This window comes from Vibrio navarrensis, from assembly GCF_015767675.1.
GTDB lineage: Bacteria > Pseudomonadota > Gammaproteobacteria > Enterobacterales > Vibrionaceae > Vibrio.
Map to the genome: position 1 here is coordinate 3457250 of NZ_CP065217.1, position 57671 is coordinate 3514920.

Here is a 57671-nt window from a genome sequence, read left to right on the forward strand (position 1 = left end):
GCCCAAGCCAGGACAGTTGCAAATGGATACTCTGTATCTGGTTGACTCAGGCGGCCAATATCTGGATGGCACTACCGACATCACGCGTACAATTGCTATCGGTAATCCAAGCGCAGAGATGATCAAACAGTTCACGTTGGTACTGAAAGGTCACATCGGTGTGGCCAGCGCACACTTCCCTAAAGGCACACGTGGTTATCAAATTGATACGTTAGCCCGTCAGCATCTTTGGGCAGAAGGATTCGACTATGATCACGGCACCGGTCATGGTGTTGGCCATTTCCTCAGCGTGCATGAAGGCCCTGCCAGCATCTCCAAGCGACAGATTGATGTCCCACTGGTGGCCGGCATGGTGCTTTCTAATGAACCGGGCTATTACCGTGCTGATGCATTTGGTATCCGTATTGAGAATCTGGAGTTGGTGGTCGAGCAGCCAACACAAGGGGATTTCCCTGTGCTGACTTTTGAATCCTTGACTCGATGCCCGATCGACAAGCGGAACATTAATGTCGATATGCTGACAGACGCGGAGCTAAATTGGCTCAACGATTATCATCAAAAAGTTTGGCACGCGCTCAGCCCATTGGTGGATAGTGACGTGAAAGCTTGGCTATCAGCCGCAACGCAGCCATTAGCTCGCAATTAGCACCTAGTTCGCAATTAACACCGACCTACACAGTGCCAATGTGTGCCGAATTAGTCATTTGCTAATTAGTTCACAAGTAAAAAGGGTTGAGGCAGTTGCCTCAACCCTTTTGTTTCACGTGAAACACTCACCTTTCTATCCGCGTTAGTGTCCCAAGCTCAGTTGCGTAGCCCTGAATAAGCACTATGCCAATCACGCCAAACAGGTTCAAAGCCTTTGCTGCGAATCATCGCCGCCACTGACTCAGCACTGCGCTCATCACTGATTTCAAATTGCTCCAGTTCGACATCCGCCATTGCATAGCCACCAGGCTGGGTTTTTGAGGCGGCAGACATTGACGTAATGCCGAGCGGTAAGACATTGTCTCTAAAAAAGGCAGACTCGCGGGTGGACAAAGAGAGCTCTACCTCAGGGTTAAACAGTCGGTAGGCACAAATCAGTTGCACCAATTGCTTATCTGTCATCTCCGATTTCGGTTGTAATGCCACTGCACATGGTCGAAGACGAGGAAATGAGATGGAGTAGCGCGTCTGCCAGTAAGTGCGTTCTAAATACTCAAGATGCGCAGCGGCAAAAAAACAGTCGGTACGCCAATCCTCCAAACCAATCAAAGCGCCAATCCCAATTTTGTCGATGCCAGCGCGCGCGAGGCGATCGGGGGTTTCCAAACGAAATTCAAAATTGGTTTTGTTACCGCGCAGATGATGCTGAGCATAGGTCGACGGATGATACGTTTCTTGGTAAACCATCACCGCATCCAATCCGAGCGAAATCAGTTCCTCGTATTGCTCTTGCTGCAAAGGTTGCACTTCCATCGCCAAATAGTTGAACTGTTGCTTAATCATCGGCAAAACTTGACGAAAGTAATTCATGCCGACTTTTGTCTCATGTTCACCAGTCACGAGCAGCACACTATCAAAATTCATCCGCTTGATTGCTGCAATTTCTGCGGCAATTTCGACTTGATTAAGCGTGCGACGCTTAATGCGGTTTTCCATTGAAAAACCACAGTAGGTGCACGCATTGGCACACAGGTTTGAGAGGTAGAGAGGGATATAGAGTGAGACCGTATTGCCAAACCGTTTTCGCGTAAGAGCATAAGAACGTTGCGCCATCGCTTCCAAATAGCTTTCGGCAACGGGTGATATCAACGCCTTGAAGTCTTCGAGATCCAACTTTTCTTTACTCAGTGCCCGCTCCACCTCTTTTGACGTTTTTGCCCGAATAGACAAAGCCACATCATCCCAATTTAGCTGATTAAAACACTCAACAAAACTCATGCGTGTTTCCTCAACAATCCAAGAATGAAGTCAGTGGACTTGAAGCTATGGCATGGGAAACTTGTCCGGCTAAGCCCGCCATGTAAGCTGCCCGTCCTGCTTCAATCGCAAGCCTAAAAGCATGGGCCATTGCCACAGGATCACTCGCTGTGGCAATCGCCGTGTTGACAAGAACGGCATCGGCCCCCAACTCCATCGCGCGAGCCGCGTGTGAAGGAGCACCAATCCCGGCATCGACCACCACAGGAACCTTGGCTTGGTCGATGATGATTTGTAGGAAATCTGCCGAAACCAGCCCTTTGTTTGAACCGATTGGCGCGCCCAAAGGCATCACTGCGGCGCATCCCACCTCTTCCAGTCGCTTACACAGGACCGGATCGGCGTGACAATACGGCAACACGATAAAGCCATCTTTCACCAGTTGTTCCGCCGCCGCCAATGTCTCAATCGGATCGGGCATCAAGTACTTAGGGTCAGGGTGAATTTCCAGTTTCAGCCAGTGAGTACCGAGCGCCTCTCGAGCCAGATGGGCAGCGAATATCGCATCTTGAGCGTTCTTTGCCCCGGAAGTATTGGGTAACAAATGAATACCCGCAGCCACCAAGGGAGAAAGAATGTCATCATGACGGCCCGTAATGTCGACTCTTTTCAGTGCCATGGTTGCAAGCTGAGAGCCGCTAGCGGTGATCGCTTTGGCCATTAACTGGCTATTGGCAAATTTCCCCGTTCCAGTAAATAATCTTGAGCTAAATTCTTTATCTGCGATCTTCAACATAGCGCTACCCTCCTGCAATCGCTTGAAACAGCGAGATACTATCTCCCTCACACAACACTCGCGTTTGCCATTCACTTCGCGGTACGACTTGGTTATTGACCGCAAATACGCAACCCTGACTTGGCAAAGAGAACTCATCTATCATCTGTTGCAGTGTCTTACCGGTTGCGATTTGCTGCGGCAGACCATTAAACACAATCGCTATCGATTCCATTACTCTTCCCCTTCAAGCCACATTGCCACAATGAGCACAGCGCGCGTCGCGAACGGTATTTATTGTCTGCCACTTCATGGTTAAGCCATCAAACAAATGCAGTTGATTGCTCGCTAGATGAAAACGCCCAGTTGCAAGCTTTTGTATTGCTGCCAATGCTTGGTAGTTGCCAAGAATACCGACCACTGGCCCCATGACACCAAGATCACTACAACGCTGACTCTGCTCAGCCTCATCAAAAGGATAGAGGCAGTGATAACAGGCGGTCGCGCTATCGCTAGCCGTGTAGTCAAACACGCCAAACTGCCCAAGCCAGCCAATCGCCGCAGCCGATATCAACGGCTTCCGCTGCTGTAAACAAGCGAGGCTAATTGCTTGGCGACTGGGGAAATTGTCGGTACAGTCCAACACCACATCGGCCATCATCACTTCCATGCTCAATTGTGTGCCGCTGATGCGCTGATTCAGGACGCGAATATGGGTCTCGGAATTTAGCTGATTGAGCTGGTTACGCAAAGCATCCGATTTACTGCTGGCAACATCGCGACTGCGAAAGGCTACTTGTCGCTGTAAATTGCTCACGTCGACTGTATCATCATCTACCAAAACCAAACGACCAACCCCGGCGCCCGCGAGGTAGAGCGCAGCCGCACACCCCAGCCCACCGCATCCAATTAGCAAAACCGAAGCTTCGCTAAGGCGTAGCTGGCCAGATTCACCGACTTCCTCCAATGCGATTTGCCGTTGATAGCGAAGGAATAGATCATTACTCAACATGACTACACTCCTTCTGAAGATGATCGTAATGTAAGGATGGAGCACAACTGCGCTGTTCCGAATTACTCACCATGACCTCTTTAAATTCACCAATCGCCCTTTGGACATTATTGACTTGCGTGATTGCCCGCACCACAGCGAGCGATGTGACACCGGTTTGCCAAACTTGACTTGCATTGCCAAGATCAATACCACCTATAGCAACGGTAGGTATTCCCTTTTGCTCACCATAGGGAATGGTGTCTATCAGTTTCTGATAGAGCGCTAAACGAGTCAGACCTTGTGGCTGAGACGGCATCTGTTTCGTGGTGGTCGGAAAAATATGACCGAGCGCGATATAGCTTGGCGCGAGTTGCACGATACGCAGCAGTTCGTAATAACCATGCGTTGAAAGCCCAAGAGCAATCCCAGCTCCTGCCAACTGGGTAAGATTGGACGCTTGCAGGTCTTCTTGGCCTAAGTGCACACCAAAGGCGCCATGTTTGATAGCAAGCTGCCAATAGTCATTAATAAACACCTGTGCGTTATACTCACGTCCTAGTTCAATCGCACGAATGATCTGCGCTTCTAAATCGACTCGTTCTGGTTGTTTTATTCTCAGCTGTATGGTTTTGATCCCCAGTGGCAAAAGCTTTTCTATCCATTCAACACTGTCCACTACTGGATACAATCCAAGGCTATGTGGTTCCAGCTTGGGAAAACCCTTGTTCAAATTGGCCAGCTGCCATTCAAGGCGAATATCAAGATCCTTGTGTTCTAGGACGGGTGTTGGAAAAGCGCAGTACTCAAATGCCCATGTTTCACGTGAAACATTCAACATCGCTCTTGCCAAAGTGAGGCTATCTTCTAGTGGAAAACTCAGTGCGGATAAGGTGATAAACCACACTAAATGACGACGCATAGCTGCTCGGGAAAGCAGGCTACCTTCAGTGACTCTCAGCGCTTGACGTTGCTGATTGAGAGGATTCGTCCAAACATCGTACTTATCGCCATTGGAGTCGTTGAGATGAATAAAGACCTTACGCGAATCCATCGTAAAAGACTCTATCGACGCTGCCGACAAATAACACAAACAGCAGTGATACTCAGTGGTTTGAATTTGGTCTTTATCCAACAGATCGGTGGCAACAACGAAATGTTCTTCGTTAGAAATCAGTTGCAATGTCCGAGTCGGGCTAATACCCAACTCGATATGCTCAATGGCAAAGCCTTGCTGTTCTGCCAAAAGCAAACACTGCTGAATATCTCCGGTCACTTCGATGATATCGGATGGGATCAGCAGTTTCATGCTTATTCCTCCACATTGGCCATGGCAGCAGGGTGATAGAGCTCTGAGCCAGAGGCTTTAAACTCTGCCGATTTTTGTCGCATTCCTTCCAGTGGATCGTCAATCAGCTTAATTTCAATCGCTTCACCTTCAGCCGTTTGTAAGTCCTTGGCGTACTCACGGACTTCTTGAGAGATTTTCATCGAACAGAATTTGGGTCCACACATAGAACAGAAATGGGCAACCTTGCCCGATTCTTGTGGTAGCGTTTCATCGTGATAAGCACGAGCAGTATCCGGATCGAGCGACAGATTGAATTGGTCTTGCCAGCGGAACTCAAAACGGGCTTTTGATAACGCGTTGTCACGCACTTGAGCTCCCGGATGACCCTTAGCTAAGTCCGCAGCATGCGCGGCCAGTTTGTAGGTAATTAGCCCTGTTTGCACATCTTCTTTATTGGGCAGCCCAAGATGTTCTTTTGGCGTTACATAACAAAGCATCGCGCAGCCATACCAACCTATCATCGCCGCGCCAATCCCAGAGGTGATGTGGTCATAACCGGGGGCAATATCCGTGGTTAACGGGCCAAGGGTATAAAACGGCGCTTCATGACAATGCTTAAGCTGTTCGTCCATGTTCTCTTTGATCATGTGCATCGGCACATGCCCAGGGCCTTCGATAATCACCTGAACGTCGTATTCCCAAGCAATCTTAGTCAATTCTCCCAGCGTTCTTAGCTCAGCAAACTGCGCTTCATCGTTCGCATCCGCAACGGAGCCGGGACGCAGGCCATCCCCCAAAGAAAGCGCTACATCATATATCGCACAAATCTCGCAGATTTCCCGGAAGTGGGTATACAAAAAACTCTCTTGATGGTGTGCCAGACACCACTTGGCAATGATGGAGCCGCCACGAGAGACAATCCCGGTCACACGCTTCGCCGTCATCGGAATATAACGCAACAATAGGCCGGCATGGATAGTGAAATAATCAACGCCCTGCTCTGCCTGTTCAATCAGTGTATCGCGCATCACTTCCCAGTTTAGATTTTCCGCAATACCATTTACCTTCTCTAAAGCTTGGTACATAGGGACTGTACCAATTGGCACTGGGCTATTGCGCAGGATCCACTCGCGAGTTTCGTGAATGTTACGTCCTGTAGAGAGATCCATGACGGTATCGCCACCCCAGCGCGTTGCCCAAACCAGCTTTTCCACTTCTTCTTCAATTGAAGATGTGACTGAAGAGTTGCCAATGTTAGCGTTCACTTTGACCAGGAAGTTACGGCCAATGATCATTGGCTCAGACTCAGGGTGATTGATATTGGAAGGGATAATCGCACGTCCTTCTGCCACTTCTCGGCGGACAAATTCTGCGGTAATTTCCTTAGGAAGATTGGCTCCAAAACTCTGCCCGGAATGCTGCTGAGTTAATACCTCATCGCAATATTGTGCTCTGCCCATATTCTCACGCAGCGCAATGAATTCCATCTCGGGCGTGATAATGCCCTTACGTGCGTAATGCAATTGCGTAACACAATACCCCGTTTTGGCACAACGAATACGCGGTAAATTGCCGTAACGTAACTCGTCCAACGTCTCGTCGTCTAAACGCTGTTTGGTGTAGGTCGAGCTCACTTCATCGAGAACTTCAGTGTCACCACGTTCGGCAATCCAGCCCTCTCTTAGCTTGGGCAAACCGCTATAGAGGTCAATAGTGTGCTGTGGATCGGTATAAACGCCAGACGTATCGTAGACTCTAATCGGCTCATTGGGCGCCAAAATAGGGGCATCTTTTGAACCACCGATAAGGCTATCCGCCAGCGATATTTCACGCATTGGCACTCGAATATCAGGCCGAGAACCTTCGACATAAATTTTGTTGGAATTGGGGTACGCTTGTACTGAAAGAGTATCAATGAACTGTTTGGCTTCCAGTCTCGCTTGCTTGCGATTCGACATAGCATTTTTCCTTTCTTGTTATGCAAGATAAAAAGGTGACGGATGAAAATGCTTGGCGGAAAGATGCGACAAGAGGGATCGAACATACACAAATTGCAGATGGCTCTGCGCGCAAAATTCGAACTTTGATAAGACACTAGTAGAATTTAGCTACCAAAATCTTCTCTTGTTCCCTTCGCAGGTTTTAACCTGATCAGGTTCAACGGATCCCGAATAAACGGTCTCAGCCTTATGGCACTCCGACAAGTGAAACGATTATAAGCAATCGACTTGGTTAAACCAAGCCGACCTGTAAAAAATTTGTTGGAAAATTAGATTTGAACATCACTGCTTTAAGAGCTGAAATCCAAGCCATGCAGCGCCAACACTTAGAGTAACATTGAGCAGAATATTCAACCCCATCTTAAGGAAAGCACCCTGCTGCATCAGCAGCACGTTGTCCATGGAGAACGTCGAAAAGGTCGTCAAGGCACCAAGAAAGCCCAAACCGATAACTTGCCGCCAAGGTTCAGTCGCGAGCATTTCGCTTTCGAATGCAGCGATCAAAAGCCCCATCACAAATGACCCGACAACGTTCACAGTCAAGGTTCCATAGGGAAAACCGCGCCCAAGTAATAAAACACAGAGCTCAGACACCAGATAACGAGAGCAGGCACCAAAAGCCCCCCCTAAAGCGATAAACCCCAATATAGCCAGTTGCCCCATAACGAACCTCACAATTTGAATGCGACGATATTGTAACCACCACAGTCAAAATAGCGAGTTTAAAACCCCCGTTCCCAGCGGAAATCTATGCTTGATGCTATGCAGAAACAAAAGGTTACAGGAGTCACTTTACGCTATCTAAATCAATCTTATGCCAATCTAAGAAAAAACATGATCTAATTAAGGCCATTCAACGATAGAGCTTATTCGCCATGGATAACCTTAATAATATCAACTTCAAAAAACTCGCTAGCCAGCAAAAATCCATTCAAATGAAAATGAGATTACTGGCTCTTGCTCATTTCAAAGAGGGACACTCTCGCACCCAAATCGCCAAGTTTCTTATGGTGAGCCGAACCAGTGTTAATAAGTGGGTTCACACTTTTCTTGAAGAAGGATTACAAGGGCTGAAGGAAAAGCCAAGAACGGGACGACCCCCCTTCTTAACTTCTGAGCAAAGAGAGCAGTTGAGCCAATACATAAAAGATAAAGCCAATGATACACAAGGCGGACGACTGACTGGGGCCGACATCCACGCTTATATCGTGAAAGAATTTGGCCAGCACTACCACCCTGACTCTATCTATTACCTGCTCGAGCACATGGGCTTGTCATGGATAACTTCCCGCTCAAAACACCCCAAGCAATCTCAAGAAGTCCAAGACGATTTTAAAAAAAATTCAAAATTGAAACGATCCTGAAGATCCCAGGACATATCGCTTTAGAGCATGTGGATGTCTGGTTTCAAGATGAAGCCAGATTTGGGCAACAAAACACGACGACACGGTTATACCAATCTAAGTAAAAATATGATCTAATTGAGGCCATTCAACGATAAAACTTATTCGCTATGGACAGTCTCAATAATATCGACTTTAAAAAGCTCGCAAGCCAGCAGAAATCTATTCAGATGAAAATGAGATTGCTGGCCCTCGCTCATTTCAAAGAGGGACACTCTCGCACCCAAATCGCCAAGTTTCTTATGGTGAGCCGAACCAGTGTTAATAAGTGGGTTCACACTTTTCTTGAAGAAGGATTAGAAGGGCTGAAGGAAAAGCCAAGAACGGGACGACCCCCCCTTCTTAACTTCTGAGCAAAGAGAGCAGTTGAGCCAATACATAAAAGATAAAGCCAATGATACACAAGGCGGACGACTGACTGGGGCCGACATCCACGCTTATATCGTGAAAGAATTTGGCCAGCACTACCACCCTGACTCTATCTATTACCTGCTCGACCACATGGGCTTGTCATGGATAACTTCCCGCTCAAAACACCCCAAGCAATCTCAAGAAGTCCAAGACGATTTTAAAAAAAATTCAAAATTGAAACGATCCTGAAGATCCCAGGACATATCGCTCTAGAGCATGTTGATGTCTGGTTTCAAGATGAAGCCAGATTTGGGCAACAAAACACGACAACACGGTTATGGGCAGAGAAAGGAACACGCCCCCGAGCCGTGAAGCAACAACAATTTGAATATGCGTATCTGTTTGGTTCTGTCTGTCCCGCGAGAGGAATTGGCGAAGCGATGGTCGTTCCTTGGGTTAATAAAGAGATCATGATCGAGCATTTAAAGCAAATATCGGCAATCACTGAAAAAGGGCGTCATGCCGTCATCATTATGGATGGGGCGAGTTGGCATACCAATGACATTGCAGAACCGTTTAGCAATGTCAGTATCATCAAGCTCCCGCCCTATTCACCAGAGCTAAACCCGATAGAACAAGTGTGGAGCTGGCTCAGACAACACCATCTTGCCAATCAGAGTTTTACCGATTATGAGGATATCGTGGAGAAAGTGTGCAAGGCTTGGAATCGATTCTTGGACAGTACAGATAGAGTTAGCAAGATGTGTACAAGAGAGTGGATTAATCTGACCAGTTAATTTTCCAGATTGGTATAATCAAATACATATGTATCACCTATTTGTATTAGGTGACATTTGATCGTCTTAAATCGAGAAAAGCCCTTGATAAATCAAGGGCTTGAATGTGGCGGAGAGATAGGGATTTGAACCCTAGGTACGCTATTAACGTACGCCGGTTTTCAAGACCGGTGCTTTCAACCACTCAGCCATCTCTCCACAAATTGTCATCAACAGATTAGTACACTGACGATGTAGTTATCCGTATAACGGATAACAATATATAAAGCCTGGCGATGTTCTACTCTCACATGGGGAGACCCCACACTACCATCGACGCTGTTTCGTTTCACTTCTGAGTTCGGGATGGAATCAGGTGGGTCCAAAACGCTATGGTCGCCAAGCAAATTCTTTCTCTCTATTTCTAGAGAATAATCTGGAAAGCTGTTTAAGTTCTTTTCAACACATTCAATTCGTTCTTGTATCGAGTCCACCAAAACCCTTTGGGTGTTGTATGGTTAAGCCTCACGGGCAATTAGTACAGGTTAGCTCAACGCCTCACAGCGCTTACACACCCTGCCTATCAACGTTCTAGTCTCGAACAACCCTTTAGGATACTTAAAGTATCAGGGAAGACTCATCTCAGGGCTCGCTTCCCGCTTAGATGCTTTCAGCGGTTATCGATTCCGAACTTAGCTACCGGGCAATGCGTCTGGCGACACAACCCGAACACCAGAGGTTCGTCCACTCCGGTCCTCTCGTACTAGGAGCAGCCCCCTTCAATCTTCCAACGCCCACGGCAGATAGGGACCGAACTGTCTCACGACGTTCTAAACCCAGCTCGCGTACCACTTTAAATGGCGAACAGCCATACCCTTGGGACCGACTTCAGCCCCAGGATGTGATGAGCCGACATCGAGGTGCCAAACACCGCCGTCGATATGAACTCTTGGGCGGTATCAGCCTGTTATCCCCGGAGTACCTTTTATCCGTTGAGCGATGGCCCTTCCATTCAGAACCACCGGATCACTATGACCTGCTTTCGCACCTGCTCGAACCGTCATTCTCGCAGTTAAGCGGGCTTATGCCATTGCACTAACCTCACGATGTCCAACCGTGATTAGCCCACCTTCGTGCTCCTCCGTTACTCTTTGGGAGGAGACCGCCCCAGTCAAACTACCCACCAGGCACTGTCCGCGACCCCGATGAGGGGCCAACGTTAGAACATCAAACATACAAGGGTGGTATTTCAAGGACGGCTCCAACGCAACTGGCGTCACGTTTTCAAAGCCTCCCACCTATCCTACACATGTAGGGTCAATGTTCAGTGCCAAGCTGTAGTAAAGGTTCACGGGGTCTTTCCGTCTAGCCGCGGGTACACTGCATCTTCACAGCGATTTCAATTTCACTGAGTCTCGGGTGGAGACAGCGTGGCCATCATTACGCCATTCGTGCAGGTCGGAACTTACCCGACAAGGAATTTCGCTACCTTAGGACCGTTATAGTTACGGCCGCCGTTTACCGGGGCTTCGATCAAGAGCTTCGACCGAAGTCTAACCCCATCAATTAACCTTCCGGCACCGGGCAGGCGTCACACCGTATACGTCATCTTGCGATTTTGCACAGTGCTGTGTTTTTAATAAACAGTTGCAGCCACCTGGTATCTGCGACTCTCGTCAGCTCCATCCGCGAGGGACTTCACCATCAAGAGCGTACCTTCTCCCGAAGTTACGGTACCATTTTGCCTAGTTCCTTCACCCGAGTTCTCTCAAGCGCCTTGGTATTCTCTACCCGACCACCTGTGTCGGTTTGGGGTACGATTGCTTATAATCTGAAGCTTAGAGGCTTTTCCTGGAAGCAGGGCATCAATGACTTCACTGCCGTAGCAGCTCGACGTCGTGTCTCAGCCTTAAGAGTATCCGGATTTACCTAAACACTCAGCCTACGCACTTGAACCAGGACAACCGTCGCCTGGCCCACCTAGCCTTCTCCGTCCCCCCATCGCAATTATAAGCAGTACGGGAATATTAACCCGTTTCCCATCGACTACGCCTTTCGGCCTCGCCTTAGGGGTCGACTTACCCTGCCCCGATTAACGTTGGACAGGAACCCTTGGTCTTCCGGCGGGGAGGTTTTTCACCCCCCTTGTCGTTACTCATGTCAGCATTCGCACTTCTGATACCTCCAGCATGCTTTACAACACACCTTCAACGGCTTACAGAACGCTCCCCTACCCAATGTGCTAAAGCACATTGCCGCAGCTTCGGTTTACAGCTTAGCCCCGTTACATCTTCCGCGCAGGCCGACTCGACTAGTGAGCTATTACGCTTTCTTTAAATGATGGCTGCTTCTAAGCCAACATCCTAGCTGTCTAAGCCTTCCCACATCGTTTCCCACTTAGCTGTAATTTGGGACCTTAGCTGGCGGTCTGGGTTGTTTCCCTCTCCACGACGGACGTTAGCACCCGCCGTGTGTCTCCCGGATAGTACTTACTGGTATTCGGAGTTTGCAAAGGGTTGGTAAGTCGGGATGACCCCCTAGCCTTAACAGTGCTCTACCCCCAGTAGTATTCGTCCGAGGCGCTACCTAAATAGCTTTCGGGGAGAACCAGCTATCTCCGAGTTTGATTGGCCTTTCACCCCTAGCCACAAGTCATCCGCTAATTTTTCAACATTAGTCGGTTCGGTCCTCCAGTTGATGTTACTCAACCTTCAACCTGCCCATGGCTAGATCACTCGGTTTCGGGTCTAATGCTAGCAACTATACGCCCAGTTAAGACTCGGTTTCCCTACGGCTCCCCTATGCGGTTAACCTTGCTACTAACATTAAGTCGCTGACCCATTATACAAAAGGTACGCAGTCACACCACGAAGGTGCTCCTACTGCTTGTACGTACACGGTTTCAGGTTCTATTTCACTCCCCTCACAGGGGTTCTTTTCGCCTTTCCCTCACGGTACTGGTTCACTATCGGTCAGTCAGGAGTATTTAGCCTTGGAGGATGGTCCCCCCATATTCAGACAGGATAACACGTGTCCCGCCCTACTCGATTTCACTGAACATGCGCCTATGACTACGGGACTATCACCCGGTATCGTTGGCCTTTCCAGACCATTCGTCTAACGCATGTAAAGCTTAAGGGCTAATCCAATTTCGCTCGCCGCTACTTTCGGAATCTCGGTTGATTTCTTTTCCTCGGGGTACTTAGATGTTTCAGTTCTCCCGGTTCGCTTCGCTGCACTATGTATTCATGCAGCGATACTGGCTTATGCCAGTGGGTTTCCCCATTCGGAAATCGGTGACTCAAGTGGCTGTTACTGCCTCATCACCGCTTATCGCAAGTTACTACGTCCTTCATCGCCTCTGACTGCCAAGGCATCCACCGTGTACGCTTAGTCACTTAACCATACAACCCGAAAGGGTCTTTGCGTTAAACAACCAAGGTTCGCTATCTCATTATTTGAATGAGCGAGATAGCATTGATTTGCCGGACTCAATTTTGAATCGTCACTAAACGTGACATTCCCAAGAACACTTGAATGTGTTTGTTGGTGTTTGTCTTAAAGACAAACATTGAGAACTTTACAAACAACAATAAATTGTTGTTTTGTCAGCTTTCCAAATTGTTAAAGAGCAAGATTTCTTTCGAAACCATGTTTAAAAGCACTATCACTAATGCACTTAAAGATGGTGGAGCTATGCGGGATCGAACCGCAGACCTCCTGCGTGCAAGGCAGGCGCTCTCCCAGCTGAGCTATAGCCCCATCAGTAGTGGTGGGTCTGAGTGGACTCGAACCACCGACCTTACGCTTATCAGGCGTACGCTCTAACCACCTGAGCTACAGACCCACTAAATGCTCTAATCTAAACCATATCAATCTGTGTGGACACTCATCGCAATAATCATCGTATAAGGAGGTGATCCAGCGCCAGGTTCCCCTAGCGCTACCTTGTTACGACTTCACCCCAGTCATGAACCACACCGTGGTAAACGCCCTCCCCGAAAGGTTAAGCTATCTACTTCTGGTGCAGCCCACTCCCATGGTGTGACGGGCGGTGTGTACAAGGCCCGGGAACGTATTCACCGTGGCATTCTGATCCACGATTACTAGCGATTCCGACTTCATGGAGTCGAGTTGCAGACTCCAATCCGGACTACGACGCACTTTTTGGGATTCGCTCACTTTCGCAAGTTGGCCGCCCTCTGTATGCGCCATTGTAGCACGTGTGTAGCCCTACTCGTAAGGGCCATGATGACTTGACGTCGTCCCCACCTTCCTCCGGTTTATCACCGGCAGTCTCCCTGGAGTTCCCACCATTACGTGCTGGCAAACAAGGATAAGGGTTGCGCTCGTTGCGGGACTTAACCCAACATTTCACAACACGAGCTGACGACAGCCATGCAGCACCTGTCTTACAGTTCCCGAAGGCACTCCCGCGTCTCCGCAGGATTCTGTAGATGTCAAGAGTAGGTAAGGTTCTTCGCGTTGCATCGAATTAAACCACATGCTCCACCGCTTGTGCGGGCCCCCGTCAATTCATTTGAGTTTTAATCTTGCGACCGTACTCCCCAGGCGGTCTACTTAACGCGTTAGCTCCGAAAGCCACGGCTCAAGGCCACAACCTCCAAGTAGACATCGTTTACGGCGTGGACTACCAGGGTATCTAATCCTGTTTGCTCCCCACGCTTTCGCATCTGAGTGTCAGTATCTGTCCAGGGGGCCGCCTTCGCCACCGGTATTCCTTCAGATCTCTACGCATTTCACCGCTACACCTGAAATTCTACCCCCCTCTACAGTACTCTAGTTTGCCAGTTTCAAATGCAATTCCCAGGTTGAGCCCGGGGCTTTCACATCTGACTTAACAAACCACCTGCATGCGCTTTACGCCCAGTAATTCCGATTAACGCTCGCACCCTCCGTATTACCGCGGCTGCTGGCACGGAGTTAGCCGGTGCTTCTTCTGTAGGTAACGTCAAATGACAGTGCTATTAACACTACCACCTTCCTCCCTACTGAAAGTGCTTTACAACCCGAAGGCCTTCTTCACACACGCGGCATGGCTGCATCAGGCTTGCGCCCATTGTGCAATATTCCCCACTGCTGCCTCCCGTAGGAGTCTGGACCGTGTCTCAGTTCCAGTGTGGCTGATCATCCTCTCAGACCAGCTAGGGATCGTCGCCTTGGTGAGCCCTTACCTCACCAACTAGCTAATCCCACCTGGGCATATCCTGACGCGAGAGGCCCGAAGGTCCCCCTCTTTGGCCCCTGTTCATTATAAACAAGGGCATCATGCGGTATTAGCCATCGTTTCCAATGGTTATCCCCCACATCAGGGCAATTTCCCAGGCATTACTCACCCGTCCGCCGCTCGCCACCCAAGGAACAAGTTCCTCTGTGCTGCCGCTCGACTTGCATGTGTTAGGCCTGCCGCCAGCGTTCAATCTGAGCCATGATCAAACTCTTCAATTAAAAGTTTTTTGAAGCTTGCGCTTCGGCTCAATGAATACTGATAAGTTTCTAGTCCCTAGAAGCTAGTTCCTAGAAAACTTGAATTGACTGTGCTCGATACCGAAGTATCAAATTGGTCACTCAGTTCATTGATAAATCTTTTGGATTATCATCAACGAGTGCCCACACAGATTGATAGGTTTATATTGTTAAAGAGCTTTCTTCCTGCTTCAGTGACTGAGTCACCGTGGAAGAGGCGGCCATTTTAGCGAGTTAAGTTTTTGTGTCAACCACTTTTTTCAAAACTTTTTCAGGTGAATCACCTGGCTAAAATGCCTTGCTGATTTGCCTTGGTTCCTTATGGAGCCTTGCCGTGTCAGCGAGGTGGCATTATAGAGATTGCGATCACATTGGCAAGCCATTTTTGCACTTTATTTTGCTTTTTTTGCCTTATGGGTGTTTTTTACGCACAAAAGGGTATTTTTGCTACTTTAAGTAACCGAAACCTTCGGCCTTAAACCTCAACTCAAGGAGAAATAATGAGCTCAATAAGAAGTTATAAAGGTATTTGCCCACAAATTGGCGACCGCGTTTACATCGATAGTAGCTCGGTATTAGTTGGTGACATCCAAATTGGCGATGACTCGAGCATTTGGCCACTGGTTGCTGCACGTGGCGATGTTAACCACATTCGTATTGGCGAGCGCAGCAATATCCAAGATGGTAGTGTTTTGCACGTCACACATAAAAATGCCGCCAACCCCGATGGCTATCCGCTGCTCATTGGTAATGATGTCACCGTCGGGCACAAAGTGATGCTGCATGGCTGCACGATAAAAGATCGGGTTTTGGTCGGTATGGGGGCAATTGTGCTGGATGGGGTAATAATAGAAGAAGAGGCGATGATTGGCGCAGGCAGTTTGGTCCCCCCCGGAAAAGTCTTAGAAAGTGGCTTTCTTTATGTAGGCAGCCCAGTAAAGCAAGCTCGTCCTTTAACCGACAAAGAGAGAGCATTTCTACAAAAGTCCGCGGATAATTACGTGCAAAACAAAAATGACTACCTCAACCAAGTAAAAGTCATCAACCAATAACAATGTGGCCTTCGTCATCGAAGGCTTCCTCTTCAATGAGCTCTTCGGCTATTTCTTCAAGATCAAAACGACACTGAGCAAATACACTTAGCGCCTGTTCTTGGTTCGCAATCGTCGTCATGGTTAATTGCTCTAACTTCGCTTTCTCGACAAAGCACTGAATCAAAGCCCCAGATTGCTGCGCAGCAAACTGCACCACCTGACGCTTCTCATCCCAACTCTGTATATTGGGGAACAAAATGGCTTGGTTCATTGACTACTGACCTTCTAGGTTTTTGCGTAATTCACGTAATATCTGCTTTGCGCTCGGCCGCAAGCCGCGCCACAACATAAAACTTTCCGCCGCTTGGTTGACCAACATTCCCAAGCCGTCATACGCTTGGGCTACACCATGCGTTTTAGCCCATTGGTTAAATGTCGTGTCTCCTTTGCCATACATCATGTCGTAGCTAATGCTGCTGGTGGTAAATATAGCGGGGCTGACAGAGGGGAGCTCATCACTCAAAGAAGCGGACGTGGAATTGATAATGACATCGTACCCTTCCTCAATCGCACTCATCGCTTTTGCCATGACTGGCCCATAGGGAGAAAATAGCTCCGCAAGCGCCTGTGCTTTGACGAAGGTGCGGTTGGTAATAGTCAATGATGCGGGCTGCTGTTGCAACAAAGGCAGGATCACCCCCCGCGCGGCGCCACCAGCACCGATTAACAAGATTTTTGCGCCACTAAGCGACACTTGATACTGCAATAAATCTTGCACTAACCCTGCACCATCGGTGTTATCACCAATGATCTCACCGTCATCAAGTTTCTTTAAGGTATTCACGGCCCCTGCCAGTTGCGCGCGCTCGGTTAACCGATCCGCCAATTGATAAGCCTCTTCCTTAAACGGCACCGTCACATTACACCCTTTTCCACCTGTGGCAAAAAAGGCGTTTGCGGCGGACTGAAAACCATCCAGCGGAGCGAGCTCTGCGGTATAGCTTAAGGACTGATTGGTTTGGCGAGCAAACAGGGTATGGATAAACGGCGATTTACTGTGCCCGATCGGGTTACCAAACACCGCATAGCGATCAAGTTGCTGGGTCATTTCCTTACCTTAAAAACAAAACAGGGCCATCTAATTCGATGACCCTATCATTATCTCCTTGAGGAGAAAAGCGTTACCAATCTCTCGGCTGGAGGAACTCGTCATACAAGCGTGCTTCCGCCGAACCCGGTTGTGGCTGATAAGCATATTCCCAGCGAGCCAATGGCGGCATAGACATCAATATCGACTCAGTTCGACCGCCACTTTGCAGACCAAACAAGGTGCCGCGGTCATAGACCAAATTGAATTCTACATAACGACCTCGACGATAGAGTTGGAACTCCCGCTCGCGCTCACCATATTCAAGCACTTTGCGACGTGCGACGATTGGCAAATACGCCTGACAATAGCCTTCCCCCACCGCCTTAAGGTAATCAAAGCATTTATCAAATTCCCATTGGTTCAGATCGTCAAAGAACAAACCGCCCACACCGCGGGTTTCGTTGCGATGCGGCAAGAAGAAGTATTGGTCGCACCACGCCTTGTGCTCAGCGTAAACCGTCTCACCAAACGGCGTGCATAGCGCTTTGGCCGTGTCATGCCATGATTGGCAATCTTCTTCAAACGGATAGAAAGGCGTCAGATCGAAACCGCCACCAAACCACCAAATCGGCGCTTCGCCCTCTTTTTCGGCGATGAAAAAACGCACGTTGGCGTGTGAGGTGGGTACATAAGGATTTTTCGGATGCATCACCAAAGACACGCCCATCGCTTCAAAACGCCGCCCAGCCAACTCCGGGCGATGTGCTGTGGCAGAAGCTGGCATCATTTGGCCCTGAACGTGAGAAAAATTAACCCCACCTTGCTCAAACACATCACCATCACGCATTACCCGCGTGCGGCCTCCACCGCCCAGTTTTTCTCCGGGTTCACGCTGCCAAGCATCCTCGACAAACACCGCTCGTCCATCTTCTTGTTCTAATTGCTGACAAATTGCATCCTGCAGTGCCATCAAATACTGCTTCACTGCTTGTTTATTGATTGCTGACATTCTTTACTTACCTTTGAAGCAATGCAGGGTTATCCCTGTCTTAATATTTGTGCGCTTCGCACATCGCGAATTTCACTCGGTTTTGTTCGCCCACCCGTTTCACCAATGAGTATGGCCTGAACTTTATCGCCCAACTGCTGTTGCACTTGTTCCAAAGTGAGGCAGGCAGGAAGCCCGGACAGATTGGCGCTGGTAGAGGTTAACGGCTTTGCAAAGGCGATGCACAACTTTTGCACTAAAGGATGATCGCTGACACGCACCGCGACCGTATCATACTGTCCCGTGACCCAAGATGAGGCAGACGTGCTGGCAGGAACCACCCACGTATACGGCCCCGGCCAGCTTTGCTGCATGCGTTCGATCTCGATGTCAGTCAGAGCGTCTCGGTCGATGTAGGGCCATAACTGGTCAACATTGGCTGCAATCAAAATCAGCCCTTTATCGACCGGGCGCTGTTTGATTTCCAGCAGCTTACCGATCGCTCTACTGTTATCCGGATCGCAGCCCAAACCAAATACCCCTTCGGTAGGGTAAGCGATGACTTCGCCTTGCTGTAAAGCACGCAGTACCTGTTGAAAATTGTCCATCCCATATCTACCCACTGTTTGATTCGTTCTCAGTGTACAAACAATTCTCTCAGTGAGCGAAAAGGAATTACTTGAGCTCAGCGATTGGCGAAGTGACGCAAACGTTTGCTTGGCATCAAAAACCCCGTATAATGCGCACAAATTTTATCAGCTCACCCAATTATGCAGCTTGAAGGAGTTTGAGATGAAAGTCGGTATCATCATGGGTTCTAAATCGGATTGGCCAACCATGAAATTGGCAGCAGAAATGCTGGACAAATTTGGGGTTGAATACGAAACCAAAGTCGTTTCTGCACACCGCACCCCTCAACTTCTGGCTGAATACGCGTCCACCGCCAAAGCGCGCGGACTCAAAGTGATCATTGCTGGTGCAGGCGGCGCCGCTCATTTACCCGGCATGACCGCCGCATTCACAAGTTTGCCTGTACTTGGCGTTCCGGTGCAATCGCGCGCGCTCTCTGGGCTGGACTCGCTCTACTCCATCGTACAAATGCCAAAAGGCATCGCGGTTGGCACATTGGCGATCGGTGAAGCAGGGGCGGCCAACGCAGGGTTATTAGCTGCGCAAATTCTCGGCACCCATGATGAGGCTATTATGGCAAAAGTCGAAGCGTTTCGCGCCGAGCAAACCGAAAGCGTCCTTGCTCATCCAAATCCGGCCGAGGATTAATCCCATGCATGTACTGGTTCTTGGTGCGGGTCAATTGGCTCGCATGATGTCTCTGGCTGGTGCGCCACTGAATATTCAGATCTCCGCCTACGATGTGGCAAGCGGTAATATCGTCCACCCTCTGACTCAGCACCTGCTCGGCTATGGCTTAGAAAATGCCATTGAACAAGTCGATGTGATTACCGCAGAGTTCGAGCACATTCCCCATGATGTACTTGATGTGTGTGAAGCGAGTGGCAAGTTTCTACCTAGCACGCAAGCGATTAAAGCTGGTGGTGATCGTCGCTTGGAAAAAGCGTTGTTGGATAACGCAGGTGCGCGCAATGCAAACTACTACATCATTGAGACGCGTGAAGATTTTTCTCGGGCGATAGAGCATGTCGGTGTACCTATGGTGCTCAAAAGCGCCTTGGGTGGCTATGATGGCAAAGGCCAGTGGCGCTTGAAAGACGCCACTCAGGCGGAGGCTATCTGGAAGGAAATGGCCGAATGCATTGCGGCCACGCCAACCCAAGCGATTGTCGCTGAAGAGTTTGTCCCTTTTAACCGTGAAGTCTCGTTAGTCGGCGCACGAGCCAAAGATGGCCACGTCGAAGTGTATCCTTTAGCGGAGAACGTACACACCAACGGCGTTCTGAGCCTTTCCACCGCAATTGATGCGCCAGAGCTGCAAGCCCAGGCAAAGCAGATGTTTACCGCGGTCGCGGAGAGCCTCGATTACGTGGGTGTGCTGGCGCTGGAGTTTTTTGATGTCGATGGGCAACTGCTGGTGAATGAAATCGCGCCTCGAGTACATAACTCTGGCCATTGGACACAGCAGGGCGCGGAGACCTGTCAGTTTGAAAATCATCTGCGTGCCGTATGTGGCCTGCCACTTGGCAGTACCAAGCTGGTGCGTGAAACGGCGATGATCAATATTCTCGGCGAAGAGAGTTTGCCTGAGTCGGTGCTCGCGATGGCTGGCTGCCATGTTCATTGGTATGGCAAAGAAAAACGGACTGGACGCAAGATGGGACACATCAATGTGTGCGGTGACTACAGCGGTGAACTGCAACGCCGTTTGTGCGCGTTAGCCAAAGTGCTGGACGCCGATGCGTTTCCGGCCGTGCAAGCCTTTGCCAGCAAATGGCGTGATTAATTCAATCGCTGATGATAACGAAGATAACAAAGGAGCACATGGCCCCTTTGTTGTTTAATCGTCCTCTTTAGGATTCAGTACCACTCGATTGCACATGCTGGCACTTACGATCTGCGCACTGATATTTCACCCCGTGAGCGGATTTCTTCTCCACCAATAAAGCAAAACCGCACTGCTCACAGCGCCCTTTCACTGGGGCTTGATTGAGCGCGAATTTGCATTTTGGGAACTGATCGCAGGCATAGAAGGTTTTACCAAAGCGATTTTTCCGTTCCAGCAAATGGCCTTTTCCGCATTCAGGGCAAGCGAACAACACCTTTTGATCTCTGGCTTCAACTGGATTAATCGATTCGATATGATGGCACTGCGGGTAAGCACTGCAACCGACAAACATGCCATAACGCCCCTGACGCAGCACCAACTCTTGACCACACTCTGGACAGGCGACGCCAAGTTCTTTAACGATATGACCGTCATTGTGATGCAGCGCTTTGATGTAATCACACGCGGGATAGTGGCCGCAGCCAAGGAAAGGACCGTGTTTACCGTGCTTTAACACCAATTCTCCACCGCATTTCGGGCATGGCTCACGCTCTAATGCGTGTTCATGCGCCGGAAATAGGGTGTGGTCGATTTTACTACTCATAGATACCGTGCAGGGAAAGCGTTAATGCAAAATGCCTTGTTCTTTGGTGTACAACAGCTCTTCCATCAGCGTGTAGGCGTTTTCATTGCCGGGCACATTAAACAGCACCATCAGAATAATCCACTTGAGATCGTCGAGCTCAAATTCGTTGGTTTCGAGCCCCATCACCCGATCGATCACCATTTCACGGATTTCGGTGGTCAGCACATTAATTTGCTCGAGAAACAACAGAAAGCCACGACTTTCGAGATCCAATCGTTGCATTTCCTGCGCCGTATAGATACGGGTAGACGCGGTGGCACTACAACGCGAAATGGCTGAGTGCGCATCGCTTTGCTGCAACGCGGCGAGCTCTTCTAACCAAAGAAGGGCTTTATAGATATCTTGTTGGTGAAATCCCGCTCGAAGCAGTTCTTCTTCAAGCTCATCTTGATCCACTTGCAAATCTGCATCGCTATGGATGTAAGTTTCAAACAGATACATCAGTATATCCATCATCATAGCTAGCCCCTCCCCCTTCGAATATAGCCACCGTTAATTGCAACAACATGTCCTGAAAGCTCAAGCTCTAGGAGCTGCATCATGACTTCTTGCACAGGTATATTGGTCCTGTTTGCCAGAATATCAACTGGTGTCGCCTCACTTCCTACGTTAGCTAACAGCTCAGAAAATGGCAATTGTTCTTCGGTATTAAGTGGAGAAAATAAATCTCCCGTTTGCTGCTGATAAGACCAATCCAGTAACGATTGTATTTCACGCAAGATGTCATTGGGCTCAGAGACTAAGCACGCCCCGTTTTTGATCAGTTGATTGCCACCTCGGCCATTCACCGAAGAAATCGAACAAGGCAGAGCAAAGACTTCTCGCCCTTGCTCTGCCGCATAACGAGCGGTGATGAGTGAGCCGCTTTTTTCAGCCGCTTCCACAACCAACACCCCCAGCGCCAAGCCACTGATAATACGATTACGGCGAGGGAAGTTCTCCGCACGGGGTTTAGCATCAGGGCGAAACTCAGACACCAGCGCACCTTGCTCGGCGATTCGTTGCGCCAACTTGCGATGGCGAGCGGGATAAATGTGTTCGAGCCCTGAGCCTAGCACGGCGATGGTGTCACCACCTGCATTGAGTGCGCCATCGTGAGCGTGGCCATCAATACCCAGCGCTAAACCACTGGTCACCGCAAGCCCCTGTTGAACTAAAAACTCCGCAAACTGCCGAGCATGCTGTAGCCCTTCTAGACTGGCATTGCGACTACCAACCATCGCAAGTTGCGGCTTGCTCAGTGCGCCCACCTCCCCTTTAACAAACAGATAAGGCGGCGCGGCTCCAGCTTCTTTAAGCAGTGGCGGATAATCGTCATCGACTAAGGTGAGAATGTGATGACCTTGTTGCAGTTGCCAAGTCAGTGACGCTTCCACATCGCGGCGAGCCTCTTGCCGCAGATAGGCGAGTTGAACGGCAGAAAACCCCAAATTGAGCAATGCATTATCTGAGTAGGCGAGAATATTGAGCGGAGAATCAATACTGAGTAATTTGGCTAATCGTTTTACCCCGATCTGCGGCGTAAAACTTAAGCTTAACCAAGCGATCAGTTCTTGCTCTGACATTACGGCTCCTGAGCAGAGGGACGCGGTTGATGAGCTTTGGGCGGCACAACGATAATGTCTCGGGTGATCGGTTTATTGCTGCGAGTAATCAAAGCAAGACTAAAATAGTCGTAAGGGCGGATCACCATCAGTTCGCCAACGCGCGTTTGTGGCAAGGTGATGGCTTCGTCAGCCGAACCGGATTCATAGCTAAAGGCATCATCTCGGCGATACACCTCAGCCGAGGAGTTATACAACTCAAACATATGCCCTTGACGCAGATTGTCCGCCGAACCTTTATCCAAAATTACCACCTGATTTGGCGCGCTGTAATCAATGCCATCAATATTGCCAAGCATTTTCACCGCTAACCCTTGCGGTGCCGGAGAAGGATAAAAGGTTGCAGAAAGGGTATTGAGCTGAGTTTCTGAGACGGGCAAAGCAATGTCATTCAGCAAGACTTCTTGGCGAAGGGCTGTCACTTCAAGACTCGAATAGTCTTCAGCACTTTGACGAAGCTTCCCTTCTGCGACCACACGCAGCGCAACCACTGGCGATGATTGATCGTCACGGGTAAACTCGGCCACCACACGGTAGATGGCCCACTGCTTTTCACTGTGTTGGCCGCTGATAAACAAGCTCTCTTCTTTTGCGAGATATTGATGCCCCTCACTGGTGCCCATCACTCGAGCGACCGTGGCGAGCTTTTCCTTTTCTAATAAGCGATCCGATTGGAGATAAGGGAGCACTAAGCTTTCCACCACAACCGGCAGAGCTTTCTTCTCGGTAATGCGCGCTTTGGGGCTCAAGGTGACCACGGGTTTTAAACTCAGCATCGGCTGACCATTTTTCCACACCAGCGACAACTTATCGCCCGGATAGATCAGGTGAGGGTTCTCAATCTCCGGGTTAATCTGCCATAAACGTGGCCACAACCAAGGGCTGTCTAAGTAGAGCGCGGAAATATCCCACAAGGTATCGCCCTTCACCACCACATAGGTTTTCGGTGCATCCGCTTTAATCGCCAAAGGCACCGTTTCGGCCTGAGCCATTAACGTAGCGGTACAAAACAGAGGCAATAATATGGCGCGCGACAGCGCTTTAATGGCTAGCTTCATGATTAAGTTCCCTACTCCAAGAACGGGAGTAACACGCGGAAATTGGTGTCAGGATGCTGTCATTTAGGCTATAAAATGTCTAGAATTGAGCCAACTAGGTTTGTGCTGTTTCGGCACGCTTCAACATTTTGAGTGTATATGTCTGTATTGCAAGTATTAACATTCCCGGATGATCGCCTGCGCACCGTTGCAAAACCGGTCGAAACCGTGACCCCTGAAATTCAGAAAATCGTCGACGACATGATCGAAACCATGTACGACGAAGAGGGCATCGGCCTTGCTGCAACACAGGTGGATATCCACCAGCGTATCGTGGTGATTGATATCTCCGAAAACCGTGATCAGCCGATGGTGCTGATCAATCCAGAAATTTTAGAAAAACGCGGCGAAGACGGCATTGAAGAAGGCTGTTTGTCGGTTCCCGGCGCGCGCGCATTGGTACCTCGTGCGGCAGAAGTCACCGTCAAGGCGCTGGATCGTGATGGCACCCCATTCACGCTTGAGGCCGATGATTTATTGGCGATCTGTATTCAACACGAGCTCGACCATCTTCAAGGTAAGTTATTTGTCGATTACCTCTCGCCGCTTAAGCGCAAACGTATTCAGGACAAATTAGCGAAAATTAAACGCTACAACGAAAAAAACGCCTAATACGACCATTTTTAATTTAGAAGGAAGTCAGCCTTGAGCCAGTCTTTACGTATTGTCTTTGCAGGGACTCCGGATTTCGCCGCCCGTCATTTGGCGGCGTTGTTGTCTTCGGAGCACGACATTATTGCGGTGTACACTAACCCCGATCGCCCCGCGGGCCGGGGTAAAAAACTGGCCGCGCCGCCAGTCAAAGAGTTAGCCCTAGAGCACAACATTCCAGTGTATCAACCGGAAAACTTTAAATCGGCTGAAGCCAAGCAAGCGCTTGCCGACTTAAATGCCGATCTCATGGTGGTGGTGGCTTATGGGATGTTACTGCCGCAAGCGGTATTGGACACGCCTAAACTCGGTTGCATTAACGTACACGGTTCTATCTTGCCACGTTGGCGTGGCGCTGCGCCGATTCAGCGTTCTATCTGGGCGGGTGATGCCGAAACAGGCGTAACCATCATGCAGATGGACATCGGCCTCGATACCGGTGACATGCTCAAAGTCGCCACTTTACCGATTGAACCGAGTGACACCAGCAGCTCGATGTACGACAAACTGGCGCAACTGGGTCCGAAAGCGTTACTCGACTGTTTGAGCGAAATTGCCTCTGGCACCGCCGTGGCGGTAAAACAAGACGACGAGCTTGCTAACTACGCGAAAAAACTCAGCAAAGAAGAAGCACGCATCAACTGGCAAGACGATGCAGCGCACATTGAACGCTGTGTACGCGCCTTCAACCCTTGGCCGATCAGCCACTTTAACGTGGCCGAAAACAGCATCAAGGTGTGGCAAAGCCGCGTCGCAGAGCAAACCAGCTCAAAAGCGGCTGGGACCATTTTGCAAGCAGACAAAAACGGTATATACGTCTCCACTGGCAACGGTGTACTGGTTTTAGAACAGATCCAAATCCCGGGTAAAAAAGCGATGCCAGTGCAGGATGTACTTAACTCGCGCGCGGCTTGGTTTGAAGTCGGCTCGGTGCTGGTTTAATTTTCCGGGCGATGCAATTCGCCTCACTAAGAACTTTACGAGGGCAGAGACGCCCTCTTTAACTTTAAGGTACTCAACATGAATGTTCGCGCTGCGGCTGCCAACGTCCTGTATCTTGTGGTCGACAAAGGCCACTCGCTGTCCAATGCCCTTCCAGAAGCTCAACAATCAATTCGTCCACGTGACCACGCGCTGCTGCAAGAGATCTGCTATGGCGCGCTGCGCTATCTTCCTCGTTTGGAAAGCATTGCCAGCCAGTTGATGGAAAAACCGCTGAAAGGCAAACAACGCGTCTTTCATCATCTGATTTTGGTTGGCCTGTATCAACTCGGGCACATGCGCATTCCAGCCCATGCCGCCGTAGCGGATACCGTAGAAGGTGCGCAGGATCTCAAAGGGCCACGCCTGCGCGGTCTGATTAACGCGGTGCTGCGTAACTACCAGCGCAACCAAGAACAGCTTGATGCCTTTTCCGTTAGCCACAATGCGGGAAAATACGCCCACCCAAGCTGGCTGCTGAAAACACTACAACAAGCCTATCCGCAGCAATGGCAAGAGATTGTGGACGCCAATAACCAAAAAGCGCCAATGTGGCTGCGAGTCAATCGACAGCACCACGATCGCGATGCCTATGTGGCGCTGCTCAATGATGCAAACATTGATAGCACAACGCACAGCGAAGCAAAAGACGCGATAAAATTGGCCGCGCCTTGCGATGTGCGCGCTCTACCCGGGTTTGCTGAAGGCTGGGTTTCAGTCCAAGATGCCGCTGCCCAATTGGCTCTGCGTTATCTACAGCCACAAGATGGCGAGTTGATCCTCGACTGCTGCGCGGCACCGGGTGGCAAAACCGCCCATGTGTTAGAGCAGGTAAGCGCGCGAGAAGTGGTGGCGATCGACTGCGATGAAACCCGCCTTAAGCGCGTGACAGAGAACCTGCAGCGCCTCAATCTGCAAGCGCAGGTGATTTGCGGCGATGCACGCTACCCACAGCAGTGGTGGCAAGGCGAACAATTTGACCGCATTTTGCTTGATGCTCCTTGCTCTGCCACGGGCGTGATTCGTCGTCACCCCGACATCAAATGGCTGCGCCGCGAGGACGATATTGCGGCCTTGGCCCAACTGCAGAGCGAGATTTTCGATGCAATGTGGACACAGCTCAAACCGGGCGGTACGCTGGTTTACGCCACCTGTTCCATCATGCCAATGGAAAACGTCGAGCAGGTCAACGCGTTTTTGCAGCGCACCCAAGATGCCGAGTTAGTGGGCTCCGATCCTGAGCAGCCAGGGCGTCAGATTCTGCCGGGCGAAGAAGACATGGACGGCTTCTACTACGCGGTACTTCGCAAGCACGCATAAGCACAACAGGCGATTGAGCACAGCTCAGTCGCCTGTTCCCATTTAAGAGAACAGAGTATGAAGATCATTATTCTTGGTGCTGGCCAAGTTGGCGGCACGCTGGCAGAGAACCTGGTCGGGGAAAACAACGACATCACCATCGTCGACAAAAACGGCGACCGACTGAGGGAGTTGCAGGACAAATACGATCTGCGCGTGGTTAACGGCCATGCCAGCCACCCCGATGTGCTGCATGAAGCGGGCGCGCAGGATGCCGACATGCTGGTCGCCGTGACCAACACCGACGAAACCAACATGGCGGCGTGTCAGGTGGCGTTTACTCTGTTCAACACCCCGAACCGCATTGCGCGTATTCGCTCTCCGCAATACTTAGCTGAAAAAGAGGCACTTTTTAAATCGGGCGCGATTCCGGTCGATCACTTGATTGCACCAGAAGAGCTGGTGACCAGCTACATCGAACGTTTGATCCAATACCCGGGCGCGTTGCAAGTGGTCAGTTTTGCCGATGAAAAAGTCAGCCTCGTGGCGGTCAAAGCCTATTACGGCGGGCCATTGGTTGGCAATGCACTCTCTGCACTGCGCGAACACATGCCGCACATCGACACCCGCGTCGCGGCGATTTTCCGCCAAGGCAGACCGATCCGCCCGCAAGGCACCACGATTATTGAAGCCGACGACGAGGTGTTCTTCGTTGCGGCGAGCAATCACATCCGCTCGGTAATGAGTGAATTGCAACGGCTGGAGAAAACCTATCGCCGCATCATGATTGTCGGCGGGGGCAACATCGGCGCCAGTTTGGCGAAAAGACTTGAGCAGACTTACAGCGTCAAACTCATTGAGCGCAACTTGCAGCGCGCCGAAAAACTGTCGGAAGAGCTGGAAAACACCATCGTTTTCTGCGGTGACGCCGCAGACCAAGAGCTGCTGACGGAAGAGAACATCGACCAAGTGGACGTGTTTATCGCCCTAACCAACGAAGACGAAACCAACATTATGTCTGCCATGCTGGCCAAACGCATGGGGGCAAAAAAAGTGATGGTATTGATCCAGCGTGGCGCGTATGTGGATCTCGTGCAAGGCGGCGTGATTGACGTGGCGATTTCCCCACAACAAGCCACCATTTCAGCCCTGTTAACCCACGTTCGCCGCGCGGACATCGTCAACGTTTCCTCACTACGCCGCGGCGCGGCAGAGGCGATTGAAGCGGTCGCACACGGCGATGAAAACACCTCGAAAGTGGTTGGCCGCGCGGTGGGCGACATCAAACTGCCACCGGGTACCACCATTGGCGCCATCGTACGTGGTGAAGAAGTACTGATTGCCCACGACAGAACCGTGATTGAGCAAGATGACCACGTGGTGATGTTCTTGGTCGATAAGAAATACGTGCCCGACGTGGAAGCCTTATTCCAACCGAGCCCATTCTTCCTCTAGGACTGTTGTATGGTTAACTTTCGTCCCGTACTGTTTGTGATTGGGCTGGTATTGTCCAAAATCGCCCTATTCATGTACGTTCCGACGCTAGTGGCGTTTTTTACCGCGACCGGCGGCTTTCTCGATTTCGCCCAAGCGGTAGTGATTACGCATATTGCGGCGTTTATCTGTTTGAGCATCGGCCGCACCGCGCACTTTAAACTCAGCGTGCGCGATATGTTCCTCATCACCAGTTTGGTGTGGACCATTGCCAGTGCGTTTGCCGCGCTGCCTTTCATGTTCATCAACCACATCAGCTTTACCGATGCCTACTTTGAAACCATGTCCGGCATCACCACCACAGGCTCGACCGTGCTCAGTGGTTTGGACAACATGGCACCGAGCATCTTATTGTGGCGTTCGATTTTGCAATGGCTCGGCGGAGTGGGCTTTATCGTTATGGCGGTAGCGGTTTTGCCGATGCTCAACGTCGGTGGGATGAAGTTGTTCCAAACCGAATCTTCCGATTGGTCGGACAAAAGCAGCCCCAGAGCGAAAACCGTGGCCAAAAATATTGTGGCGGTGTACCTAATCCTCACTGTGCTTTGTCTGATGGGTTATTTGCTGACCGGGATGAACCTGTTTGACGCCATCAACCACTCATTCACCACCTTATCAACCGGTGGCTACTCCACTTCCGACGGCTCGATGAACCATTTTTCCAAAGGGGCACATTGGGTTGCAACCCTGTTTATGTTTTTGGGCGGCTTGCCTTTTCTGCTGTTTGTCTCGGCGCTGCGCAAACGACGTTTAGACGCGCTGTTTCGCGATGCGCAAGTGCAAGGCTTTACCTTTTTGTTTCTCGGTTCAAGCTTAGTGGTCGCGACTTGGTTGGTTATGCGCGACGGTTATACCATCGCCGATGCACTGCGGGTGGCAATGTTCAATATTGTCTCTGTGGTGACCACCACCGGATTTGGCCTGGAAGATTTCACCGCGTGGGGCGCTCTGCCGACCACGTTATTTGCCTTTTTGATGATGGCCGGAGCCTGCTCTGGCTCGACCTCAGGCGGAATTAAAGTCTTCCGCTTTCAGATAGCGATGACGCTGCTCAATAAGCAGATCATGAAACTCATCCACCCTTCGGGAATTTTCGTGCAGCGCTACAACCATCGCCCAGTCAATGACGACATTGTGCGATCCGTGGTGGCTTTTGGTCTGATGTTTTTTATTACTATCATCGCCATCGCAGGGGGGTTGAGTGCCATGGGGCTGGATCCCGTCACCAGCATTTCGGGCTCAATCACCGCAGTGGCGAACGTCGGCCCGGGAATGGGCAATGTGATTGGCCCAACAGGCAATTTTGCCCCGCTGCCGGATGCTGCCAAGTGGTTACTTAGCCTAGGTATGTTGATGGGACGTTTAGAAATTTTGACCTTGTTGGTGCTGTTCTTCCCCGCTTTTTGGCGACGTTAAGGAGATGCGATGAAACTGTGGACAACGGCCTTGATGCTACTGAGTGGCGCCAGCTATGCCGGGCAAGTGATTACCCTGCCCGATGGGCGGCAAGCCGAACTGAATGATGATTTTACTTGGCGCTATCTGCTACCAGAACAGAGCGAGAGAACACCGCAACCAATGCCACTGCGTAAACCGCTGCTGGCCGGCGTAACCATCACTCCCGGTAATGGCAAACCCGTGTTGCAACTCTCGCACTCTGGTGTGGATGTGATCCTGCGAGCGGCCGAGTATCAAGACGGCGAGTTGCTCATTCCGCTCTCCGTCGCCAATCAGAGCACGCAATCGGTGATCACTGTCGCCGTAGAGCTGACGATCACTAACTTAGATGGAGAAATTCTCTATCACGACAACGTCGGCGTCTGGCAATCAATCAAGCGTTTAGCAGAAACCTATTTGCGCCCACAACAGTTAGCGCAAGGCAAAACGATAAAAATCGCTTTGCCACCGCATGCTCAGTATCAGCTACAAGCCAATATCGTGCAGATAGAAAGCCGTTAAACCGGCTGAACGTAGAGATAAATAGCCAAGAAGTGGCAAACGCATCCAGCCAAGACAAAACAGTGCCAGATGGCATGATTGAAGGGAATGCGCTTTGCCACATAGAAAATCACGCCCAGCGAGTAGATAACCCCACCACAAGCTAAGAGCGTCAGCCCGCCCACATCCAACGTGATCGCCAATTGGTAAATCACGACCAAAGAGAGCCACCCCATCAGCAGGTATGATATGAGAGAAAAGCGCTTAAAGCGGTAGACAAACGCCACTTTCATGATGATGCCAAGCAGGGCTATCGACCAGATGACGATCATTAAACCAATCGCCAGTGGCGTGCGTAAACTCACCAACAGAAAAGGCGTATAGCTGCCCGCGATCAACAGATAGATGGCGCTATGATCAAACGTTTTTAGCCAACGTTTGGCCTGCGGTGAGGGAATCGCGTGATAAAGTGTCGAGGCCAAAAACAGCACAATAATACTGGCGCCGTAAACGGCCATACTGGTTATGGTTAACGGGTCGGCATTGTGTTCAGCGGCTTTGAGCAACAACAAAACCAGCCCAACAATCCCAAACACCATGCCCAGTGCGTGCGTCACCGCGTTGGCGACTTCTTCACGCACACTGTATTGATTTACTGACATAACAAACTGCACCGCACAAGATGACTGAATCTCGCGTCAGTATCGCACATTTAGCTTACACGTGTAAGCTAAAAATTATGACGCTTTGTTTACGTGCTTTGTTCCAAAAACTGCACCACTCGCGCACCAGCCTCTTGGCCACTGACATCAAGGGGAATCGTCAACTCGCGTTTCAGTTTTCCCGCCCCAAGCAGGCTGGCTAGCATGCCTTTTCCGCCTTCACGCAGGCGATCCACTTCAAACCACAAACTCAACCCATTCTCTTTACGATAGGCCACCATTTCCAGCTCACGCCAACGCCCGTGATAAGGACCTGCGGTTGGAACAAACTCAAATTCTTGCACAAAGGGCAACTCAAAACCCTCAGCAGCTTCGCATTCCACTTGGCGAATGCGCAGCCCCTTCTCTTCCAACGCAGTGAAAATGCCATCCATCAACGCATCTGGTCGCACGGTCAAACTGTCTTTGTCTGTAGGATCCAACGCCATCGCCACATCCAATCCCGTTTCCAGCCAAACACGCGCATCGCCTAAGGTGATCGGCGTGTTGCACGGAATCGCCAAGCTCACATCAAAGACCCGCTCTTCGCCTGGCTGGATGGTAAACGCATAGGGTAACGTCCACTTGGCCAGCACATGCGTTTGAGCGACGCGCCGCAACACCTGGCTTTCTCGATCGCCACTGTCCTGCGCGACTTCGGCGATATAGCGGCAGCAAAGCTTTACATCGATGTTGTCAATCTCCTGCGCACTCGCCCCACCATAGACATGGATTTTGAGCTCCGCCTGCTGGCCGGCGTACAACACATCCTGCTGCAACACCGAATCTACTTTGGCACTGCCGATACCAAAACTGGCCAACGTTTTTTTGAAAAATGACATATTCACCTCCTTGAACAGACATTCAGTGTACTGACGAATCGCCACTGGCGAATAGTATCCAGCTCACAGATAGTCGCTGCAATCTTTGTCTTGTCACATCGGTTAGACATTTTTTCCAGCGATCAATTGTGCACCTATCGATCGATTTTAATAAGGGTGCTAATCTATACCTGATATGCATGCATATCGTTATTCCTGCACATTTATTTGGATTGGCAGACGCCAGAAAGAGCCACCCTTCAAGTTTTGAAGTTCAACTCATAAATGTACAGGCCATTAGATTGGCAATGGATATGCCTGACCGTTAGGTAAAAAATGCGCCCAACAGCAGTCAGGTTCTCGCACACAAACCGTAGTGCAATGCGTCGTCGTAATGGTTTTGCCGTTGCTCCGACTGCAAAAAAAATGGCTCTTGGTATGACCTTAGTCGAGCAAGCCGCTCTGATGCAAACTCCGGCTAAAATCATTCAGGCAGCCTAATCTAAAAAGCGTAGCAGTTGCTGCGCTTTTTTCTTTTGCCAAGCTACACATTCCCGTTTGGCCTTCTGTTTGCAATTTGATACCTTAACGCAAAATACCTATAAAATTTGTGGAGAAAGAGATGAAGTGTCATCGCATTGAAGAGCTGCTTGAACTACTCGAACCGGAGTGGCAAAAAGAGCAAGAGATGAACTTGCTGCAATTTATCGTCAAACTCGCTGGCGAAGCAGGATTTAAAGGGCCATTGGAAACGCTTTCTGACGATGTGCTGATTTATCACCTCAAAATGCGCAACAGCGCCAAAGATGAGATGATTCCTGGGCTGAAAAAAGATCAGGAAGAAGACTTCAAAACCGCCATTCTACGAGCTCGTGGCATCATCGAATAAGCTCTCACTGATTGATTTTCTCAAAGCGATTCCGATGAATCGCTTTTTTATTTTCTCCCGCTGTTCAGAGAAAAATTGCGTTAACTGTACTGAAATTTGTTGTTAAAGGTTGATAGCGTTAAAGAAATACAAATGTTATTGGTTGTATAATCGTCATTCATCAGTATTTACTAAAATAGTAGATAGCCCTGTTCAATTCTATGAATGGCGGCCTATCAGCAATGTCACTGAGCGCAAACAAACAGAAATTGCGCCGCCAAAGCCTAAGAAGGATCAATCCATGAGTCAGGATAAAATCGATATCAAAGATGTGACTCCCAAAACGTTTAACCCGAAAACCCACAAAGGAAATGGCGATAGATTTAACCCCAGCAACCGGATTTACGTTCGTGAAAGCAAAGGCACTTACCAGAAGCTGCGCCGATATGGTGGTTGGTTTTTGCTTGTCTTGTTTGCGATGGTACCGTGGATCTCGTATGGCGATCGCCAAGCCATCTTACTCGACTTTAGCCACCAGCAATTTAACTTCTTTGGCACCACACTCTACCCACAAGATCTGACCTTGCTGGCGCTGCTGTTTATGATCGCTGCATTTGGCCTGTTCTTTATCACCACCTTTCTTGGCCGGGTGTGGTGTGGTTATCTCTGCCCGCAGACCGTTTGGACGTTTATGTACATCTGGTTTGAAGAAAAACTCGAAGGCAGCGCCAACAAGCGTCGCAAACAAGATGCCGGCAAGCTAACCACCGATTTGGTGCTGCGCAAAACCATCAAACACATAGCCTGGTTTGCTATCGCTCTGGCGACCGGATTTACCTTTGTCGGCTATTTTGTGCCAATCCGTGATTTGGTGGTGGACTTCTTTACCCTCAACGCCAGCTTCGGCCCGGTGTTCTGGGTGATGTTCTTTGCTATCTGTACCTATGGTAATGCAGGTTGGATGCGTTCGATCATGTGTATTCACATGTGCCCGTACGCCCGCTTCCAATCAGCGATGTTTGACAAAGATACCTTCATCGTCGGTTATAACACCAAGCGCGGTGAGCAACGCGGACCTCGTTCGCGCAAAGCCGATCCCAAACAGCTGGGCTTGGGTGATTGTATCGACTGTGACTTGTGTGTGCAGGTCTGCCCAACCGGGATTGATATCCGTGACGGTTTACAATACGAATGCATCAACTGCGGCGCCTGTATCGACGCTTGTGATACTACCATGGAGCGAATGGGCTACGAAAAAGGGCTGATCAGCTACACCACCGAACATCGTCTTTCTGGCAAACACACCAAAGTGATGCGCCCGAAACTGATTGGTTATGGTCTGGTGCTGTTAGTCATGATCGGGCTGTTCTTCGCCCAAGTGGCCTCGGTGGATCCAGCCGGGTTGAGTGTGATTCGTGACCGCAGTCAGCTGTTTAAAGTCAATAGCTCCGGCGAAGTGGAAAACACGTACACGCTGAAAGTGATCAACAAGACGCAGCAAACTCAAGAATATCAACTGGATGTGAAAGGCTTGTCGGATGTGAGCTGGTATGGCAAACAAACCATTCACGTCAGCCCCGGTGAGGTTTTGAATCTGCCGTTAAGTTTAGGGGTTAATCCCGACAAGCTGAGCTCTTCAATTACGACAATTCAGTTTATACTGACCGATAAGAGCAACGACTTCAGCATTGAAGTAGAAAGCCGTTTCATCAAGAAACTGTAACTTCACCCTTAATTATGGAAAAAGGCTCAGTAATGAGCCTTTTTGTTTTTATGTCGCAAAGTGAGTTTAATTTTGCCGCGGTAACCCCTGACTTTATGTGGTACGCCTTAGAAAGTATTGGTGTGCGCGCTGAATCCGGATTTCTGCCGTTAAACAGTTACGAAAACCGCGTGTATCAGTTCAGCGATGAAGACCGAAAACGCTACGTGGTGAAATTCTATCGTCCAGAGCGCTGGAGCGCCGAACAGATCGAAGAGGAGCACCAGTTCACTTTAGAGCTACTCGACAACGACATTCCGGTCGCCCCGCCTTTGGTGATCAATGGCCGCACTTTGCATCACTATCAAGGACACTTATTTGCCCTGTTTACCAGCGTGGGTGGGCGGCAATTTGAAGTGGACAACCTCGATCAGCTCGAAGGCGTCGGCCGTTTTCTGGGTCGGATGCACAAAGTGGGCGGCCAACAACGTTTTGCCCATCGTCCAACCATCGGCCTGCAAGAGTACCTGCACCAGCCGCGTGCCACTCTTGAGCAATCAAAGATGATCCCACATCATCTGCAAAATAGTTTTTTCAGCGACCTTGATCGACTGATCAGTGCCATCGAGCATCACTGGCCAGCTCATAACGACATTATCCGCTTGCACGGCGATTGCCATCCGGGGAATATTCTCTGGCGCGACGGACCAATGTTCGTTGATTTAGACGATGCGCGAAATGGCCCAGCGGTACAAGATTTATGGATGTTACTCAGTGGCGAGCGTCACGAAAAAACCATGCAACTGGATATTTTGCTGGAAGGCTACCAAGAGTTTTGCGATTTTAATCACGCTCAGTTGAAACTTATCGAGCCTTTACGTGGTCTACGAATGGTGCATTATATGGCCTGGTTGGCAAAACGATGGCAGGATCCGGCGTTTCCCCTCGCCTTTCCTTGGTTCAATGAGCCAAAATACTGGGAAGGTCAGGTTCTGGCGTTTAAAGAACAAATCGCCGCTTTAGAAGAGCCCCCTCTTTCATTGATGCCGCAATGGTAACCAGCCTTACAACTAACGGAGAAATTATTAGATGAAGAAGTTGTTCGCATTTTTTTCACTGCTCATGCTCAGCCTGACAGCCAACGCTGCCAATTTTAAACAAGGTGAGCACTACAAAGTGCTGGATCTCGAAGCCTCGAAGAAACCCAGTGTCACCGAGTTCTTTTCTTTCTACTGCCCACACTGCAATAGCTTTGAGCCGATCATCCAGCAACTGAAAAATCAGTTGCCTGAAGGGGTAAAATTGCAGAAAAATCACGTCTCTTTTATGGGCGGATCGATGGGGTTCTCGATGAGCAAAGCCTACGCCACCATGATTGCGCTAAAAGTCGAAGATAAAATGGTTCCAGTGATGTTTAACCGCATTCACAACCTGCGCAAAGCGCCAAAAGATGACGCCGAGCTGCGCCAAATTTTCCTTGATGAAGGTATTGAAGGTGTTGATGAGAAGACATTTGATGCGGCCTTCAATGGCTTTGCCGTGGATTCTATGGTGCGTCGCTTTGACAAACAGTTCCAGGATAGCGGCTTATCTGGCGTGCCTGCGGTACTGGTGAACAACAAGTACCTCGTTCAGGCGCAAGGCATCAAGAGCGTTGATGAGTACATTGAACTGGTCAACTTCCTGCTGAAGAAATAATATCACTAGGTTGATAAAAATCGGGGAGCCCAATGGGCTCCCCGATTTTTTAACCTCGGTGAATCTCTTTGAGCACAGCATCTTTTTCCTGCCAAAGATCGCCGAGCCACTGCTGAAACTGACGCTTGTAGGGTTTATCGTTGAAATAGTCGCCCATCACCTGCTCACTCACCGGTAAGACACGGATACGCACCACGATTTTGCGCATTCGCCCAAGCAGCAGATCGCGAAAAGGTTTGTCGGTGTTATGCGGATAAGCCAGCGTGACATCGATGATATGATCAAACTGCTCGCCCATCGCCGCTAAAGTATAAGCAATACCACCCGATTTCGGTTGCAGCAAATAGTCGTAACCCGCTTTACTGCTGCGCTTTTTCTGTTCAGTAAAACGCGTTCCTTCGACATAGTTAACCACGGTCGTTGGCGAATGTTGAAACTTGGCGCAAGAGCGGCGTGTGGTTTGTAAATCTTGCCCGCGCTTGTGTGGATGGCGGAGCAAATACTCACGTGAATAACGACGCATAAACGGCATATCCAAAGCCCAACAAGCCATACCGATAAAAGGCACGTACAGCAGTTGCTGTTTGAGAAAAAACTTCGGCATTGGAATACGATCTTTGAACACGCTGCACAGCACCACAATGTCGGTCCAACTGAGATGATTACTGATCAGTAGGTACCAGCCATCCTTCTTTAACCCTTCTCCACCCTGAATATCCCACTCGACCCGGTTGGACAGAGACAAAAGCTGGGTATTGACCGTTGCCCATAACCACATCATACGATTGGCGGCCGCCGTGGCATGAGATTTTAAACGGATGGTCGGCAACACCATTTTGATGAGGGCAATCAGGCAGATTGCGATCGAACACACTGCCGAGTTGAGAATAACCAGAAAAACGTTAATCAAAAGTAACAAATATGCCAACATAATGATGTTCAATAACCCATCTATCAGGTGAAGAAAAAAACAGCGTGTGATTATACTGTTCCAGGGTCAGTTTGGAACACGTGAAAAAATGGTCCGAGTAGTTTTCACCAGTTAATGTGCGCCTTCACCCGCGAACACAGCAAACCATAAGGATAAACCATGCGAAAACTCATTTTGGCAACCCTCATCGGCGTTGCCACTCAGTCAGCACAGGCAGGACTAGCGGATAGCCAAGGCTACAGCGGGGAGTTGTCACTCATCACCGGTTACAGCGCCAGTGAATCCAACTTCAATACCGAAGCAGAGGCCAGCATCAGCGATTATCGCGCACCGTCTTCAAGCGAAAGCCAAGCGCTGATTGGTATTCTGGGCAACTTCGCCTACACCTTCGGTCAAGGGTTGGAACATCAAGTGTATCTGGGCACCACTCGCGCAGATGTTGCGGTCGGCACACTGGCGCTACAACTGGGTTACAAGCACCAATTGCCGTCGGGTATCGTGCTTGATGTTTCACTACTGCCAACCGTGATGTCAGGTGAAACGTGGCAAGATCCTTATGCGCTTAATACTCAGCGCCAAACCACCGATGAAGATGGCATAGTGTATCGCTTTAAATTGGAAAATCTCGCCGACGGTAACCTTAGCGCCGATTTTGCTTATGCAAGCAAAGAGATAGAGAAGGACACCGTGAGCGATACCAGTTTACGCAGAGATGGCAAGAGCTATTACGTCAAGGTGGATTACCGGTATATGCTGCGCCCAACCAGTTTCTTACTGCCTGCGTTCACCTACATCCAGCACGATGCGGATGGCAAAGCCGCCTCTTATGACTCCTACGCCGCCGATCTAAGTTGGTTTAACATCATGGATCGTCACCGCTTAGCTTTAACCGCAGGTTATAGCTTGCAAGATTACCAAGCCAGCAGCCAGGTCTTTGCTAAAACGCGCGAAGATCAGCAATTGAGCCTGTTTTTGGCCTATGAATATCAGAACCTGTTCATGCAGCCTCAATGGTCGTTCATCACGCTCGCTGGCTACAACCAGACTAGTTCGAACATCGCCTTTTACGATGCGCAAGATGTGCTACTTTCTGTCGGGATCAACTACCGTTTTTAAACTGCTTGTGCGGTCAATTGCCTGAGCAGCCGATCCATCGCCCGATAGCCCAGCGCTTCCGCCAAATGAGGACGGGTTATCTGCTCAGCCCCTTGCAGATCGGCAATGGTGCGCGCCACTTTGATAATACGATGATAGGCGCGAATAGAGAGCCCGAGTCGATGCAGGGCGGTTTCTAAAAATTGCGCATCTTCCTTGGCCAGCGGGCAGTAGGTCTCAATCTCTCGACTGCCTAACAGTGCATTCACTTTGCCATTGCGCTGTTGCATGCGCTCTCTGGCCAAGTTGACGCGCTGTTTGACCAACGCAGTTGGCTCCCCGCGATCCCCGCCTTCCGCCAGCATCCCTTTGGGAAGGGAGGGGATTTCTAACGACATATCGAAGCGATCAAGCAGCGGCCCTGACAAACGGCTCAGATAACGCAGAATTGCCTGCGGATTGGCGCGTGCTTGGTTCCCTTCGTAATAGCCGGTTGGACTCGGGTTTAGCGCTCCGACCAACTGAAAGCGCGCTGGAAAGCGGGTTTTGCCTTGCGCCCGAGAGATAATAATTTCACCCGACTCCAACGGCTCTCGTAGCGAGTCAAGCACCTTGCGTTCAAACTCAGGCATTTCATCGAGAAAGAGCAAGCCATTGTGCGCCAGGGAAATTTCGCCCGGCCGAGGAATCGATCCACCGCCGACTAACGCCGCCATTGAACTGGAGTGGTGCGGCGCGCGAAACGGTCGTTGCTTCCAGTTGTGTTCGGTGATATCACTTTGCATCAGAGAAGCCACCGAGGCGGTTTCCATCGCCTCCTCCGTACTCATTTCCGGCAGTAAATCGCGCAAACGTGACGCGAGCATGGTTTTTCCTGTGCCGGGCGGGCCAAGGAAAAGTAAGTTGTGGTTGCCCGCCGCCGCAATCTCTAACGCACGTTTACCCTGCTGCTGACCGATAATATCCTGCAAATCCCGTTCATGGCTTTGGCGAGTTGGCTGCTTGGGTGTTTGATACAAAGTCAAACTTTGCTGACCACACAGGTGCGCGCACACTTCCAACAGTGATTGTGCCGAGCGGTGTCGCTCCTTACTCACCAGTGCCACTTGATCGCCATTAGCGTGAGGAACCACTAACTGACGATCGGCCAGATTGGCCGCCAGTGCTGCAGGTAGTACCCCCTTTACGCAGCGCAGCTCTCCACTTAACGCCAGCTCGCCAATAAATTCATGTGCCGCGATATGTTGCATAGGGATTTGATCCGATGCCGCCAAGATCCCCAGCGCAATCGGTAAGTCGAAACGCCCGCCCTCTTTGGGCAAGTCGGCTGGCGCCAAATTGACCGTGCTTTTTAATATAATTTACAGGAAAGAATTTATGTTAAGATTTGCATAATATTAGGAGTCTAGTGATGCAAAAAATCATATACCCATACGTGCGGTTTAGCAGTGAACAACAATCTGGCGGTAGTTCTTACAAGCGACAACTTGGCGATATTTTAAAGTATGCGAAAGAGAACGGCTATACCGTAAATGATAGCCTTGAATTGAGAGATTTAGGCTTATCAGCGTATAATGCCGATCATATCAAAAAAGGCTCACTAGGTGATTTCTTTGACGCTATAGATATGGGAATTATCGAGACAGACGGAACTGCTTATCTGTGTGTTGAGCAATTTGATCGACTTTCACGACAGAGCTTAGATGATGCATCTGATGTATTAAGAAAAATACTTAGAGCCAATATCAACGTCATAACGCTGATGGATAAGAGAGTTTACACAAAAGAGAGTCTCAATGACTTAATGAGCGTTATGTATTCATCTATGCTGATGGCTCAGGCTAATGAAGAAAGTGCAAAAAAATCAGAACGGATTCTAAAGAGTTTTGACGCTAGACTAGACGCACTACATGACGGTAAACAAATACAATATGTTGGGGTTTTTCCTGGTTGGATCGACAATAAAGGCACTAAGAAAGAAACAAATTTTGTTTTAAATAAAAAAGCTGAAATCGTAAAAAAAATATTCAAAATGTATATAAATGGAACATCTTTTAACGAAATAGCTAGAACTCTAAATTATGAAAAAATTCCGCAAGTAGCAAAAAAAAGACAAAGAAATTTTACTAACCTTTGGAGTTCAGCAAAAGTAAATCACATTTTAAAAAATCGCTGTGTATTAGGAGAACTGTACATTCGAAAAACTGGTGATACCTTTAAAAACTACTATCCTCAAATCATTTCAAACGATGATTGGGATATAGTTCAATCTATGACTAAAACAAAAAAAATAATAAAAACGTCAGGGCGAAATTCAATAAACATCTTTACAGGAAAATTATTTTGTTCTGGTTGTGGCCAGAAATATTATTTTGAAACTGACGATAAAACTTTAAAAACAGGTAAAAAATATTATCATATGCTTAAATGCTCAGGTAGACGAGGGCTACAATGTAAAAGTGCATCTATAAAGTATGATGATTTTCTAACATCAATGCCTAACATGTTCGGTCTAATAGATAAAAAACCACAAGACTATAGCGATAAGATCAAAAAAATAAAAGAAAAAATAACTGAGATATCAGGTTATTCAAAAGATATTAATGAAAAATTATTATTACTTGAAGAACTTAACAATAATAACGAACTAGATTTTACAATATATCTTAAAGAAAGTTCAAAGCTACAAAAACAAATAAGAGAGAATGATGCACGTATAGCCAGTTTCAAAGTTAGTATATCAAGATTATCAAGTGATAATAAATTAGATTATTTTGACAAAAACGATCCTATTTCAATAAAAAAAGCAAAAAAATTCATAAATGATAATTTTGCAGGATTTATAGTTTCAAGCGATTCCAGAAACTGTACTGCTTTATATAACAATGGTCAAATCATTCACTTTAAAGTAAAAAATAGCAAGATAGAAAAAACAAAGAATATTATTGAAAAAGCCGATGGTTTCAAAGAATTTTTCGACCTTAAAGAGGAAGTAGTTCAAGCCTATAAAAATGGCACAATGGACGGACGTTTTGCTGAGGTATTAAAAGCAACAAATTTCTGGGGAATTGAAACTCCAGAAAAAGATTACACATTAGAATAATATTTTGCTAGTAAAATACGAATAACCATATATTTTTGTGTTTGAAGATAGAATTATCACGAAATACAAATAAATTTTCGCTATGCTCAAATTCCAACATCAGCTTATGAGCGTAGCGATTTTATATACTCTTAATTATTCTTTTTCTTTATTAAGATAATCTCTTCATTAATTATATTGTCTTCATTAATAGGCTGACACTTAGGGTTATATATATATGACAGTTCGGGGTATAAATAAAGACATTTAGGGGTATAGATAAAAGACAGATTGGGGTATTGACAAAAAAAATAAATATGTATTAATAATACTTATAAAAATAAAAGCTCTCAAATTAATGAGAGCAATTATTTTAAACTTCCAGCAAGAAGAATAATTATAATTAAGTATAAAACACTTTAACATTAAGTCAATATTAGTATTATTTTATTCTTTACGAAGTTATTAACCAATATAAGGAATAAATAATATGAATAACAACCAATTTTTAGCATTACCAAACGAAATAATGAAAAACGATAACCCATTACATTATGAATTTTTTAACTTTAAAAACAATATTGATTTTAAAGTTTTTTTAATGATCCTATCTATATCAACGATGCTCTATAAAGATAATGGATTAAGAAAGCAAACATTTACCCTTAATGGGATATTAAGTAGAGATACATATTTACCCAGATCTAAACTTAATTTTGAGAAATTGGAATCTATCATTAACAATTTAAATTTATCACCTTTTTTTAAATCTATTATAGTAAATAAATCTCTTCTAAATCCAACAAATAACACAGAAGAAAATGAAGAAGAGGCAACAAAATACGCATTAACGAACTCATTAAACAAATCCGTAGAATTAGAGTTATCGGATGAATACCTTAATTTAATCAACAACAAAAATAATGGTTTCAACAAAATAAAGCTCGAAGAGTTAAAAAGTTGCAGAGAAGCAAAAGCAACAAAATTAAAAGTAATAACAATGATGAAACCAAAAGGATACTTACACTTAAACTATTTATTAAAGGTTCTTTCTATTAACTGTAATTTAAATAGAACCGATAAGATAAGACAGATAAAAAGAGCATTCAACGGCATAAACATCGAATTTGAATATAAACACCCAAAGAGAAATAAAAAAAATGAAATAAAACCAGAATACTATAAATTTCACTACGATACATTAATAACTGAAAAAAATAATTTAGATGATATTAAGTTTTAAATAAATATGAACTATTATTAGTTCATTTTATTTCTGTTGTTTATAATGACATTTTTCTTTTCTTCAGTTGGTTGTAAATCAACCGCATCATTCTTTAACCTCTCCCCTAAATTATGATCAATTTCGTTAATTTGTTTTTGCCTTTTAAAATAATTAAATAGGCTTGGTTTTAAATCATTCACTGCATATTCATAAGCACTTATTAAACCATCTTTTACCGCTTCTTTTAATTCTTCAAACTTCTTATTCAGATCATTAATTTTTTCATTCAGTGTCTTTAAAATATTTTTCTTATCAATTATTTCAATATCTATTTTTTCAACCTCTTCTTTTTTTGTTTTTATAACCAGATTTTGAGTTGCTATTTTTGTTTTATTTTTAGCTATGTTATCGTTTGTTTCTATTAATTTTTCATCAGCCACCTTATTTTGTTCTTTCAATTTATTAGATCTAGTCCACTCTCTTTTTTGTGACGGTCTAAATTTATCTTTGAATTTTTCAAAATCGTTTAATTTTTCTGCTGCTGATCTTTTTTCAAGGTTTATGTCATATTTCCTTTCTTTTAAAAAAACATTCATCTTTTCAAAAATATAATCTTGATATACTTCACCGAATTTTTGAACTTCTGGAAATGTTAAATCATTATAATGTTTCTTATTTCCAAAAGGAAAAACCTTACTTTCTTTTTTATATACTCTTTTCAAGTTCAAAAAAACTTGTTGCTGAATGTCCATCTCTCCAGTTTTATTATTTTTTCCAGAGTATTCAATATGTGCATGTGGATTATCTGGATTTTCATCTAAATGAATAACTAAATAATTAATAGAAAAATCAGGATATAACGATTTACTAATGGCATTTACAAAATTTGCCAAATCAGTAGGTTTAACATTCAGCCCTGTATCATCAGGGAACTTATAAACCAACTCCTTGCTAAAAACTGTATATTCTGTATTTCTACTTTTAACACCTAATAATTGATTGTAATCTGATAGTTCTTTTATTCGTTTTAATTTTTGATTAAAACGCTTTATTTTGACAGAACAATTTTTCAAATTGGAAATTTCTGTTTCTGGATCGATTTCATCATTGCCTAGCCTATCCGTTAAGTTTTGCCAGAACTCACATTCTGAACCATCAGAGCCATCCTTATAACGTTTTAATGCAGCTTTTGCTTTTGCCCTTCTATCAGATAATTCAGCTTTGTTGGAGTCGCTAAAGGCGCTTTCCAGATTAGCCAAGTATTCCTTTTTTTCTTTATCAAGTTTAGATGTTATTTGATTATAAAAGTCTTCTCCTTTATCAGGATCAGATATTTTTAATTTGCCATTTTCATCAGTAATATATAAAATATTATTTTTTGTTAAATCGAAATCACAGATGTCATTAATTTCTAATTTATCTGTATATAAATTTTCAAGAACCGATTTGGCTCTTAAATTATGAGCACGAGATCTATTTGCTTTACCTCTACGATGTCCGTGATGATTGAAATTAGAGTGATATAATCTTTGTTTTGTCATTTACTTTTCTCCTATATTTTTATTCCCTCTTTTTATTTGATTAAACTTTTTAAAGTTTACCAACCTAAAATTAAAGTTTATCCGAGCGCAGCAATGGAAAACTTATATTTTAGAATCGTTGGTAGTCTATTTATTATATATCCCAAGTGTAAAATCTAACTTCTACACAATAATATTAATTACATAACTTTAAACAAAGTCAACATTATTCATTGATAAATAATTACTTAATGATATTTTGTATTTAGTGAGGTGTATAATATGGACAATAACAAAAACGCTATAAAAATATTTCTAGATTCAAAAAACAAAACTAATTTATCTAATAATCTAAATGATAAAATAATATTGAAAGGAAACATATGTGATAATGAAAAAGAAAAATTAAAAGAACGGTTAATAATAAAGAAAAACCTAGAAAATAGAAAAGAAGACCCAAGTCAAAGGTTAAAAGACAAAATAGAAAGCCACCAATTAAAAATTGGTGATTTAGAAGCTCAAATAAATAATATTAAATCACTATTTCTTCAATCAATAGAGATCACTAATATTGCATTATCTGAGCTTAGAAAAGTAGATCTAAAAAAAGCTAATGAGATAGAATTTTCTATAGCATTAAAAAAGCCTACAAAAATGTAGGCTTTAAAATATATTCTATTTTAAAAATCTTATCTGCAAATTTAGATTCAAATAATAACATCCAGAATCTTCATATACTTCTCCAAAAGAATGTTTACTAGTACTTGCTGTTTCAAGTTTAGTATTTGAGAATAAATATTCTTCAAATTCATTTTTATTATATAAATGATAACATAATATATCTCCGTCATCTTTAACGACTAAATAACCACCAGTTGCATCATATTGACCAGTCCATACTTTTGCAGGTGTAAGTCCTAATGCTATATCTGTTAGCATTTTTTTAATTTTATATGTATAAAAACGATGATTATTTGAAGTATCAAATCCTACTGGGTTAAGCTCTTCTAAGTGCTCAACTAATTCTTTCAATTTTGAAGTGTTTAATTCATAAAAATCAATAAGAATATTGCTTACAATAAATGGTAGAGAACTATCAATTAATACTAGATTATTTGAAAATACACTATTATTTATTTTATCAAATTCTAGCTTCCCACCAATCTCCTTAATCTTAGAAATTCTATTTATAATTTTATTTGGATTTTGAATGCTATTAACTACACTAATATCATCAAAATTTAAACCATGAATTTTAAATCTAAAATTTGTAGCTTTACTGGCATTTAATAAAGTTGACGGAGAACCAAGTTGAGATTTTATACTAAAACCAAGAACAGGTTGTTGTTTTGTTTTTTCATCATGTATAACTATCGTTATATCGGTTTTTTGGCTTGATGATGCTTTTATAGAACTGCAATGTATCTGTTTCATAAAATTTTCAATTTCAGGAATTGAAAATGTGGTATTTTTTTGTTTTTTATTTTCTAATATTTTTTCAAGTGTTTTTTGTGCTTTTTGAGCAAAATCGGATACTGGAAGTTTTAATAGTTGTTTACCTGCACTTGTAATAAATACAACATTTTGATCTATTGAGTATTCAAATTCATCATTCTTTTCTGTTCTTAAAATTTTAAGAACTGGATAAACAAGATCTTTAAGTTTCTCAAGTGATTCATTACCAGCATACAGTTTTTCATCTCCTAATACTTTTAGAAGGGTATATATTTCACTCCATTCTCCAATATTTCCTTTTATTGACATGCTATCCCCAACAAATCTAATATTTCTTTAGCTATAGCTTGAACGGCTGGAATAGCTACTGAGTTTCCAAATTGTTTATATGCTTGTGCATCTGATACAATAATTTTATACTCATCTGGAAATCCTTGTAATCTAGCCCACTCTCTAGGGGTCATTTTTCTTATCCCCTCACGATTCACTACACCTTTAATTTTTGTCACAGGTATAAAGTTGGTCAGTTTATGATCTAAAACCAAATTACGCTCTCGTCCCATTCCTCCACAAACAACAGCGTTAGCAATTCCATTATTATCTAAAATTTGGTAACCAAAACCGTTTCCCTTATCTTCATGTCGTTTTTTATGATTCTTCAACGTAGATAAATATTGTGTTGAAAGATAATATTTAACAGAAACCTCTTTCTTTTCAAGTATATCAGCAACACTAGTTTTTATATTTTTAGGCCTAGGATAATTGAATAAATTAACATTTAGGTCTTTTCTAAAACCAACTATAAATATCCTTTCTCTATTTTGCGGCACACCAAAATCTTTTGCATTTATAATTTGAGGTTCAGGAACAAAGTAGCCTAAGTCTTCTCTTAAAACATTAAGTATTGTGTCTAAGGTTTTTCCTTTATCGTGATTAGTTAACCCCTTAACATTTTCCAATAAAAATGCTTTGGGTTTATGTCTTTTTATGATTTCAGCCACATCAAAGAAAAGCGTCCCTCTGGTATCTTCGAATCCCCCTCTCTTACCAGCAATAGAAAATGCTTGGCAAGGGAAGCCTGCACATAAAAAATCAAACGAATGTGGTATTGCAGCTTTAGTTTCTGATAAAGTAATATCACCAAATGGTAATTTGCCGAAATTTGCTTTATAAGTTTTTTTAGAGTACTGATCCCATTCACTAGAAAAAACACATTCTCCACCAAGATTTTGTAATGCCAGTCTAAAACCTCCAATACCAGCAAATAAGTCTATAAAAGTAAAAGCTGAATTATTAGGAGTAGGGAAGGGACAGCTCATTTCTGAGCTATTAGACATCATGTTTAATACATCCTGAACCACATCATCAGATATTTCCTTTTCAGGATACTTCCAAGACAATACTGACTTTAGAAAACTTACTGCATCTTCCTTAAAATGCTCAGAAAACTCAACTTGTTTACTATGCAAAAAATGAGTTAGAGAAGCTATTTTATCTTGTTGTTCGAAAAAATTTTTATTGAAATGTTGATCATTCAATACGTTATCTAAAAAGCTATCTGTAATTACCATTGATGAACCTTGTTATCATTTGTAACAACCATAAGAACTGTTCATGCATACAGTATTGGTTTATTTTAACGCTATAGTATATATCAACCAGAACAATACTTACACTTGCAAAAACGCACCTGCAAGATACCAAAAAATCCATCCTGAAGACTCCTAAGGTTACACTATATAGTAGAATATATAATTCTATTCCTGTAAATCTTGCGTAATACTGTGATCCGTTTGGCGGGAAACTGAAAATTGCTGTTGACGATCGCGCTGCGCACTCGATCTTTCGATTCTTTAACGGTGGTTTCCGGCAAACCCACCAAAGTAAATCCAGGTAGACCGTTACTGATATGGACTTCCACACTCACCAATGGCGCTTCGACCCCAACACTTGCACGACTATGAATGATGGCCAGTCCCATTTTATCCTCGTTAATTTATAGGTTCGATAAAGCAAAGTTTTTTAGCCAGACCAGTTATATAGCTTGAAGCGCCAAGAGGAGAATGTGAAAAAAGAATGAGTTTTTGCTTGTCACACTGCAGTTTTGTGTGTTACCACTAGTGACGCAAACAATTTCGTACAACATTACATAACAGATTTAACGACAGACAGATGAACTTTGCCGCTCAAATTAACTCTCTAATTATCCTCATTATCGTGGTCCTGATTAGCACCGCGCGGGGTAGAGTGGGCGCAAAATAACCACAAGATTTTAAAAACCCCCGCACTGAAAAGTCCGGGGGTTTTTTTACAGCCATGGGTTGGCGAAGTTCTAAACTGAATACAACAAATTTTACAGTTCAGAAATGACGGGAAGTATGGGAGCGCACGCTATGTGCAATAAGTATGGAAATCGCTACCAACCACAAGGTAGCCAAGGGGGCACACGATGACTGGAGCAGAGTTAGTCGTTGCCGCATTAAAACAGCAGGGCATCAAAACCGTTTTCGGCTACCCAGGTGGTGCCATCATGCCAATTTACGATGCCCTATACGATGGCGGAGTAGAACACATTCTTTGCCGACATGAACAAGGTGCGGCGATGGCAGCGATTGGTATGGCGCGAGCCACGCAAGATGTGGCGGTGTGTATGGCCACATCCGGCCCCGGCGCAACCAACCTAGTGACTGGTTTGGCGGATGCCTTCCTGGATTCAGTGCCGCTGGTGGCCATCACAGGGCAAGTCGCCAGTTCACATATCGGCACCGACGCTTTCCAAGAGATGGATGTGATTGGTATGTCGCTATCCTGTACTAAGCACAGTTACTTAGTGACCGACATCAATGAGCTGGCCCCAACCTTGGCGGAAGCCTTTGAAGTGGCCAAAACCGGACGACCGGGCCCAGTGATTGTCGATATCGCCAAAGACGTCCAGCTTGCAAAAGCGCCTGTTGAACTGCTTGCTCCTTTTACGCCTCCTGCATTACCCAAAGTCAGCCAAGTTGATGTCGCTCGAGCTCAAACACTTCTCGACCAATCCTCTCGCCCAGTGCTGTATGTGGGCGGCGGCGTGCAAATTGGCAAAGCGACCCACACGGTACGTGAGTTTTTGCGCCTTAACCCAATGCCTGCTGTTAGTACCTTAAAAGGCCTTGGCACCATTGAGCGCCACGACCCTCACTATTTGGGCATGCTTGGCATGCACGGCACCAAAGCAGCCAACCTCGTAGTGCAAGAAGCGGATCTTTTGTTGGTCGTCGGTGCACGTTTTGATGACCGTGTGACGGGCAAACTGGAGACCTTCGCTCCTCACGCCAAAGTGATCCACATCGATATCGACGCGGCAGAAATCAGTAAATTGCGTCATGCCAATGCGCCGTTACGCGGCGATATCAATGTCATCTTGCCTCAGCTCGAACTGACTCGTGATATTTCCCCTTGGGTTCATCACTGTGAAAGCCTACGCAGCGGTTTTAAGTGGCGCTACGATCATCCGGGCGAGCTTATTTACGCGCCGGGGCTACTAAAACAACTTTCAGATCTGATGCCAGACAATACCATCGTCTCCACCGATGTTGGCCAACACCAGATGTGGGCAGCGCAGCACATTCAGCCGCGCGAGCCACAAAATTTCATCACTTCTGCTGGCCTTGGCACCATGGGTTTTGGCTTGCCAGCGGCGATGGGCGCTGCGGTGGCAAGACCGGATGCACAATCGGTGCTGATCTCTGGTGATGGCTCAATCATGATGAACATCCAAGAGTTGGGTACGCTGAAGCGCCGCCAAATCCCAGTCAAAATCGTCTTGTTGAACAACCAACGTCTTGGCATGGTGCGTCAGTGGCAATCGCTGTTCTTCGATGGTCGTCACAGTGAAACCATCCTTGATGACAACCCTGATTTCGTCATGTTAGCCAAGGCCTTCAATATTCCGGGTAAAACCATTACCAAGAAAGAAGAAGTGGAACCGGCACTCAAAGAGATGCTGGCAAGCAAGACCGCTTACTTACTGCATGTGTTGATTGATGAAGAAGAAAATGTGTGGCCGCTGGTACCGCCAGGTGCGTCAAACAGTGATATGTTGGAAAACACCTAGGAGAACCCCTGATGGAACGTTATTTATTAGACATCAAAGCCGATGACAAACCGGTGCTGTTAGAGCGTGTTCTCCGTGTAATTCGCCACCGCGGCTTTGTGATTAAGCAAGTCGCTGCAACGCAAAACCATGAGAGCAAGGTCGCCAGTGTCGAGATCATTGTAGATAGCGATCGTCCTATCTCATTTCTCATCAATCAAATTGAAAAATTGTGGGATATTCGTAGTGTTGAGGTGATGAAGATTCGTAACGACGAGCTCCCTAACAACAATCTACAACAACACGTAAGTGCATAAGGAAGGCAATAATGGCAACGAAAACAGCAGATTATATCTGGTTTAATGGCAAGATGGTTCCCTGGGCACAAGCGAATGTGCACGTTCTGACTCACGCCATGCACTACGGCACCTCCGTGTTTGAAGGGGTTCGCTGTTACAACACGCCAAAAGGGCCGATTGTCTTCCGTCACCAAGAACATGCACAGCGTCTGAAAGATTCCGCCAAGATTTACCGCTTCCCAATTCCCTATTCAGTGGAAGAGATCATGGAAGCAACGCGTGAAACGCTACGTCAAAACAAGCTGGATAACGCCTACATTCGTCCACTGGCGTTTGTCGGCAACGTTGGTTTGGGAGTTTGCCCACCAGTGGGAAGCGAAATGGAGTTGATCATTGCCGCCTTCCCTTGGGGCTCTTACTTAGGGGAAGAAGCGTTGGAAAATGGCGTTGATGCCATGGTCTCAAGCTGGAACCGCGCCGCGCCAAACACCATTCCGACCGCAGCGAAAGCGGGCGGTAACTACCTCTCTTCTCTACTGGTTGGTGGTGAAGCGCGCCGTCATGGCTATGCAGAAGGGATTGCGTTAAGCGTGGATGGTTACCTTTCAGAAGGGGCGGGCGAAAATATTTTCGTGATCAAAAATGGCGTCATCACCACCCCACCAGCGACTGCGGCGATTTTGCCGGGCATCACTCGCGATTCCATCATGACGCTCGCGCGTGAGATGGGTTATGAAGTGCGTGAGGCCAACATCGCCCGTGAGGCGCTCTACTTAGCAGACGAAGTGTTTATGACGGGTACGGCCGCAGAAGTGGTTCCGGTGCGTAGCGTCGATCAAATTCAAGTGGGCGCAGGCAAACGCGGCCCAATCACCAAAGCGGTTCAAGAAGCGTACTTTGGTCTATTCAATGGCACCACCGAAGATAAGTGGGGCTGGTTAGATTACGTGTACCCAGAGAAGAAGTAGGGAGACAAGACAATGCCTAAATACAGATCAGCCACCACCACTCATGGTCGCAACATGGCCGGTGCACGCGCACTCTGGCGTGCCACAGGCGTAAAAGATGAAGACTTCGGTAAACCGATTATTGCCGTAGTCAACTCCTTCACCCAGTTCGTACCGGGCCACGTACACCTAAAAGACCTTGGCCAACTGGTAGCAAGAGAAATTGAAGCGGCAGGCGGCATCGCCAAAGAATTCAACACCATAGCCGTGGATGATGGTATTGCCATGGGTCACGGCGGCATGCTCTACTCGCTGCCTTCTCGTGAACTGATTGCCGACTCGGTGGAGTATATGGTCAACGCGCACTGTGCTGATGCCATGGTGTGTATCTCCAACTGTGACAAAATCACCCCGGGAATGCTGATGGCCTCAATGCGCCTTAATATCCCGGTGATCTTTGTCTCTGGCGGGCCAATGGAAGCGGGTAAAACCAAGCTTTCGGATCAGATCATCAAGCTGGATCTGGTCGATGCCATGATCCAAGGCGCGGATCCTAAAGTCTCAGATGAGCAGAGCGAACAGATCGAGCGCAGTGCTTGCCCTACCTGTGGATCCTGCTCAGGCATGTTCACCGCCAACTCGATGAACTGCCTCACCGAAGCGCTGGGCCTTTCTCAGCCAGGTAATGGCTCCTTGCTCGCAACGCATGCTGACCGTAAAGAGCTGTTTTTAAGTGCTGGTCGTCGCATCGTTGAACTGACCAAGCGTTACTACGAACAAGATGACGAAAGCGCACTGCCACGCAACATTGCAACCAAAGCCGCATTTGAAAACGCTATGGCGCTAGACATCGCCATGGGCGGTTCCACCAACACGGTTCTGCATCTATTGGCAGCCGCCCAAGAAGGCGAAGTCGATTTTGACATGACCGACATCGATCGCATGTCACGCATGGTGCCTCACTTGTGTAAAGTTGCGCCATCCACGCAGAAATACCACATGGAAGATGTGCACCGCGCAGGTGGCGTGGTCGGTATTTTGGGTGAACTTGACCGCGCAGGTTTGCTGCACAATCAATCCAAAACCGTACTTGGCCTGACTTGGCAAGAGCAGCTTGCCCAATACGACATCATGCTCACCGATTCGGAAGAGGTGAAACGCTTCTACCGCGCAGGCCCTGCGGGCATTCGCACCACTCAAGCGTTCTCGCAAGATTGCCGCTGGGATACCTTGGATGACGATCGCGCGCAAGGCTGTATTCGCACCAAAGAAAACGCCTTTAGCCAAGATGGCGGCCTCGCCGTCCTCAAAGGCAACATTGCGCTGGATGGCTGTATCGTTAAGACCGCAGGCGTGGATGAAAGCATTCTTAAATTCACAGGTCCTGCGGTGGTTTTTGAAAGCCAAGAAGACGCGGTGGAAGGTATCTTGGGTGGCAAAGTTAAAGCAGGCGATGTGGTGGTGATTCGCTACGAAGGCCCGAAAGGTGGCCCAGGCATGCAAGAGATGCTCTACCCAACCACCTATCTGAAATCGATGGGCCTTGGCAAAGCGTGTGCGCTACTGACTGACGGACGTTTCTCTGGCGGCACGTCTGGCCTTTCTATCGGCCACGCCTCACCAGAAGCGGCCAACGGCGGCGCGATTGGTTTGGTCAAACAGGGCGACTTGATTGCCATCGACATTCCAAATCGTACTATTTCTCTTGAAGTCTCCGATGAAGAGATGGCGGCGCGGCGCGCTGAGCAAGATGCGCTCGGCTGGAAACCGGTTTCTCGTCAGCGCGAAGTGTCGTTTGCTCTCAAAGCCTATGCCAGCATGGCGACCAGCGCGGACAAAGGGGCAGTACGAGATAAGTCTAAGCTTGAGGACTAAGCGATGACCTTAACCAAACACACTGGCGCAGATTATCTGCGCCATATATTGCGCGCTCCCGTGTATGAAGTGGCGACCGTCACCCCACTGCAAGAGATGCCGCGTTTATCGGCACGTATTGGTAACAATGTGCAGATCAAACGTGAAGACCGCCAGCCGGTGCACTCGTTTAAATTGCGCGGTGCTTACAACATGGTAGCCAATCTTTCGCAAGCGCAGAAGGATGCGGGGGTGATTGCCGCCTCAGCGGGCAACCATGCGCAAGGCATGGCACTCTCTGGTACCCGTCTTGGCATTGAAACCACCATTGTGATGCCGCGTACCACGCCGGATATCAAAGTCGACGCGGTGCGCGGTTTTGGCGGCAAGGTGGTGCTGCATGGCAGCAACTTCGATGAAGCCAAAGCCGAAGCAGAACGTCTTTCACAAGAAAAAGGCTACACCTTTGTTCCCCCCTTCGATCATCCTTTGGTAATTGCCGGGCAAGGCACCATCGGCATGGAAATGCTGCAGCAAAACGGCCACCTCGACCACATTTTCGTCCCTGTTGGGGGCGGCGGTTTAGCCGCAGGTGTGGCAGTGTTGGTCAAGCAACTGATGCCGGAAATCAAAGTCATTGCAGTCGAGCCCGAAGATTCCGCTTGCCTCAAAGCCGCGCTGGATGCCGGTGAGCCCGTGGTGCTGGATCAAGTCAGCATGTTTGCTGATGGTGTGGCAGTCAAACGCATTGGCGATGAAACTTTCCGTCTATGCCAGCACTACATCGACGATCACATCACCGTTTCCAGTGATGAGATCTGCTCTGCGGTCAAAGATATTTTTGAAGACACTCGCGCCATCGCCGAGCCTTCCGGTGCCTTGGCGCTGGCGGGGCTGAAAAAGTACGCCGAGAAGCACAAGCTCAAAGGGTGCAATCTAGGTACGGTGCTTTCAGGGGCCAACACCAACTTCCACGGTTTGCGTTATGTCTCTGAGCGTTGTGAGCTGGGTGAGAAGCGCGAAGGCTTGCTGGCGGTGACCATTCCAGAGCGCAAAGGGGCGTTTTTTGAGTTCTGCAATTTGATTGGTGGACGTGCGGTAACGGAGTTTAATTACCGTTACAACGACGACTCTCTGGCCAATATTTTTGTCGGCGTTCGCCTGCAAAACGGCCAAGAGGAACTCGATGGCATCATTCGCGACTTGCGCGAGGGTGGCTACCCAGTGGTCGACCTTTCTGAGGATGAAATGGCCAAGCTGCACGTACGCTACATGATTGGTGGCAAACCCTCCAAACCACTCAAAGAGCGCTTATACAGCTTTGAATTTCCAGAATACCCAGGGGCGCTGCTGAAATTCCTCAGCACGCTGGGCACACACTGGAACATTAGCCTGTTTAACTACCGCAACCACGGGGCCGATTATGGCCGCGTACTGTGTGGTTTTGAGCTTGATGAGCGTGATTTATCCCGCTTTTCGGCCCATTTACGCGAACTTGGCTACCAATGCAAAGATGTCACGGATAACCCATCCTACCGTTTCTTTCTTTCATAACGCTGTTAAAAACGCCCTGTTATACAGGGCGTTTTGTTTCGCTCAGCAACCAATCTTGATGCAGTTGATGTGAGTTCCCCAAGTAATCGACCATCCACTGAATCAACTTGTGATTGTCATCTTTACGCCACACCAAACAACAGTGACTCAGTGGCTTATCATCTGGCAGTATTTTTTCCACCAGCACACCGTCGTTAATCAGCGGCATAGCAATATGACGCGGCATATACCCCACCCCAACGCCATTTTTTAAACACTCGATGGCACTGTACCAGTTGGGCAACAACAAACGACGCTGCTGCGGATAATGGCCAGTATGGCGCTTAGGCAACACACTCGAGGTATCATCCAAACAGATCGCGGGAAACTGACTGACAAACGCTTCTGTCAGCACTTGCTGACGCACGCAAGGATGGGCCGGAGACATGACAAATGCCCAATCGAGACGGCCCATATCACGCACTTCAAAATCACCGCCGACTGGAATGGCCGAGGTAGCGCCGATGACGATATCCGCGCGCCCTTGGGCAATCGCCTCCCAAGAGCCGTTGAACACTTCCATGTTGATTTGCAGCTCCGCAAAATCAAACTCTCGATAGAAATCCTCAACTAAAGGCTTGAGCTTGTCGAGCTTGACCACGTTATCCAATGTTAACTTGAGCGTGGATTGCCAACCTTGCGCCGCGCGCCGCGTCTGCGATTTCACCTCTTCCATCTGCCTTAGCAACATTCGCGCTTCCGCGATGAACAGCTCACCTGCAGGGGTCAGTTCTACTTTTCTCGGTAAACGGCGAAACAGCAGCACCCCCAGCTCTTGCTCCACTTGGCGAACACCATAACTGATGGCCGAAGGCACTTTGTGCAGTACCTCAGCCGCAGCGGTAAAACTGCCTAGGCGAGCCACGACGTCTAACATCTCGAGCGATTGTTTAGAAAACACCCCGAATACCTTTCAAAAAATTTGATTAACAACCAAGAATTTTAGCGTTTTATTTTTTCAAAAGCGAAAAATAGAATAATAGAGCATATAAATCAGGGTTGGCGCCAACTGATCACAAAACTTTTCTAGTGAAAAAAATTGAATGGAATAACTATGAACATTTCAAAAATGCAGCTTGTGTATCTTGCAGCCCTTTCGATGCTCGGCTTTGTCGCCACCGACATGTATCTCCCCGCGTTTAAAGCGATGGAAATCGACTTTATGACCGGACCAGAACAGATCGCGCTCTCTTTGACGGTCTTTTTGGTCGGCATGGCGGTCGGCCAACTGCTTTGGGGCCTTGCCTCTGATAAGTTTGGTCACCGTAATACCTTGGCAGCTGGCCTTGCTCTGTTTACGCTTGCCTCATTTGGTTTGGCGTTTAGCGATCAAGTTTGGCAACTGCTGAGCTTGCGATTTGTGCAAGCAATCGGCGTGTGCGCTCCTGCCGTTATCTGGCAAGCGATGGTCATCAAACGTTACTCCAGCAGCAGCCAACAAATTTTTGCCACCATTATGCCGCTGGTGGCGCTTTCTCCCGCTCTGGCGCCTCAGCTCGGTGTGGTGTTAGCCGATAACTTTGGCTGGCACAGTATTTTTGTCGCGTTAACTTTGTTGGGCTTAGTTTTAGTGGCCGCGACCATGGCTCAACCGAGTGTCGCCAATGAGCCAAAGCAAAGCAGCGTGAAATCGGATATCAATCATCTGCTCAGCTCAAAAACCTACTTAGGTAACGTAATGATGTTCGCCACCGCGTCTGCGGCTTTCTTTGCTTACCTCACCGGTATGCCAGAGATCATGGCTCAGCTCGGTTATGATGCCAAAGACATCGGCATGAGCTTTGTACCGCAAACCATCGCGTTTATGGTTGGGGGATACTTAGGTAAAGTCGGCGTGCGCAAATTCGGCGATGAAAAAGTACTGCGTCAACTACTTGGTCTGTTTAGCGTTGCTGCACTGCTGATTTTCATCGCATCACAATGGCAGTTAACCTCTATTTGGCCAATCTTAGCGCCATTCTGTTTGATTGCCGTGGCCAATGGTGCGCTCTATCCTATCGTGGTCAACCGTGCACTTGCCAGTGCTAAGCAAAGCCCGGCGACCGCGGCGGGTTTGCAAAACAGCTTGCAAATCACCGTCAGTAGCTTGTCGAGTGCCTTGGTTGCAGCGCTTGCCAGCCAAGCGCAAGCGGTTACCGGTATCGCGATCATTCTCTGTATGGGTGGGTTATGGGTGGGTTATGTGATATCCAATCGTGAACTGTCAAAACATTTCACCACGCCTGACAACGCACGCGTAGTCAGCGACGAATAATCCCTTTTGCAAATGCAAGAAAATCGCCGCTCTATTGAGCGGCGATACTTTTGTTATTTCTGCTTTACAGGACGCTGCCAGCCAGCAATTTTACGTTCTTTAACGCGAGTAATCACTAACTCACCTTCAGCAACATCTTTGGTTAACGTGGTACCAGCGCCAATGGTTGCGCCATCGGCAATCGTCACTGGAGCCACCAGTTGGCTATCTGAGCCAACAAACACGTCATTACCAATGATGGTTTTAAACTTGTTCGCGCCATCGTAGTTACAGGTGATGGTTCCCGCGCCAATGTTAGTACGCTGGCCAATTTCTGCATCGCCAAGATAGGTTAGATGGTTCGCTTTCGATCCTTCACCAATACGCGCATTTTTTACTTCAACGAAGTTACCCACATGCGAGTCATTGCGCATTTCCGCGCCAGGGCGAAGACGGGTAAACGGACCCACGGTGCACTGCTCACCAACGGTAGCACCTTCAATCACACTGTACGGACGAATGATGGTGTTGTCGTCGATTTCACAATCTTTCAGTACGCAACCCGCGCCGATCACCACGTTATCACCTAAAGAGACGTTACCTTCAATGATCACGTTCACATCGATCTCACAGTCCATACCGCATTGCAGCTCACCACGCAGATCAAAACGCGCAGGATCACGCAACATCACACCTTGCTCAAGCAGTTTTTTCGCTTGCATGGATTGGAAAGCACGCTCTAGGCGAGCCAGTTGAATGCGGTCATTCACGCCTTCCACTTCAATCGGATTGACCGGATGCACCGCTTCCACCGCATTGCCTTCGTCGTGCGCCGCCGCAATCACATCGGTCAGATAGTATTCACCTTGAGCGTTGTTGCAATTGAGTCCTGATAACCAACGTTTCAAGTCACTTCCTGTCGCAACCATCACCCCTGTGTTGATCTCTTTGATCAGTTTCTGCTCTTCATTGGCATCTTTCTGCTCAACGATCGCCACAACAGGACCATTTTTACGCACAATACGGCCATAACCGGTTGGGTTATCCAGCACTACAGTTAAAAGAGCAATACCGCCTTTGGGCTGTGCATCCAACAAGCTTTCAATCGTTTCGGAAGAGATGAGCGGTACATCGCCGTACAGAACCAAGATTTTTTCGTCATCTTGGAACTGCGCTGACGCTTGATCGACCGCATGCCCCGTCCCTAGCTGCTCAGCCTGTAATACCCAATTAACTGACTCATCAGCCAGTGCCGCTTGCATTTGATCGCCGCCATGGCCGTACACCAAATGAATATTTTGCGCGCCAAGACC

General features: G+C 47.4%; 48 protein-coding genes, 3 tRNA genes, 3 rRNA genes, 3 pseudogenes and 1 riboswitch (2 of these 58 running past the window's edge). Of the genes and pseudogenes, 26 read left to right on the top strand and 31 right to left on the bottom strand.

Annotation, left to right across the window (positions count from 1 at the left end; translation table 11 throughout):
• Positions 1–646: the final stretch of an aminopeptidase P family protein gene (locus I3X05_RS16380; RefSeq protein WP_045569271.1), read on the top strand. The gene continues 1145 nt to the left of window position 1, outside the view; only the last 646 of its 1791 coding nucleotides appear in the window; its start codon lies beyond the left edge, outside the window; it ends in the stop codon at positions 644–646.
• Positions 647–804: 158 nt separating this feature from the next.
• On the opposite strand, the gene thiH is transcribed toward I3X05_RS16380, so the two are convergent.
• From thiH to crcB, 7 genes are all read right to left on the bottom strand, one after another.
• A complete protein-coding gene (gene thiH / locus I3X05_RS16385; protein WP_337970860.1) occupies positions 805–1926 on the bottom strand; it encodes a 2-iminoacetate synthase ThiH in 1122 nt (373 codons plus the stop codon).
• Positions 1927–1936: 10 nt separating this feature from the next.
• Positions 1937–2701 (bottom strand): thiazole synthase, encoded by a 765-nt coding sequence (locus I3X05_RS16390; protein ID WP_193158083.1) that lies wholly within the window; start codon positions 2699–2701, stop codon positions 1937–1939.
• A 4-nt stretch (positions 2702–2705) separates the two neighbouring features.
• Positions 2706–2915 (bottom strand): sulfur carrier protein ThiS, encoded by a 210-nt coding sequence (gene thiS, locus I3X05_RS16395; RefSeq protein ID WP_045569274.1) that lies wholly within the window; start codon positions 2913–2915, stop codon positions 2706–2708.
• A 12-nt stretch (positions 2916–2927) separates the two neighbouring features.
• Positions 2928–3692, bottom strand: coding sequence for a HesA/MoeB/ThiF family protein (locus I3X05_RS16400; protein WP_045569275.1), 765 nt, complete (start codon positions 3690–3692; stop codon positions 2928–2930).
• Entirely contained in the window at positions 3682–4980 is a 1299-nt protein-coding gene (locus tag I3X05_RS16405) for a thiamine phosphate synthase (RefSeq protein ID WP_045569276.1), read from the bottom strand. The genes I3X05_RS16400 and I3X05_RS16405 overlap by 11 nt, the downstream gene beginning before the upstream one ends.
• Positions 4981–4982: 2 nt before the next feature.
• Positions 4983–6920, bottom strand: coding sequence for a phosphomethylpyrimidine synthase ThiC (gene thiC / locus I3X05_RS16410; protein WP_337970861.1), 1938 nt, complete (start codon positions 6918–6920; stop codon positions 4983–4985).
• Positions 6921–7073: 153 nt separating this feature from the next.
• Positions 7074–7172, bottom strand: a riboswitch (TPP riboswitch).
• 72 nt (positions 7173–7244) lie between these two features.
• Complete coding sequence (gene crcB, locus I3X05_RS16415; protein WP_193168084.1) at positions 7245–7625, bottom strand: fluoride efflux transporter CrcB; 381 nt, start codon at positions 7623–7625, stop codon at positions 7245–7247.
• A gap of 212 nt (positions 7626–7837) precedes the next feature.
• On the opposite strand from crcB, the gene I3X05_RS16420 reads away from it, so the two are divergent.
• Both I3X05_RS16420 and I3X05_RS16425 read left to right on the top strand, forming a co-directional pair.
• Positions 7838–8326 carry an IS630 family transposase gene (locus I3X05_RS16420; RefSeq protein WP_337970862.1) on the top strand — a complete coding sequence of 163 codons (489 nt, stop codon included), beginning with the start codon at positions 7838–7840 and terminating at the stop codon, positions 8324–8326.
• A gap of 149 nt (positions 8327–8475) precedes the next feature.
• Positions 8476–9513: pseudogene (locus tag I3X05_RS16425) on the top strand (IS630 family transposase).
• A gap of 107 nt (positions 9514–9620) precedes the next feature.
• Here I3X05_RS16425 and I3X05_RS16430 read toward each other — a convergent pair.
• The 6 genes from I3X05_RS16430 to I3X05_RS16455 all read right to left on the bottom strand — a co-directional run bounded on the left by I3X05_RS16430 (position 9621) and on the right by I3X05_RS16455 (position 14961).
• Positions 9621–9711 (bottom strand) — tRNA-Ser (locus I3X05_RS16430).
• A gap of 69 nt (positions 9712–9780) precedes the next feature.
• Positions 9781–9896, bottom strand: a 5S ribosomal RNA gene (gene rrf / locus I3X05_RS16435).
• Between the two features lie 110 nt (positions 9897–10006).
• Positions 10007–12896: ribosomal RNA gene (locus I3X05_RS16440) — 23S ribosomal RNA — on the bottom strand.
• Positions 12897–13178: 282 nt separating this feature from the next.
• Positions 13179–13254: transfer RNA gene (locus I3X05_RS16445), tRNA-Ala, on the bottom strand.
• A gap of 8 nt (positions 13255–13262) precedes the next feature.
• Positions 13263–13339, bottom strand: a tRNA-Ile gene (locus I3X05_RS16450).
• A gap of 62 nt (positions 13340–13401) precedes the next feature.
• Positions 13402–14961, bottom strand: a 16S ribosomal RNA gene (locus I3X05_RS16455).
• The 16S, 23S and 5S rRNA genes sit together here with 3 tRNA genes alongside, the layout of an rRNA operon.
• Positions 14962–15479: 518 nt before the next feature.
• Here I3X05_RS16455 and I3X05_RS16460 point away from each other — a divergent pair.
• Positions 15480–16031 carry a gamma carbonic anhydrase family protein gene (locus I3X05_RS16460; RefSeq protein ID WP_193167729.1) on the top strand — a complete coding sequence of 184 codons (552 nt, stop codon included), beginning with the start codon at positions 15480–15482 and terminating at the stop codon, positions 16029–16031.
• On the opposite strand, the gene I3X05_RS16465 is transcribed toward I3X05_RS16460, so the two are convergent.
• The 4 genes from I3X05_RS16465 to I3X05_RS16480 form a co-directional block, all read right to left on the bottom strand.
• On the bottom strand, positions 16021–16284 hold the full coding sequence (locus tag I3X05_RS16465; protein ID WP_193167730.1) for a DUF1488 domain-containing protein: 264 nt from the start codon (positions 16282–16284) through the stop codon (positions 16021–16023). The two genes, I3X05_RS16460 and I3X05_RS16465, sit on opposite strands and share 11 nt — an antisense overlap.
• Before the next feature lie 3 nt (positions 16285–16287).
• On the bottom strand, positions 16288–17121 hold the full coding sequence (gene aroE / locus I3X05_RS16470) for a shikimate dehydrogenase (RefSeq protein WP_337970863.1): 834 nt from the start codon (positions 17119–17121) through the stop codon (positions 16288–16290).
• 73 nt (positions 17122–17194) lie between these two features.
• Positions 17195–18112, bottom strand: coding sequence for an oxygen-dependent coproporphyrinogen oxidase (gene hemF / locus I3X05_RS16475; protein ID WP_045569033.1), 918 nt, complete (start codon positions 18110–18112; stop codon positions 17195–17197).
• A 29-nt stretch (positions 18113–18141) separates the two neighbouring features.
• Positions 18142–18699, bottom strand: a complete 558-nt coding sequence (locus tag I3X05_RS16480; protein WP_045569034.1) for an L-threonylcarbamoyladenylate synthase — start codon at positions 18697–18699, stop codon at positions 18142–18144.
• A gap of 184 nt (positions 18700–18883) precedes the next feature.
• Here I3X05_RS16480 and purE point away from each other — a divergent pair, with 184 nt between their 5' ends.
• Entirely contained in the window at positions 18884–19369 is a 486-nt protein-coding gene (gene purE / locus I3X05_RS16485; protein WP_039460909.1) for a 5-(carboxyamino)imidazole ribonucleotide mutase, read from the top strand.
• 4 nt (positions 19370–19373) lie between these two features.
• On the top strand, positions 19374–20507 hold the full coding sequence (locus tag I3X05_RS16490) for a 5-(carboxyamino)imidazole ribonucleotide synthase (protein ID WP_193157877.1): 1134 nt from the start codon (positions 19374–19376) through the stop codon (positions 20505–20507).
• Positions 20508–20574: 67 nt separating this feature from the next.
• Here I3X05_RS16490 and I3X05_RS16495 read toward each other — a convergent pair whose 3' ends face one another.
• From I3X05_RS16495 to I3X05_RS16510, 4 genes are read right to left on the bottom strand one after another with little or no spacing between them, the layout of a single operon-like run.
• Positions 20575–21153, bottom strand: coding sequence for a DNA topoisomerase family protein (locus tag I3X05_RS16495; protein WP_337970864.1), 579 nt, complete (start codon positions 21151–21153; stop codon positions 20575–20577).
• A 21-nt stretch (positions 21154–21174) separates the two neighbouring features.
• Positions 21175–21654: a DUF494 family protein gene (locus I3X05_RS16500; RefSeq protein ID WP_045569037.1), complete on the bottom strand. Its 480-nt coding sequence runs from the start codon at positions 21652–21654 to the stop codon at positions 21175–21177.
• Positions 21655–21656: 2 nt separating this feature from the next.
• Positions 21657–22760, bottom strand: coding sequence for a DNA-processing protein DprA (gene dprA / locus I3X05_RS16505; protein ID WP_045569038.1), 1104 nt, complete (start codon positions 22758–22760; stop codon positions 21657–21659).
• Positions 22760–23857: a LysM peptidoglycan-binding domain-containing protein gene (locus I3X05_RS16510; protein WP_045569039.1), complete on the bottom strand. Its 1098-nt coding sequence runs from the start codon at positions 23855–23857 to the stop codon at positions 22760–22762. Before I3X05_RS16510 ends, dprA begins: the two co-directional genes overlap by 1 nt.
• 138 nt (positions 23858–23995) lie before the next feature.
• Here I3X05_RS16510 and def point away from each other — a divergent pair, with 138 nt between their 5' ends.
• The 6 genes from def to I3X05_RS16540 all read left to right on the top strand — a co-directional run bounded on the left by def (position 23996) and on the right by I3X05_RS16540 (position 30280).
• A complete protein-coding gene (def, locus tag I3X05_RS16515; protein ID WP_045569040.1) occupies positions 23996–24508 on the top strand; it encodes a peptide deformylase in 513 nt (170 codons plus the stop codon).
• Between the two features lie 33 nt (positions 24509–24541).
• The gene (fmt, locus tag I3X05_RS16520; RefSeq protein WP_045569041.1) at positions 24542–25489 is read left to right on the top strand and encodes a methionyl-tRNA formyltransferase; all 948 of its coding nucleotides are present in this window, start codon (positions 24542–24544) and stop codon (positions 25487–25489) included.
• Positions 25490–25567: 78 nt separating this feature from the next.
• On the top strand, positions 25568–26848 hold the full coding sequence (gene rsmB / locus I3X05_RS16525) for a 16S rRNA (cytosine(967)-C(5))-methyltransferase RsmB (protein WP_193157878.1): 1281 nt from the start codon (positions 25568–25570) through the stop codon (positions 26846–26848).
• A 57-nt stretch (positions 26849–26905) separates the two neighbouring features.
• Positions 26906–28282, top strand: a complete 1377-nt coding sequence (trkA, locus tag I3X05_RS16530; RefSeq protein ID WP_039435980.1) for a Trk system potassium transporter TrkA — start codon at positions 26906–26908, stop codon at positions 28280–28282.
• Between the two features lie 9 nt (positions 28283–28291).
• Complete coding sequence (locus tag I3X05_RS16535; protein ID WP_045569042.1) at positions 28292–29737, top strand: TrkH family potassium uptake protein; 1446 nt, start codon at positions 28292–28294, stop codon at positions 29735–29737.
• Between the two features lie 9 nt (positions 29738–29746).
• Entirely contained in the window at positions 29747–30280 is a 534-nt protein-coding gene (locus I3X05_RS16540) for a DUF3157 family protein (protein WP_045569043.1), read from the top strand.
• Here I3X05_RS16540 and trhA read toward each other — a convergent pair.
• Both trhA and I3X05_RS16550 read right to left on the bottom strand, forming a co-directional pair.
• Positions 30277–30921 (bottom strand): PAQR family membrane homeostasis protein TrhA, encoded by a 645-nt coding sequence (gene trhA, locus I3X05_RS16545; protein ID WP_045569044.1) that lies wholly within the window; start codon positions 30919–30921, stop codon positions 30277–30279. The two genes, I3X05_RS16540 and trhA, sit on opposite strands and share 4 nt — an antisense overlap.
• An 89-nt stretch (positions 30922–31010) precedes the next feature.
• On the bottom strand, positions 31011–31802 hold the full coding sequence (locus I3X05_RS16550) for a sporulation protein (protein ID WP_045569045.1): 792 nt from the start codon (positions 31800–31802) through the stop codon (positions 31011–31013).
• A gap of 601 nt (positions 31803–32403) precedes the next feature.
• Between I3X05_RS16550 and I3X05_RS16555 the strand changes: the two genes are divergently transcribed.
• From I3X05_RS16555 to I3X05_RS16570, 4 genes are all read left to right on the top strand, one after another.
• Entirely contained in the window at positions 32404–32670 is a 267-nt protein-coding gene (locus I3X05_RS16555; RefSeq protein ID WP_039422426.1) for a YihD family protein, read from the top strand.
• Between the two features lie 280 nt (positions 32671–32950).
• Positions 32951–34372: a cytochrome c oxidase accessory protein CcoG gene (ccoG, locus tag I3X05_RS16560; RefSeq protein WP_193157879.1), complete on the top strand. Its 1422-nt coding sequence runs from the start codon at positions 32951–32953 to the stop codon at positions 34370–34372.
• A 50-nt stretch (positions 34373–34422) separates the two neighbouring features.
• Positions 34423–35409 carry a serine/threonine protein kinase gene (locus I3X05_RS16565; protein WP_045569081.1) on the top strand — a complete coding sequence of 329 codons (987 nt, stop codon included), beginning with the start codon at positions 34423–34425 and terminating at the stop codon, positions 35407–35409.
• A gap of 31 nt (positions 35410–35440) precedes the next feature.
• Positions 35441–36049, top strand: a complete 609-nt coding sequence (locus tag I3X05_RS16570; protein ID WP_193157880.1) for a thiol:disulfide interchange protein DsbA/DsbL — start codon at positions 35441–35443, stop codon at positions 36047–36049.
• Positions 36050–36098: 49 nt separating this feature from the next.
• On the opposite strand, the gene I3X05_RS16575 is transcribed toward I3X05_RS16570, so the two are convergent.
• A complete protein-coding gene (locus I3X05_RS16575) occupies positions 36099–36980 on the bottom strand; it encodes an acyltransferase (RefSeq protein ID WP_193157881.1) in 882 nt (293 codons plus the stop codon).
• A 159-nt stretch (positions 36981–37139) separates the two neighbouring features.
• Between I3X05_RS16575 and I3X05_RS16580 the strand changes: the two genes are divergently transcribed.
• Positions 37140–38096 carry a DUF2860 domain-containing protein gene (locus I3X05_RS16580; protein WP_193167740.1) on the top strand — a complete coding sequence of 319 codons (957 nt, stop codon included), beginning with the start codon at positions 37140–37142 and terminating at the stop codon, positions 38094–38096.
• On the opposite strand, the pseudogene I3X05_RS16585 reads toward I3X05_RS16580, so the two are convergent.
• Positions 38093–39421: pseudogene (locus tag I3X05_RS16585) on the bottom strand (YifB family Mg chelatase-like AAA ATPase); the annotation flags it as partial. The gene I3X05_RS16580 and the pseudogene I3X05_RS16585 sit on opposite strands and share 4 nt — an antisense overlap.
• Positions 39422–39486: 65 nt before the next feature.
• Here I3X05_RS16585 and I3X05_RS16590 point away from each other — a divergent pair.
• Complete coding sequence (locus tag I3X05_RS16590) at positions 39487–41178, top strand: recombinase family protein (RefSeq protein WP_337970865.1); 1692 nt, start codon at positions 39487–39489, stop codon at positions 41176–41178.
• A gap of 469 nt (positions 41179–41647) precedes the next feature.
• Complete coding sequence (locus I3X05_RS16595; RefSeq protein WP_337970866.1) at positions 41648–42400, top strand: hypothetical protein; 753 nt, start codon at positions 41648–41650, stop codon at positions 42398–42400.
• A 17-nt stretch (positions 42401–42417) separates the two neighbouring features.
• Here I3X05_RS16595 and I3X05_RS16600 read toward each other — a convergent pair whose 3' ends face one another.
• Entirely contained in the window at positions 42418–43923 is a 1506-nt protein-coding gene (locus I3X05_RS16600; protein WP_337970867.1) for a hypothetical protein, read from the bottom strand.
• A gap of 261 nt (positions 43924–44184) precedes the next feature.
• On the opposite strand from I3X05_RS16600, the gene I3X05_RS16605 reads away from it, so the two are divergent.
• Positions 44185–44562: a hypothetical protein gene (locus I3X05_RS16605; protein ID WP_148510669.1), complete on the top strand. Its 378-nt coding sequence runs from the start codon at positions 44185–44187 to the stop codon at positions 44560–44562.
• A 15-nt stretch (positions 44563–44577) separates the two neighbouring features.
• Here the strand turns inward: I3X05_RS16605 and I3X05_RS16610 are convergent, their stop codons facing one another.
• The 3 genes and pseudogenes from I3X05_RS16610 to I3X05_RS16620 form a co-directional block, all read right to left on the bottom strand.
• On the bottom strand, positions 44578–45666 hold the full coding sequence (locus I3X05_RS16610) for an HpaII family restriction endonuclease (RefSeq protein ID WP_337970868.1): 1089 nt from the start codon (positions 45664–45666) through the stop codon (positions 44578–44580).
• Positions 45657–46928, bottom strand: a complete 1272-nt coding sequence (locus tag I3X05_RS16615; RefSeq protein WP_337970869.1) for a DNA cytosine methyltransferase — start codon at positions 46926–46928, stop codon at positions 45657–45659. Before I3X05_RS16615 ends, I3X05_RS16610 begins: the two co-directional genes overlap by 10 nt.
• Before the next feature lie 209 nt (positions 46929–47137).
• A pseudogene (locus tag I3X05_RS16620) lies at positions 47138–47338 on the bottom strand (magnesium chelatase domain-containing protein); the annotation flags it as partial.
• Positions 47339–47806: 468 nt separating this feature from the next.
• Between I3X05_RS16620 and ilvG the strand changes: the two are divergent.
• The 5 genes from ilvG to ilvA are packed head-to-tail and all read left to right on the top strand — an operon-like array spanning position 47807 to position 54086.
• The gene (gene ilvG, locus I3X05_RS16625) at positions 47807–49453 is read left to right on the top strand and encodes an acetolactate synthase 2 catalytic subunit (protein ID WP_337970870.1); all 1647 of its coding nucleotides are present in this window, start codon (positions 47807–47809) and stop codon (positions 49451–49453) included.
• A gap of 11 nt (positions 49454–49464) precedes the next feature.
• Positions 49465–49749: an acetolactate synthase 2 small subunit gene (gene ilvM / locus I3X05_RS16630; RefSeq protein ID WP_039422406.1), complete on the top strand. Its 285-nt coding sequence runs from the start codon at positions 49465–49467 to the stop codon at positions 49747–49749.
• Positions 49750–49760: 11 nt separating this feature from the next.
• Positions 49761–50699 carry a branched-chain-amino-acid transaminase gene (gene ilvE, locus I3X05_RS16635; protein WP_337970871.1) on the top strand — a complete coding sequence of 313 codons (939 nt, stop codon included), beginning with the start codon at positions 49761–49763 and terminating at the stop codon, positions 50697–50699.
• A gap of 12 nt (positions 50700–50711) precedes the next feature.
• Positions 50712–52553 (top strand): dihydroxy-acid dehydratase, encoded by a 1842-nt coding sequence (gene ilvD, locus I3X05_RS16640; protein WP_193167742.1) that lies wholly within the window; start codon positions 50712–50714, stop codon positions 52551–52553.
• A gap of 3 nt (positions 52554–52556) precedes the next feature.
• Positions 52557–54086, top strand: a complete 1530-nt coding sequence (ilvA, locus tag I3X05_RS16645) for a threonine ammonia-lyase, biosynthetic (RefSeq protein WP_337970872.1) — start codon at positions 52557–52559, stop codon at positions 54084–54086.
• Between the two features lie 19 nt (positions 54087–54105).
• Here the strand turns inward: ilvA and punR are convergent, their stop codons facing one another.
• The gene (punR, locus tag I3X05_RS16650; protein ID WP_337970873.1) at positions 54106–55026 is read right to left on the bottom strand and encodes a DNA-binding transcriptional activator PunR; all 921 of its coding nucleotides are present in this window, start codon (positions 55024–55026) and stop codon (positions 54106–54108) included.
• Positions 55027–55179: 153 nt separating this feature from the next.
• On the opposite strand from punR, the gene punC reads away from it, so the two are divergent.
• Positions 55180–56379 (top strand): purine nucleoside transporter PunC, encoded by a 1200-nt coding sequence (gene punC, locus I3X05_RS16655; RefSeq protein WP_193187190.1) that lies wholly within the window; start codon positions 55180–55182, stop codon positions 56377–56379.
• A gap of 53 nt (positions 56380–56432) precedes the next feature.
• On the opposite strand, the gene glmU is transcribed toward punC, so the two are convergent.
• On the bottom strand, positions 56433–57671 hold the 3' portion of the coding sequence (glmU, locus tag I3X05_RS16660; RefSeq protein ID WP_045569054.1) for a bifunctional UDP-N-acetylglucosamine diphosphorylase/glucosamine-1-phosphate N-acetyltransferase GlmU. The gene runs 123 nt beyond the window's last position; only the last 1239 of its 1362 coding nucleotides appear in the window; its start codon lies beyond the right edge, outside the window — the gene reads right to left on this strand; its stop codon occupies positions 56433–56435.

Coding starts and splice junctions, on each gene's coding strand:
- I3X05_RS16565 (WP_045569081.1), top strand. CDS start 34,423: ATGTCGCAAAGTGAGTTTAATTTTGCCGCGGTAACCCCTGACTTTATG.
- I3X05_RS16420 (WP_337970862.1), top strand. CDS start 7,838: ATGGATAACCTTAATAATATCAACTTCAAAAAACTCGCTAGCCAGCAA.
- ilvG (WP_337970870.1), top strand. CDS start 47,807: ATGACTGGAGCAGAGTTAGTCGTTGCCGCATTAAAACAGCAGGGCATC.
- I3X05_RS16615 (WP_337970869.1), bottom strand. CDS start 46,928: ATGGTAATTACAGATAGCTTTTTAGATAACGTATTGAATGATCAACAT.
- I3X05_RS16580 (WP_193167740.1), top strand. CDS start 37,140: ATGCGAAAACTCATTTTGGCAACCCTCATCGGCGTTGCCACTCAGTCA.
- I3X05_RS16550 (WP_045569045.1), bottom strand. CDS start 31,802: ATGTCATTTTTCAAAAAAACGTTGGCCAGTTTTGGTATCGGCAGTGCC.
- I3X05_RS16605 (WP_148510669.1), top strand. CDS start 44,185: ATGGACAATAACAAAAACGCTATAAAAATATTTCTAGATTCAAAAAAC.
- I3X05_RS16610 (WP_337970868.1), bottom strand. CDS start 45,666: ATGTCAATAAAAGGAAATATTGGAGAATGGAGTGAAATATATACCCTT.
- thiS (WP_045569274.1), bottom strand. CDS start 2,915: ATGGAATCGATAGCGATTGTGTTTAATGGTCTGCCGCAGCAAATCGCA.
- I3X05_RS16480 (WP_045569034.1), bottom strand. CDS start 18,699: ATGGACAATTTTCAACAGGTACTGCGTGCTTTACAGCAAGGCGAAGTC.
- I3X05_RS16575 (WP_193157881.1), bottom strand. CDS start 36,980: ATGTTGGCATATTTGTTACTTTTGATTAACGTTTTTCTGGTTATTCTC.
- thiC (WP_337970861.1), bottom strand. CDS start 6,920: ATGTCGAATCGCAAGCAAGCGAGACTGGAAGCCAAACAGTTCATTGAT.
- I3X05_RS16465 (WP_193167730.1), bottom strand. CDS start 16,284: ATGAACCAAGCCATTTTGTTCCCCAATATACAGAGTTGGGATGAGAAG.
- ilvA (WP_337970872.1), top strand. CDS start 52,557: ATGACCTTAACCAAACACACTGGCGCAGATTATCTGCGCCATATATTG.
- ilvE (WP_337970871.1), top strand. CDS start 49,761: ATGGCAACGAAAACAGCAGATTATATCTGGTTTAATGGCAAGATGGTT.
- I3X05_RS16510 (WP_045569039.1), bottom strand. CDS start 23,857: ATGAAGCTAGCCATTAAAGCGCTGTCGCGCGCCATATTATTGCCTCTG.
- I3X05_RS16390 (WP_193158083.1), bottom strand. CDS start 2,701: ATGTTGAAGATCGCAGATAAAGAATTTAGCTCAAGATTATTTACTGGA.
- trhA (WP_045569044.1), bottom strand. CDS start 30,921: ATGTCAGTAAATCAATACAGTGTGCGTGAAGAAGTCGCCAACGCGGTG.
- punC (WP_193187190.1), top strand. CDS start 55,180: ATGAACATTTCAAAAATGCAGCTTGTGTATCTTGCAGCCCTTTCGATG.
- ilvM (WP_039422406.1), top strand. CDS start 49,465: ATGGAACGTTATTTATTAGACATCAAAGCCGATGACAAACCGGTGCTG.
- I3X05_RS16540 (WP_045569043.1), top strand. CDS start 29,747: ATGAAACTGTGGACAACGGCCTTGATGCTACTGAGTGGCGCCAGCTAT.
- crcB (WP_193168084.1), bottom strand. CDS start 7,625: ATGGGGCAACTGGCTATATTGGGGTTTATCGCTTTAGGGGGGGCTTTT.
- hemF (WP_045569033.1), bottom strand. CDS start 18,112: ATGTCAGCAATCAATAAACAAGCAGTGAAGCAGTATTTGATGGCACTG.
- I3X05_RS16460 (WP_193167729.1), top strand. CDS start 15,480: ATGAGCTCAATAAGAAGTTATAAAGGTATTTGCCCACAAATTGGCGAC.
- I3X05_RS16535 (WP_045569042.1), top strand. CDS start 28,292: ATGGTTAACTTTCGTCCCGTACTGTTTGTGATTGGGCTGGTATTGTCC.
- I3X05_RS16590 (WP_337970865.1), top strand. CDS start 39,487: ATGCAAAAAATCATATACCCATACGTGCGGTTTAGCAGTGAACAACAA.
- I3X05_RS16405 (WP_045569276.1), bottom strand. CDS start 4,980: ATGAAACTGCTGATCCCATCCGATATCATCGAAGTGACCGGAGATATT.
- ilvD (WP_193167742.1), top strand. CDS start 50,712: ATGCCTAAATACAGATCAGCCACCACCACTCATGGTCGCAACATGGCC.
- I3X05_RS16595 (WP_337970866.1), top strand. CDS start 41,648: ATGAATAACAACCAATTTTTAGCATTACCAAACGAAATAATGAAAAAC.
- aroE (WP_337970863.1), bottom strand. CDS start 17,121: ATGACCCAGCAACTTGATCGCTATGCGGTGTTTGGTAACCCGATCGGG.
- I3X05_RS16600 (WP_337970867.1), bottom strand. CDS start 43,923: ATGACAAAACAAAGATTATATCACTCTAATTTCAATCATCACGGACAT.
- I3X05_RS16570 (WP_193157880.1), top strand. CDS start 35,441: ATGAAGAAGTTGTTCGCATTTTTTTCACTGCTCATGCTCAGCCTGACA.
- trkA (WP_039435980.1), top strand. CDS start 26,906: ATGAAGATCATTATTCTTGGTGCTGGCCAAGTTGGCGGCACGCTGGCA.
- I3X05_RS16500 (WP_045569037.1), bottom strand. CDS start 21,654: ATGATGATGGATATACTGATGTATCTGTTTGAAACTTACATCCATAGC.
- def (WP_045569040.1), top strand. CDS start 23,996: ATGTCTGTATTGCAAGTATTAACATTCCCGGATGATCGCCTGCGCACC.
- I3X05_RS16400 (WP_045569275.1), bottom strand. CDS start 3,692: ATGTTGAGTAATGATCTATTCCTTCGCTATCAACGGCAAATCGCATTG.
- I3X05_RS16555 (WP_039422426.1), top strand. CDS start 32,404: ATGAAGTGTCATCGCATTGAAGAGCTGCTTGAACTACTCGAACCGGAG.
- I3X05_RS16490 (WP_193157877.1), top strand. CDS start 19,374: ATGCATGTACTGGTTCTTGGTGCGGGTCAATTGGCTCGCATGATGTCT.
- dprA (WP_045569038.1), bottom strand. CDS start 22,760: ATGTCAGAGCAAGAACTGATCGCTTGGTTAAGCTTAAGTTTTACGCCG.
- rsmB (WP_193157878.1), top strand. CDS start 25,568: ATGAATGTTCGCGCTGCGGCTGCCAACGTCCTGTATCTTGTGGTCGAC.
- thiH (WP_337970860.1), bottom strand. CDS start 1,926: ATGAGTTTTGTTGAGTGTTTTAATCAGCTAAATTGGGATGATGTGGCT.
- ccoG (WP_193157879.1), top strand. CDS start 32,951: ATGAGTCAGGATAAAATCGATATCAAAGATGTGACTCCCAAAACGTTT.
- I3X05_RS16495 (WP_337970864.1), bottom strand. CDS start 21,153: ATGAGTAGTAAAATCGACCACACCCTATTTCCGGCGCATGAACACGCA.
- purE (WP_039460909.1), top strand. CDS start 18,884: ATGAAAGTCGGTATCATCATGGGTTCTAAATCGGATTGGCCAACCATG.